The organism is Arthrobacter sp. OV608 (assembly GCA_900110595.1).
GTDB lineage: Bacteria > Actinomycetota > Actinomycetes > Actinomycetales > Micrococcaceae > Arthrobacter.
In genome coordinates this window covers 1-56,895 of record FOEZ01000004.1, presented here as the reverse complement: position 1 = coordinate 56,895, position 56,895 = coordinate 1, and the positions used below count along the sequence as shown (strand labels likewise).

General features: G+C 66.0%; 55 protein-coding genes (1 of these 55 only partly in view). 42 read left to right on the top strand and 13 right to left on the bottom strand.

The window, feature by feature from the left end; all coding sequences use genetic code 11:
• The 5 genes from BMX78_RS06840 to BMX78_RS06820 form a co-directional block, all read left to right on the top strand.
• Nucleotides 1–697: the end of a ribonuclease J gene (locus BMX78_RS06840; protein ID WP_091418101.1), read on the top strand. Its footprint begins 995 nt before the window's first position; 697 of the gene's 1,692 nt are visible here — the last part of the coding sequence; its start codon lies beyond the left edge, outside the window; the stop codon is at nt 695–697.
• Nucleotides 698–851: 154 nt separating this feature from the next.
• Nucleotides 852–3,734 (top strand): FtsK/SpoIIIE family DNA translocase, encoded by a 2,883-nt coding sequence (locus BMX78_RS06835; protein ID WP_091418098.1) that lies wholly within the window; start codon nt 852–854, stop codon nt 3,732–3,734.
• Between the two features lie 23 nt (nt 3,735–3,757).
• Nucleotides 3,758–4,399 carry a CDP-diacylglycerol--glycerol-3-phosphate 3-phosphatidyltransferase gene (gene pgsA / locus BMX78_RS06830; protein WP_091418096.1) on the top strand — a complete coding sequence of 214 codons (642 nt, stop codon included), beginning with the start codon at nt 3,758–3,760 and terminating at the stop codon, nt 4,397–4,399.
• The gene (locus tag BMX78_RS06825; protein WP_091418094.1) at nt 4,396–4,890 is read left to right on the top strand and encodes a CinA family protein; all 495 of its coding nucleotides are present in this window, start codon (nt 4,396–4,398) and stop codon (nt 4,888–4,890) included. Before pgsA ends, BMX78_RS06825 begins: the two co-directional genes overlap by 4 nt.
• A 151-nt stretch (nt 4,891–5,041) precedes the next feature.
• Entirely contained in the window at nt 5,042–5,494 is a 453-nt protein-coding gene (locus tag BMX78_RS06820) for a helix-turn-helix domain-containing protein (protein ID WP_050055661.1), read from the top strand.
• Between the two features lie 132 nt (nt 5,495–5,626).
• On the opposite strand, the gene BMX78_RS06815 is transcribed toward BMX78_RS06820, so the two are convergent.
• Nucleotides 5,627–6,133 (bottom strand): MarR family winged helix-turn-helix transcriptional regulator, encoded by a 507-nt coding sequence (locus BMX78_RS06815; RefSeq protein ID WP_091418092.1) that lies wholly within the window; start codon nt 6,131–6,133, stop codon nt 5,627–5,629.
• Nucleotides 6,134–6,174: 41 nt separating this feature from the next.
• On the opposite strand from BMX78_RS06815, the gene BMX78_RS06810 reads away from it, so the two are divergent.
• From BMX78_RS06810 to dapF, 6 genes are all read left to right on the top strand, one after another.
• On the top strand, nt 6,175–6,399 hold the full coding sequence (locus BMX78_RS06810; protein ID WP_091418089.1) for a DUF3046 domain-containing protein: 225 nt from the start codon (nt 6,175–6,177) through the stop codon (nt 6,397–6,399).
• A 192-nt stretch (nt 6,400–6,591) separates the two neighbouring features.
• The gene (recA, locus tag BMX78_RS06805; RefSeq protein WP_091418086.1) at nt 6,592–7,647 is read left to right on the top strand and encodes a recombinase RecA; all 1,056 of its coding nucleotides are present in this window, start codon (nt 6,592–6,594) and stop codon (nt 7,645–7,647) included.
• A gap of 150 nt (nt 7,648–7,797) precedes the next feature.
• Entirely contained in the window at nt 7,798–8,262 is a 465-nt protein-coding gene (locus tag BMX78_RS06800) for a regulatory protein RecX (RefSeq protein ID WP_255470905.1), read from the top strand.
• A 24-nt stretch (nt 8,263–8,286) separates the two neighbouring features.
• Nucleotides 8,287–9,870, top strand: coding sequence for a tRNA (N6-isopentenyl adenosine(37)-C2)-methylthiotransferase MiaB (gene miaB / locus BMX78_RS06795; RefSeq protein ID WP_091418081.1), 1,584 nt, complete (start codon nt 8,287–8,289; stop codon nt 9,868–9,870).
• Nucleotides 9,871–9,872: 2 nt separating this feature from the next.
• Nucleotides 9,873–10,769 carry a tRNA (adenosine(37)-N6)-dimethylallyltransferase MiaA gene (gene miaA / locus BMX78_RS06790; protein WP_091418078.1) on the top strand — a complete coding sequence of 299 codons (897 nt, stop codon included), beginning with the start codon at nt 9,873–9,875 and terminating at the stop codon, nt 10,767–10,769.
• A gap of 64 nt (nt 10,770–10,833) precedes the next feature.
• Complete coding sequence (gene dapF / locus BMX78_RS06785) at nt 10,834–11,778, top strand: diaminopimelate epimerase (protein ID WP_091418076.1); 945 nt, start codon at nt 10,834–10,836, stop codon at nt 11,776–11,778.
• On the opposite strand, the gene BMX78_RS06780 is transcribed toward dapF, so the two are convergent.
• On the bottom strand, nt 11,750–12,373 hold the full coding sequence (locus BMX78_RS06780) for a class I SAM-dependent methyltransferase (protein WP_091418073.1): 624 nt from the start codon (nt 12,371–12,373) through the stop codon (nt 11,750–11,752). The genes dapF and BMX78_RS06780 overlap by 29 nt on opposite strands.
• Nucleotides 12,374–12,798: 425 nt before the next feature.
• On the opposite strand from BMX78_RS06780, the gene hflX reads away from it, so the two are divergent.
• Both hflX and BMX78_RS06770 read left to right on the top strand, forming a co-directional pair.
• On the top strand, nt 12,799–14,379 hold the full coding sequence (gene hflX, locus BMX78_RS06775; RefSeq protein WP_091418070.1) for a GTPase HflX: 1,581 nt from the start codon (nt 12,799–12,801) through the stop codon (nt 14,377–14,379).
• Nucleotides 14,372–16,429, top strand: coding sequence for an ATP-dependent DNA helicase (locus BMX78_RS06770; RefSeq protein ID WP_091418069.1), 2,058 nt, complete (start codon nt 14,372–14,374; stop codon nt 16,427–16,429). The genes hflX and BMX78_RS06770 overlap by 8 nt, the downstream gene beginning before the upstream one ends.
• 80 nt (nt 16,430–16,509) lie before the next feature.
• Here BMX78_RS06770 and lexA read toward each other — a convergent pair whose 3' ends face one another.
• The gene (gene lexA, locus BMX78_RS06765) at nt 16,510–17,244 is read right to left on the bottom strand and encodes a transcriptional repressor LexA (RefSeq protein WP_091418067.1); all 735 of its coding nucleotides are present in this window, start codon (nt 17,242–17,244) and stop codon (nt 16,510–16,512) included.
• Between the two features lie 380 nt (nt 17,245–17,624).
• On the opposite strand from lexA, the gene BMX78_RS06760 reads away from it, so the two are divergent.
• The 8 genes from BMX78_RS06760 (at nt 17,625) to BMX78_RS06730 (ending at nt 23,960) form a co-directional block, all read left to right on the top strand.
• Nucleotides 17,625–17,981, top strand: coding sequence for a LysM peptidoglycan-binding domain-containing protein (locus tag BMX78_RS06760; protein ID WP_286138852.1), 357 nt, complete (start codon nt 17,625–17,627; stop codon nt 17,979–17,981).
• Nucleotides 17,982–18,050: 69 nt separating this feature from the next.
• Nucleotides 18,051–19,169, top strand: a complete 1,119-nt coding sequence (locus BMX78_RS06755) for a histidinol-phosphate transaminase (protein ID WP_091418063.1) — start codon at nt 18,051–18,053, stop codon at nt 19,167–19,169.
• A gap of 60 nt (nt 19,170–19,229) precedes the next feature.
• On the top strand, nt 19,230–19,850 hold the full coding sequence (gene hisB / locus BMX78_RS06750; RefSeq protein WP_091418061.1) for an imidazoleglycerol-phosphate dehydratase HisB: 621 nt from the start codon (nt 19,230–19,232) through the stop codon (nt 19,848–19,850).
• The gene (gene hisH, locus BMX78_RS06745; RefSeq protein WP_091418059.1) at nt 19,847–20,659 is read left to right on the top strand and encodes an imidazole glycerol phosphate synthase subunit HisH; all 813 of its coding nucleotides are present in this window, start codon (nt 19,847–19,849) and stop codon (nt 20,657–20,659) included. The genes hisB and hisH overlap by 4 nt, the downstream gene beginning before the upstream one ends.
• On the top strand, nt 20,659–20,817 hold the full coding sequence (locus tag BMX78_RS23035) for a CG2302 family histidine operon protein (protein WP_170850719.1): 159 nt from the start codon (nt 20,659–20,661) through the stop codon (nt 20,815–20,817). The genes hisH and BMX78_RS23035 overlap by 1 nt, the downstream gene beginning before the upstream one ends.
• Nucleotides 20,818–20,857: 40 nt before the next feature.
• Nucleotides 20,858–21,604, top strand: a complete 747-nt coding sequence (priA, locus tag BMX78_RS06740) for a bifunctional 1-(5-phosphoribosyl)-5-((5-phosphoribosylamino)methylideneamino)imidazole-4-carboxamide isomerase/phosphoribosylanthranilate isomerase PriA (protein ID WP_091418056.1) — start codon at nt 20,858–20,860, stop codon at nt 21,602–21,604.
• Between the two features lie 28 nt (nt 21,605–21,632).
• Entirely contained in the window at nt 21,633–22,520 is an 888-nt protein-coding gene (locus tag BMX78_RS06735; RefSeq protein WP_091418053.1) for an SseB family protein, read from the top strand.
• Nucleotides 22,521–22,574: 54 nt separating this feature from the next.
• Entirely contained in the window at nt 22,575–23,960 is a 1,386-nt protein-coding gene (locus tag BMX78_RS06730) for an MFS transporter (RefSeq protein WP_091418052.1), read from the top strand.
• Here BMX78_RS06730 and BMX78_RS06725 read toward each other — a convergent pair.
• On the bottom strand, nt 23,957–24,355 hold the full coding sequence (locus BMX78_RS06725) for a DUF1844 domain-containing protein (protein ID WP_091418049.1): 399 nt from the start codon (nt 24,353–24,355) through the stop codon (nt 23,957–23,959). The two genes, BMX78_RS06730 and BMX78_RS06725, sit on opposite strands and share 4 nt — an antisense overlap.
• Before the next feature lie 385 nt (nt 24,356–24,740).
• On the opposite strand from BMX78_RS06725, the gene infC reads away from it, so the two are divergent.
• The 4 genes from infC to BMX78_RS06705 all read left to right on the top strand — a co-directional run bounded on the left by infC (nt 24,741) and on the right by BMX78_RS06705 (nt 27,579).
• Nucleotides 24,741–25,790 (top strand): translation initiation factor IF-3, encoded by a 1,050-nt coding sequence (gene infC, locus BMX78_RS06720; RefSeq protein WP_502686275.1) that lies wholly within the window; start codon nt 24,741–24,743, stop codon nt 25,788–25,790.
• A gap of 116 nt (nt 25,791–25,906) precedes the next feature.
• Nucleotides 25,907–26,101, top strand: a complete 195-nt coding sequence (rpmI, locus tag BMX78_RS06715; RefSeq protein ID WP_009358635.1) for a 50S ribosomal protein L35 — start codon at nt 25,907–25,909, stop codon at nt 26,099–26,101.
• Between the two features lie 116 nt (nt 26,102–26,217).
• On the top strand, nt 26,218–26,604 hold the full coding sequence (rplT, locus tag BMX78_RS06710; RefSeq protein ID WP_091418046.1) for a 50S ribosomal protein L20: 387 nt from the start codon (nt 26,218–26,220) through the stop codon (nt 26,602–26,604).
• Nucleotides 26,605–26,667: 63 nt separating this feature from the next.
• Complete coding sequence (locus tag BMX78_RS06705) at nt 26,668–27,579, top strand: TrmH family RNA methyltransferase (RefSeq protein ID WP_091418044.1); 912 nt, start codon at nt 26,668–26,670, stop codon at nt 27,577–27,579.
• 82 nt (nt 27,580–27,661) lie between these two features.
• Here BMX78_RS06705 and BMX78_RS06700 read toward each other — a convergent pair whose 3' ends face one another.
• A complete protein-coding gene (locus tag BMX78_RS06700) occupies nt 27,662–27,937 on the bottom strand; it encodes a GlsB/YeaQ/YmgE family stress response membrane protein (protein ID WP_066274925.1) in 276 nt (91 codons plus the stop codon).
• Nucleotides 27,938–28,136: 199 nt separating this feature from the next.
• Here BMX78_RS06700 and BMX78_RS06695 point away from each other — a divergent pair, with 199 nt between their 5' ends.
• Nucleotides 28,137–29,096 carry a cation diffusion facilitator family transporter gene (locus BMX78_RS06695; RefSeq protein WP_091418041.1) on the top strand — a complete coding sequence of 320 codons (960 nt, stop codon included), beginning with the start codon at nt 28,137–28,139 and terminating at the stop codon, nt 29,094–29,096.
• A 50-nt stretch (nt 29,097–29,146) separates the two neighbouring features.
• On the opposite strand, the gene BMX78_RS06690 is transcribed toward BMX78_RS06695, so the two are convergent.
• Nucleotides 29,147–30,358, bottom strand: a complete 1,212-nt coding sequence (locus BMX78_RS06690; protein WP_091418040.1) for an MFS transporter — start codon at nt 30,356–30,358, stop codon at nt 29,147–29,149.
• A 162-nt stretch (nt 30,359–30,520) separates the two neighbouring features.
• On the opposite strand from BMX78_RS06690, the gene BMX78_RS06685 reads away from it, so the two are divergent.
• On the top strand, nt 30,521–30,967 hold the full coding sequence (locus BMX78_RS06685; protein WP_091418037.1) for a (deoxy)nucleoside triphosphate pyrophosphohydrolase: 447 nt from the start codon (nt 30,521–30,523) through the stop codon (nt 30,965–30,967).
• A gap of 15 nt (nt 30,968–30,982) precedes the next feature.
• Here the strand turns inward: BMX78_RS06685 and BMX78_RS06680 are convergent, their stop codons facing one another.
• The 3 genes from BMX78_RS06680 to BMX78_RS06670 form a co-directional block, all read right to left on the bottom strand.
• A complete protein-coding gene (locus BMX78_RS06680) occupies nt 30,983–32,086 on the bottom strand; it encodes an Rv2578c family radical SAM protein (protein WP_091418034.1) in 1,104 nt (367 codons plus the stop codon).
• A gap of 66 nt (nt 32,087–32,152) precedes the next feature.
• Nucleotides 32,153–32,878: an SIMPL domain-containing protein gene (locus BMX78_RS06675; RefSeq protein ID WP_091418032.1), complete on the bottom strand. Its 726-nt coding sequence runs from the start codon at nt 32,876–32,878 to the stop codon at nt 32,153–32,155.
• Nucleotides 32,879–32,881: 3 nt separating this feature from the next.
• A complete protein-coding gene (locus BMX78_RS06670) occupies nt 32,882–33,379 on the bottom strand; it encodes a hypothetical protein (RefSeq protein WP_286138827.1) in 498 nt (165 codons plus the stop codon).
• A gap of 200 nt (nt 33,380–33,579) precedes the next feature.
• Here BMX78_RS06670 and pheS point away from each other — a divergent pair, with 200 nt between their 5' ends.
• Both pheS and pheT read left to right on the top strand, forming a co-directional pair.
• A complete protein-coding gene (gene pheS / locus BMX78_RS06665; RefSeq protein WP_091418030.1) occupies nt 33,580–34,641 on the top strand; it encodes a phenylalanine--tRNA ligase subunit alpha in 1,062 nt (353 codons plus the stop codon).
• A gap of 2 nt (nt 34,642–34,643) precedes the next feature.
• A complete protein-coding gene (gene pheT / locus BMX78_RS06660; protein WP_091418027.1) occupies nt 34,644–37,187 on the top strand; it encodes a phenylalanine--tRNA ligase subunit beta in 2,544 nt (847 codons plus the stop codon).
• Nucleotides 37,188–37,277: 90 nt separating this feature from the next.
• On the opposite strand, the gene BMX78_RS06655 is transcribed toward pheT, so the two are convergent.
• The gene (locus BMX78_RS06655; protein WP_091418025.1) at nt 37,278–38,243 is read right to left on the bottom strand and encodes a quinone oxidoreductase family protein; all 966 of its coding nucleotides are present in this window, start codon (nt 38,241–38,243) and stop codon (nt 37,278–37,280) included.
• Between the two features lie 77 nt (nt 38,244–38,320).
• Nucleotides 38,321–39,412, bottom strand: coding sequence for a fatty acid desaturase family protein (locus BMX78_RS06650; RefSeq protein ID WP_091418022.1), 1,092 nt, complete (start codon nt 39,410–39,412; stop codon nt 38,321–38,323).
• Between the two features lie 171 nt (nt 39,413–39,583).
• Between BMX78_RS06650 and argC the strand changes: the two genes are divergently transcribed.
• From argC to BMX78_RS06600, 10 genes are all read left to right on the top strand, one after another.
• On the top strand, nt 39,584–40,615 hold the full coding sequence (gene argC / locus BMX78_RS06645) for an N-acetyl-gamma-glutamyl-phosphate reductase (RefSeq protein WP_091418021.1): 1,032 nt from the start codon (nt 39,584–39,586) through the stop codon (nt 40,613–40,615).
• Nucleotides 40,612–41,778, top strand: coding sequence for a bifunctional glutamate N-acetyltransferase/amino-acid acetyltransferase ArgJ (argJ, locus tag BMX78_RS06640; RefSeq protein ID WP_091418018.1), 1,167 nt, complete (start codon nt 40,612–40,614; stop codon nt 41,776–41,778). Before argC ends, argJ begins: the two co-directional genes overlap by 4 nt.
• 42 nt (nt 41,779–41,820) lie before the next feature.
• On the top strand, nt 41,821–42,780 hold the full coding sequence (argB, locus tag BMX78_RS06635) for an acetylglutamate kinase (protein ID WP_050055635.1): 960 nt from the start codon (nt 41,821–41,823) through the stop codon (nt 42,778–42,780).
• 107 nt (nt 42,781–42,887) lie between these two features.
• On the top strand, nt 42,888–44,102 hold the full coding sequence (locus tag BMX78_RS06630; protein ID WP_091418487.1) for an acetylornithine transaminase: 1,215 nt from the start codon (nt 42,888–42,890) through the stop codon (nt 44,100–44,102).
• Nucleotides 44,099–45,109 (top strand): ornithine carbamoyltransferase, encoded by a 1,011-nt coding sequence (argF, locus tag BMX78_RS06625; protein ID WP_091418017.1) that lies wholly within the window; start codon nt 44,099–44,101, stop codon nt 45,107–45,109. Before BMX78_RS06630 ends, argF begins: the two co-directional genes overlap by 4 nt.
• Nucleotides 45,109–45,639, top strand: a complete 531-nt coding sequence (locus BMX78_RS06620; RefSeq protein ID WP_091418014.1) for an arginine repressor — start codon at nt 45,109–45,111, stop codon at nt 45,637–45,639. The genes argF and BMX78_RS06620 overlap by 1 nt, the downstream gene beginning before the upstream one ends.
• 46 nt (nt 45,640–45,685) lie before the next feature.
• Complete coding sequence (locus BMX78_RS06615; protein ID WP_050055631.1) at nt 45,686–46,891, top strand: argininosuccinate synthase; 1,206 nt, start codon at nt 45,686–45,688, stop codon at nt 46,889–46,891.
• Nucleotides 46,888–48,303 carry an argininosuccinate lyase gene (gene argH / locus BMX78_RS06610; protein WP_091418012.1) on the top strand — a complete coding sequence of 472 codons (1,416 nt, stop codon included), beginning with the start codon at nt 46,888–46,890 and terminating at the stop codon, nt 48,301–48,303. Before BMX78_RS06615 ends, argH begins: the two co-directional genes overlap by 4 nt.
• A 149-nt stretch (nt 48,304–48,452) precedes the next feature.
• The gene (locus BMX78_RS06605) at nt 48,453–49,001 is read left to right on the top strand and encodes a pyridoxine/pyridoxamine 5'-phosphate oxidase (protein WP_091418009.1); all 549 of its coding nucleotides are present in this window, start codon (nt 48,453–48,455) and stop codon (nt 48,999–49,001) included.
• Nucleotides 49,002–49,011: 10 nt separating this feature from the next.
• Complete coding sequence (locus tag BMX78_RS06600) at nt 49,012–49,773, top strand: maleylpyruvate isomerase family mycothiol-dependent enzyme (RefSeq protein ID WP_091418006.1); 762 nt, start codon at nt 49,012–49,014, stop codon at nt 49,771–49,773.
• A 103-nt stretch (nt 49,774–49,876) separates the two neighbouring features.
• Here BMX78_RS06600 and BMX78_RS06595 read toward each other — a convergent pair whose 3' ends face one another.
• Together BMX78_RS06595 and BMX78_RS06590 are read right to left on the bottom strand one after the other, a co-directional pair.
• Complete coding sequence (locus tag BMX78_RS06595) at nt 49,877–50,371, bottom strand: methylated-DNA--[protein]-cysteine S-methyltransferase (protein WP_091418004.1); 495 nt, start codon at nt 50,369–50,371, stop codon at nt 49,877–49,879.
• Entirely contained in the window at nt 50,368–51,903 is a 1,536-nt protein-coding gene (locus BMX78_RS06590; RefSeq protein WP_091418001.1) for a DNA-3-methyladenine glycosylase 2 family protein, read from the bottom strand. Before BMX78_RS06590 ends, BMX78_RS06595 begins: the two co-directional genes overlap by 4 nt.
• Nucleotides 51,904–52,016: 113 nt before the next feature.
• On the opposite strand from BMX78_RS06590, the gene BMX78_RS06585 reads away from it, so the two are divergent.
• The 3 genes from BMX78_RS06585 to tyrS all read left to right on the top strand — a co-directional run bounded on the left by BMX78_RS06585 (nt 52,017) and on the right by tyrS (nt 56,391).
• Complete coding sequence (locus BMX78_RS06585; protein ID WP_091417999.1) at nt 52,017–52,679, top strand: DNA-3-methyladenine glycosylase; 663 nt, start codon at nt 52,017–52,019, stop codon at nt 52,677–52,679.
• Nucleotides 52,680–52,731: 52 nt separating this feature from the next.
• Entirely contained in the window at nt 52,732–54,960 is a 2,229-nt protein-coding gene (locus tag BMX78_RS06580; protein WP_091417997.1) for a HelD family protein, read from the top strand.
• 117 nt (nt 54,961–55,077) lie between these two features.
• Nucleotides 55,078–56,391, top strand: coding sequence for a tyrosine--tRNA ligase (gene tyrS / locus BMX78_RS06575; RefSeq protein WP_091417994.1), 1,314 nt, complete (start codon nt 55,078–55,080; stop codon nt 56,389–56,391).
• Nucleotides 56,392–56,895: the final 504 nt, after the last annotated feature.

The window sequence follows — 56,895 nt, the reverse complement described above, 5'->3', positions numbered from 1 at the left end:
CGACGGCGACACCGTCATCCTGGCCTCCAGCCTCATCCCCGGCAACGAAAACGCCGTCTTCCGCATCATCAACGGCCTGCTGAAACTGGGCGCTGATGTCATCCACAAGGGCAACGCCAAGGTCCACGTCTCCGGCCACGCCGCGGCCGGCGAACTCCTGTACTGCTACAACATTCTTGAGCCGCTGAACGCCATGCCCGTGCACGGCGAAACCCGGCACCTGATTGCCAACGGCAAGATCGCCATCGAATCCGGCGTCCCGGAAGCCAGCGTGATCCTGGCAGACAACGGCACCGTAATCGACCTGAAGGACCACCGCGCCGATGTGGTGGGACAGGTGGAAGTGGGCTTCGTCTACGTGGATGGATCCAGCGTGGGCGAAATTACCGACGCCGACCTCAAGGACCGCCGCATCCTCGGCGATGAGGGCTTCATCTCGATCATCACCGTCGTCAACCGGACCACCGGCAAGGTGGTCTCCGGACCGGAAATCCACGCCCGCGGCGTGGCCGAGGACGATTCGGTGTTCGATGACATCATCCCCAAGATCAACGCAGCGCTGGAAGAAGCCGTCCTGAACCACGCGGACCACACCAGCCACCAGCTCCAGCAGGTGGTCCGCCGGGTGGTGGGCACGTGGGTCAACCGCAAGCTGCGCCGCCGCCCCATGATCATCCCCGTGGTCCTCGAGGCTTAAGAGCGTCCCGCACCGGCTCCGGCCCGTACTCCGCCACACCGGGAGTGCGGGCCGCAGGTGTTTAACCCATCCTGCGCCACTCGCGGTGAGCAGGGGGGATTCATGGGGCTCCAAATCCCCGGGAATACGGCGTGGTTCCGGTAGCGTGGCTACCATGGCCACTCGTACTACTTCCGCGCCCAATGGATCCAGCAAGGCCAGTTCCGGCAGCAAATCCGGCGGCCGCGGTTCCGGCTCCACGGCAGCGAAATCTCCGGCCAGGTCCGGACGGGCCGGGAGTTCCGGTACGGCCAGGACACGCCAGCTTCCCGCCGTCGAACAGCACCAGCCCTGGCTGCTGCGTGTCGTAGGCGGAGCATGGCTGGGGATCGGCCATCTCGTGGGCGGGGGAGTGCGGCGCATCGGCCATGACGTCAGCGACCTCCCGGCCGACGAACGCCGCGACGGCGCAGCCCTCTTCAACCTTGCCCTGGGCATCTTCATCGCCACCTTCGCCTGGTGGGGCCTCACCGGCTGGTTCCCGGACGCGGTCTACAGTGTGGTGAACGGGACGTTCGGCTGGATGTCGCTGCTGCTTCCGCTGATGCTTTTTGTGTGCTCTTTCCGGCTCTTCCGCCAGCCCTCAGACGGGCGGGGCAACAACCGGGTGGGCATCGGCTTCCTCATCATGACGTTTGCCGGCTGCGCCCTGGCCCACGTCCTGGGCGGACAGCCCACTGTCGCCCAAGGCTTTGACGGCCTGCGCCAGGCCGGCGGGATGCTGGGCTTCCTGGGCGCCTCTCCGCTGGCCGCTATCCACCCGGCCGTGCCGCTGGTGCTCTACGGGCTGCTGGCGTTTGTGTCGCTGCTCATCGTCACCGCCACCCCGTTCGGTGCCATCCCCCGGCGGCTGCGCGGCGCCTATGAGCACCTGATGGGCATCGACCTCCAGGAGCAGGACGGGAACGGCCACGACCGCAGCTACCTTGAGCGGACTGCGCCTGCAGCGCCCAAAAAGAAGAAGCGCCGCTTCTTCGGCAAGGATGACGAGTCCGACGCCGGCCTGGAGGGTTACGTCGGGGACGAGGCCTTTGAGCATGCCGTCATCGACGACGACGAGCCCGAGCCGCCGCGCCCGGCACCCGGTGTGCGCCGGCCCACCCAGGCGGAGATCGCCGTCGAAAAGATCAAGGCCGCACAGGGCCTCGGCAGCGCCGCCGCCGGCCAGGACAACGCCACCGAAGCCATCCCCATGGTCACCCCCGGCATGGCAGCCGCCGGCAGCAAGCCGGCCGCCGCACCTACGGTGCCGTCCAACCCGGTGGCTCCTGCACCCCCGCCCGTCCCCATCCCGCAGCGCACCGAGCAGTTGTCCCTCGCCGGCGACGTAACGTACACGCTCCCGGCGTCGGACTACCTGACGCCCGGCTCCATCCCGAAGGAGCGCACGGAAGCCAATGACGCCGTCGTCGCCGCCCTGACGGACACCCTGCAGCAGTTCAACGTTGATGCCACCGTCACGGGCTTCAGCCGCGGGCCCACGGTCACCCGGTACGAGATCGAACTGGCCCCGGGAACCAAGGTGGAGCGGGTCACCGCGCTGTCCAAGAACATTTCCTACGCCGTCGCGTCCAGCGACGTGCGGATCCTCAGCCCCATACCGGGCAAGTCCGCGATCGGTATCGAGATCCCCAACACGGACCGCGAGACCGTCTCCCTGGGTGACGTGCTCCGCAGCCAGAACGCCCGGCGCACCGACCACCCGATGGTGATGGGTGTGGGCAAGGATGTTGAGGGCGGCTACGTGGTGGCCAACCTGGCCAAGATGCCCCACCTGCTGGTGGCCGGCGCCACCGGTGCCGGTAAGTCCTCCTTCGTGAACTCCATGATCACGTCCATCCTGATGCGCGCCACCCCGGACGAGGTGCGGATGGTCATGGTGGACCCGAAGCGCGTGGAACTTACCGCCTATGAAGGCGTCCCGCACCTCATCACCCCCATCATCACCAACCCCAAGAAAGCCGCCGAAGCCCTCCAGTGGGTGGTCCGCGAGATGGACGCCCGCTACGACGACCTCGCCAATTACGGCTTCAAGCACATCGACGACTTCAACAAGGCCGTCCGCGCGGGCAAGGTCCAGCCGCCGGTGGATTCCAAGCGGGTCATCCGTCCCTACCCCTACCTGCTGGTGATCGTGGACGAACTCGCCGACCTCATGATGGTGGCGCCCCGCGACGTGGAAGACTCGATCGTCCGCATCACCCAGCTGGCACGTGCCGCCGGCATCCACCTCGTCCTGGCCACCCAGCGGCCGTCGGTGGACGTGGTGACCGGCCTGATCAAGGCCAACGTTCCCTCCAGGATGGCGTTCGCCACCTCCTCCGTCACGGACTCCCGCGTGGTCCTTGACCAGCCCGGTGCCGAAAAACTCATCGGCCAGGGCGACGCCCTCTTCCTGCCCATGGGTGCCTCGAAGGCCATGCGTGTCCAAGGCGCGTGGGTCACGGAGTCCGAAATCCACAAGGTGGTGGAGCACGTCAAGGGACAGCTCCAGGCCAGCTACCGCGACGACGTCGCGGCGGAGGCGCCCAAGAAGCAGATCGACGACGACATTGGGGACGACCTCGAGGTGCTGCTGCAGGCCACCGAACTGGTCGTCACTACGCAGTTCGGCTCCACCTCCATGCTGCAGCGCAAGCTGCGCGTGGGCTTCGCCAAGGCCGGCCGCCTCATGGACCTGCTCGAATCCCGCGGCGTGGTGGGCCCCTCGGAAGGCTCAAAGGCCCGCGACGTGCTGGTGAAACCGGACGATCTCGCCCCCGTCCTGGCCGCCATGAAGGGACAGGAGGCGCCGGCCGCACCGGATGCGCAGACTGCCGCGCTCAGCGACAACGCCAACGCGAACATCGCCCAGGGCGGGTACGCCGAAGACCTGGTGGCCGCGGACCTGGACCAGCGGAAGCAGAACGTGGAATATTACGACGGCTCCGACTCCCCGCCGGGCGGGTACGACGACGAGGACGGCTCCGAGGACGCCTGGTCCCTCACGGGCCGCTAGGCCGGAGACGGTAGCCTAGAAAGGTGACTAGCACAGATGCCACCGCCGCCGGCTCCAGCCGTGCCGGGGTCTGGAACCTTCCCAATATCCTGACCATGCTCCGCATCGCGCTGGTGCCGTTCTTCGTCTGGTTCCTGATCGCCGACGCGCCCGGACTCCACAGCCAGTCCGGGCCCTGGCGCTGGGCCGCGGCGGCCGCGTTCGCCGTCGCGATTTACACTGACAAGCTCGACGGCGACATCGCCAGGAGCCGGAACCTCGTGACCGACTTCGGCAAGATCGCCGACCCCATCGCGGACAAGCTGCTCATTGGTTCCGCCCTGGTGATGCTGTCCGTGCTCGGCGAACTGCCCTGGTGGGCCACCCTGGTGATCCTCGTGCGTGAATGGGGCATAACCGCCCTGCGCTTCTTCGTCATCCGCTACGGCGTCATCCCCGCCTCTCGCGGAGGCAAACTCAAAACCGTGGTCCAGACGGCCGCCATCTTCCTGTACCTGCTCCCGCTGGGTGCCATCGCACCGTGGCTCACGTGGGTGGCGTTCGCCGTGATGATGGTGGCCGTTGCCATCACCGTCTGGACCGGCGTCGAATATGTCGTTGAGGCGATGCGCCTGCGCGCCAAGGGGAAAGTGCAAGGAACAACGAGCGGACAGGATCCGGCATGACCAACCAGCAGCATCTCTCGCTTCACCATCTGGCTGAGCAGGCAGTCCGGCAAGCCATGGAGCTCAAACTTACGGTGGCAACAGCGGAATCGCTGACTGCCGGCATGGTGTCCGCGGTCCTGGCCGACACACCCGGCGCCTCCGGAATGCTGCAGGGCGGTGTGGTGGCCTACCAGAACTCCGTCAAGGCGGACGTGCTGAAGGTGTCCGCGGAACTGCTGGCCAACGCCGGATCCGTTGATCATGACGTTGCTGCTGCCATGGCTGAAGGGGCACGCTCGGCCCTTGGCGCGGATATTGGCGTCTCCACCACCGGCGTTGCCGGGCCGGAAGCACATGATGGAAAACCCGTGGGAACGGTGTATATCGGCGTTGCGACGGCAGCGGGAACAAATGCCTTCGAGTACGTGTTTTCAGGAAGCCGGGCAGAGATCCGGGGGCAGGCTTGCGGCGCTGCGCTGGAACAGTTGATCCAGGCTCTGGCGTCCTGAAGTTACCCGGCTGTAAAGTTGGCGGGAACAAAAGCCGGTACCGATTAGTTATTACATTGTGTCGCTTCCGGAGAGCGGAGGCGCCTAGGATGAAAACACCAACGGTTCGCTTCACGGCGGACCGGACTGAACGAGGAGCAAGGCGATACAGATGGTAAAGCAGCCCGTATCCGTAAACGGCGTTGTCCGCTGGAAGGATGTGGGCCTCGCCGATCAGGCTAAGAGCGAACAGAAGGAGCGCAAGATGGTGGTACTTCGTCACGAAATCGGTGATGTCCTGCGCGATGTTCGCCAGCGTCAGGGGCGTACGCTCCGTGAGGTTTCGCACAGCGCACGAGTCTCCCTGGGTTACCTCAGCGAGGTGGAGCGCGGTCAGAAGGAAGCGTCTTCCGAGCTTCTGTCCTCAATCTGCTCGGCCCTGGATGTCCCGTTGTCCAGCATGCTCCGGGAGGTCAGTGACCGCGTGGCAGTAGCCGAAGGCGTAGCTGTCCCGGACACCGTACCGCAAGAGTTCTCCCAGCGTTACGGACGCGACCTTGAGCGCGATCTCAACAACGAACTCAACGATGAACTTTCAACCGGCCTCCTTTCCGGCGCCCGGTAAGGACTGATCCACCACACGGTGGCATCCTGCACGGAAAGCCCCCGGCATCCGCCGGGGGCTTTTTCGTGTTTCCGGGCACTTTTCCAGGTGCCGGCGCCAGCCTTTGCCCGCCCGCGTGTTCGTCGTTCGGACCTAGATGTCGTGCGGGAAACCGTCACGCTCGTAGGTGGCGTTGAGCTTGGCCATAAACCGGGCAAGCTCCTGCAAGTCCTCCACAGGCCATTCACCCAGCCGCTCCCGAAAGACCTCCCGGCGCGCGTCCTGGACCTGGTGCATCTTTTCCTCGCCCTTGGGAGTGAGCCGGATGGCCTGGGCGCGTCCATCCAGCGGGTCCGCTTCCTTGGAGACCAGCCCGATGCTTTCGAGGAACGCAATCTGCCGGCTGACGCTGGGCTTGCCCACGCCAATGTTCATTGCCAGATCGGTGAGCCGGATGGGGCCTTCCCTGCGGATCACTGTCAGCAAACCATAGGCAGCCGGCTCCATGTCCGGATGGACCTGGCGGGAGAGCTGGTTGGAGATGGCCCGTGCGCGCCGCCAGAAGAGGCTGATCTGGTGTTCGACGTTCTGCAGTGCGGCATCCACCAGGTAATCGTCGTCGCGGCCAGCGGGGGTCGGGGCGGCAGGGGAGTTGCTCATGGCAACAATTCTAGGGTCCGGGATCATGAGAGACTCAACAGGTGCGAATCAGCGATTATTGGCGACTTATGGATGATGAATTTGGCGCCGGCTACTCGCGGGTCCTCAGCAGCACCCTTGTCCTCGCCGGGGTGGGCGGCCGCACCGCGGACCAGGCGCTGGCTGCCGGTGTGGAGCCCCGCAAGGTCTGGCTGGCGGTCTGTGATGTCCAGGACGTTCCCGCCGAGCGGCGGCTGGGCCGGGACGTCAAGCCCCGCGTCGAATAGGCCCAATCCTTCGGGACACGCCGGACTATTGTTCGAATACCTGTTCGGGTAAAGCTATGCTTTTCCTAGCGGGTTATCCACATAGCCGCCGTCCTCAGGCCGGAATGTCAGTGGGTCCCATTAGCGTCAGAGATGACCAATAAACGGCCGCTGAGGCCACTCCAAAGCGAGAAAGCATTAGAGGTGTGAACCATGGCGGCAGCCCCGGATCGTGCAAAAGCGCTCGAAGCAGCGCTGGCCCAGATCGACAAGCAGTTCGGTAAAGGCTCAGTCATGCGGCTCGGCGACGAAGTCCGGGCCCCCATCGAGGTCATCCCCACCGGTTCCATTGCCCTGGACGTGGCACTGGGAATTGGCGGCCTTCCCCGCGGCCGCGTGGTGGAGATCTACGGTCCGGAATCCTCCGGTAAAACCACCGTGGCACTGCACGCCGTGGCCAACGCCCAGCGCCTGGGCGGCATCGCCGCCTTCATCGACGCCGAGCACGCCCTGGACCCCGAGTACGCCGCCAAGCTCGGCGTGGACACGGACGCGCTCCTGGTCTCACAGCCGGACACGGGCGAGCAGGCGCTGGAGATCATGGACATGCTGGTCGGTTCAGGCTCCCTGGATGTCATCGTCATCGACTCCGTTGCCGCGCTGGTGCCCCGAGCCGAAATCGAGGGCGACATGGGTGACAGCCACGTGGGCCTCCAGGCCCGGCTGATGAGCCAGGCCCTGCGTAAGATCACCGGCCGCCTGAGCCAGACCAAAACCACGGCGATCTTCATCAACCAGCTCCGCGAAAAGATCGGCGTCTTCTTCGGTTCCCCCGAAACCACCACCGGTGGTAAGGCCCTGAAGTTCTATGCCTCCATCCGTATCGACGTCCGCCGCATCCAGACCCTCAAGGAGGGCGCGGATTCGGTCGGTAACCGTACCAAGGCCAAGATCGTCAAGAACAAGATGGCCCCGCCCTTCAAGGTGGCCGAGTTCGACATCATCTACGGCCAGGGCATCTCCCGCGAGGGCGGCATCATTGACATGGGTGTCGAGCACGGAATCATCAAGAAGTCCGGCTCCTGGTTCACCTACGACGGCGACCAGCTGGGTCAGGGTATGGAGAACTCGCGCCGGTTCCTCCGCGACAACCCGGAACTGGCCGCCGAGCTGGAGCGCCTGATCAAGGAAAAGCTCGGCGTTGGGGTGAAGCCGGCAGAGGCTGAGTCGAAGGATTCCCCGAAGCTGAAAGCCGTAGACGGGTTCTAACCGTTGAGCGGTACTGACAGTGCGCGTCCCCGCCGGTCCCGGACCGGCGGGCGGCGCGCCGCCTTTACTGATGCTTTCCAGGACGGGCCCGACGCCGGCTCTCCCGTCGCGGAGGACGCTGAGCCTGACCCCTTTTCCGTTGCCAGGAATATCGTTTACCGGCAGCTGACAGCCTCGGCGAAAAGCAGGCTTCAATTGGCCCGCAAGCTTGCCGAGCGGAACATCCCGGAGCACGTTGCCGAGGAAGTCCTGGATAAGTTCGAGGAAGCACGCCTCATCAACGACGCCGATTTCGCCGAGATGTGGGTACGGAACCGGTCGCAGACCCGCAAACTGGCAAAGGGCGCCCTCCGGCGGGAGCTGTCGGAAAAGGGCGTGGACCAGGAAACGGCGGCGGCGGCCCTGGAACAGATCTCCGACGCCGATGAAGAGGCTGCCGCGCGGAGCCTGGTGGAGCGGAAGCTCCGGCCTGGCACCGATCTGGCAGACCCGGCAGAACGTGACAAAACCACGCGCCGGCTGGCGTCCATGCTGGCGCGGAAGGGTTACCAGCCATCGCAGGCCTTCCGGATTGTCTCCGAGGTTCTTGACCAAGCGGCTGCTTCCGACGCCTGAGCTTTCACCCGTTACCCTTAACAGGTGAGTTTGACCATTCCTTCCCCCCTTTCCGGCACCAACGCCCCTTCGGATCCCAGTGCTGCGGCGCACCCTGACGCGGCCCCGGAAACCGGCGGCCAGAAGCCACGCACCTACGAGGTCCGTACCTTCGGCTGCCAGATGAACGTGCACGATTCCGAGCGTATGGCCGGAATGCTGGAAGCCGCAGGGTACGTTCCCGTGGACGGCGGGCAGGCCGACGTCGTGGTCTTCAACACGTGCGCCGTGCGGGAAAACGCAGACAACAAGCTCTACGGAAACCTCGGCATCCTCGCCCCCGTGAAAGCCGCCAACCCGGGAATGCAGATCGCGGTGGGCGGCTGCCTGGCGCAGAAGGACCGGGAAACCATCCTGAAGAAGGCGCCCTGGGTGGACGCCGTGTTTGGCACCCACAACGTCGGTGCCCTGCCTGCCCTGCTGGAGCGGGCCCGGCACAACCACGAAGCCCAGCTGGAAATCCTTGAGTCCCTGGACGTTTTCCCGTCCACGCTTCCCACCAAGCGCGACTCCGTGTACTCGGGCTGGGTCTCCATTTCAGTGGGCTGCAACAACACCTGCACGTTCTGCATCGTTCCAGCCCTGCGCGGCAAGGAGAAGGACCGCCGCCCCGGCGACATCCTCGCGGAGATCCAGGCCCTGGTTGACGACGGCGCCATCGAAGTCACCCTCCTGGGCCAGAACGTGAATTCCTACGGCGTGGAGTTCGGCGACAGGCAGGCCTTCTCCAAACTCCTGCGCGCCTGTGGCGACATTGAGGGACTCGAACGGGTGCGTTTCACCAGCCCGCACCCAGCCGCCTTCACGGATGATGTCATCGACGCCATGGCCGAGACGCCGAACGTTATGCCGCAGCTGCACATGCCCCTGCAGTCGGGCTCCGACAAAGTCCTGCGCGACATGAAACGCTCCTACCGGTCCACCAAGTTCCTCGGCATTCTGGACAAGGTCCGGGAAAAGATACCCCACGCCGCCATCTCCACCGACATCATCGTTGGCTTCCCCGGTGAAACTGAAGAGGACTTCCAGGCAACCCTGGACGTAGTGGAAAAATCCCGCTTCGCCACGGCCTTCACCTTCCAGTACTCCAAGCGACCCGGAACCCCTGCCGCCGATTTGCCGGACCAGTTGCCCAAAGCAGTGGTGCAGGAACGGTTCGAACGGCTCACTGCCCTGCAGGACCGCATCGCCGCGGAGGAAAACCGGAAGCAGCTCGGCCGCAGGGTGGAGGTCATGGTCACAGCACAGTCGGGCCGAAAGGCAGGTGAAACCCACCGCCTCTCGGGCCGGTCCCGGGATCAGCGCCTGGTGCACTTCTCCGTACCCGAGGGAGCGCCGGCACCGCGTCCGGGTGATCTCGTCACGGTCACCATCACCGAGGCTGCCGCCTTCCACCTCGTGGCCGATCCCACCCCTGAGGACTACAGCCTCCGCCGCTCCCGCGCCGGCGACGCCTGGGACAGGTCCCAGGCTGACTCCTGCGGCGTTCCCGCCGCGGGCAGCGGCAACGGCAATGGCCGGACCGGCGTTTCCCTGGGCATGCCCTCGTTGCCTGTGCGCACCCGCTGACGGTGGGCGCCCAGCCCGTTATCGCCGTCGTCGGTCCCACCGGCTCAGGCAAGTCAGACCTTGCCGTCAACCTGGCGCTCGAACTCGATGGCGAAGTCATCAACGCCGATGCCATGCAGTTCTACCGGGGCATGGACATCGGGACGGCGAAAATCAGTCTGGCCGAACGCAGGGGAGTACCGCACCACCTCCTGGACATCCTGGACGTGACCCAGGAGGCCAGCGTCTCCCAGTTCCAGGAGCAGGCGCGGGCAGCCATCACGGACATCCACTCACGCGGGAAACGCGCCATTCTGGTTGGCGGTTCCGGACTTTATGTGCGCGCTGCGCTGGACGTCCTGGAATTCCCAGGAACCGACCCTGCGTTGCGGCAGCGGCTCGAGGATGACCTGGCGGCCCAAGGGGCCGGGGCGCTGCTCGCCCGGCTCCAGGCCGTGGATCCTGTGTCCGCCGGCCGGCTCTCCGACAGCAGGCGTATCATCCGCGCGCTTGAGGTTCACGAGCTCACAGGCCGCCCGTTCAGTTCCTTTATGCCCCAGCGGGAGTACTTCCAGCCTGCCGTGCAGATCGGGCTCAGCGTTGACCGCGAACAGTTGCGCGAGCGGCTGGCCCTTCGTGTGCACCGGATGGTGGACAACGGCCTGCTCGCCGAGGTGGAGCAGCTGGAGGCCCAAGGCCTGCGGCGGGGTAAAACAGCACCCCAGGCCCTGGGCTATGCGCAGTTCCTGCAGGTGCTCGACGGCGCAGCAACAGTCCCCGAGGCCGCCGAAGAAACCATCGTGGCCACCCGGCAGTTCGCCCGGCGCCAGCTCACCTGGTTCCGCGCCGATCCGCGCATCAACTGGCTGGACTGGCAGGATCCCGCGCTGACGTCCCGCGCGGCCGTGCTCTGCGGCTAAGGGACTCTGCTCGCAGCTAGCCCAGGTTTCGGGCCAGCCCCACCCGGCCGGTACCCTTGACAGCATGAACGCAACCCTTGCTGAGACAACAGAGCACGCCTTCCGCACACTGGGCGGGCTGCGCTTCTCCAAGGGCCACGGCACCGGCAATGATTTTGTCCTCGTTGCCGATCCCGAGGGCGCACACACCATCGCCCCTGAGCAGGTGGCGGCCCTGTGCGACCGCCACCGCGGAATCGGCGGCGACGGCCTGATCCGGGCAGTCCCGTCCCGTTTCCTTCCCGAAGGCAGGGAGTTGCTGGCTGCCGCCCCTGACGCCGAATGGTTTATGGATTACCGCAACGGGGACGGGTCGCTGTCCGAAATGTGCGGCAACGGTGTCCGCGTTTTTGTGCACTTTCTGCGCGCGGAGGGCCTGGTTGATCTGCCCGACGGCGGTGCGCTCACCATCGGCACTCGTGCCGGTATAAAAACCGTGATGCGCACAGGCGAGGATTACGCCGTCGACATGGGTCCATGGGAGTTCATTTTCCCCGGCGAGGCCACCGCCAAGGCGATGGATTCGCTCGTCACCGCCGACGGGCTGGAAGTTCCGCGGCCCGCGCTGTCCGTGAGCATGGGCAACCCGCACACCGTTGTTGCCCTGGCCGAGCTTTCGGAACTGGCAGGGACCCGGCTGTACACCGCCCCCGTGGTGGACCCGGTGCCCGCCAACGGCACCAACGTGGAGTTCGTTGTTCCCGCGGAACCCCTGGTGCACGACGGCGTCGGCTCCATCACCATGCGCGTCCACGAACGCGGTGTGGGGGAGACCCAGTCCTGTGGCACGGGAGCCTGCGCGGCTGCTGTGGCCATCCGGCACTGGGCAGGAGCGGAAGCGCCGGACACTTGGCGCGTTCACGTCCCCGGGGGCGTAGTGGGCGTGAAGTTCTTCGCCGGCCCCGGCGGCCAGGAACACGTGGAGCTCAGCGGGCCCGCCGTTATTGTGGCATCAGGGACGCTTTCCTGACTTTCAGGATCCTGAACGACTTGGAGGTGGACTCCCGGCTTACGGCAAAGGAAGCATCCAGTTCCGCCGCCAGCCAGCGCTGCAGCGAGTCCGAGCCCAGGTTCTTTTGCACCACCAGCCACGCCGTTCCACCCGGAGCCAGACGGGGCAGCCACAGCGTCAGCAGGGAGTGCAGCTCATCCTTGCCGATCCGGATGGGCGGATTGGACCAGATGGTGTTGAACCGCACCTCAGGATCCACAGCCTCGGGCGTGCTGGCCACCACATTGGACAGCCCCAGTGCCGCCGCGTTCTCGCTGGTCAGGGCGATGCAGCGTTCGTTGACGTCCACCGCATAAACGGTCGAATGCGGGGCGCGCAGGGCCATGGTCAGCGCGATCGGGCCCCAGCCGCAGCCGATATCCAGCAGGTTGCCGGTAGGCGAAGGGGCAGGAACCTCGGCGAGGAGCACCGCCGTGCCCTTGTCGATGCCGTCCGGGCTGAAGATGCCGCTTGAAGTCTGCAGCCTGCGTGTTTCCCCTGCCAGTTCCACCGTGAGCGGCTTGCGGGTAAACGGGCCGGCGGGGGATGGGCTGAAATAGTGAGCGGACTCCATAACTGGCCAGAGTAGTTCCCCTTGCAGCGTAATGGGAAACCGCCCATGGGACGGCTCTGTTAGGGTAGAAGGCATGTTCCTGATCTTCGAGTAGCCGGCACGGGCCACGCCCGTCCCGAAGAAACTGTCCCACAGCGATGCAGGCGTTTCCGCCTTCCGCACATGTGCACCGGACCACGCCCATGCGTTCGCTCCGGCCGCCGGACAATACTCGAAAGTCAGCCACCTGCTGTCCCTTTCGCCGCTGCTCCGGCCCCTTCCCCTTCGCCGCCTCACGTGAGGCGGCCCACCCGCCGGGCTGCACGCCGCCCGGTGAGACAAACCAGGAGAACTGCATGACCGCAGGCCGTCAGCCCAGCGCGAATACTTCCCCAATCACCAGCAATCGGCACTATTCTGGAAATGCCGAACCTTCAAAGGAGACCATGACCAGCCAGCCCAACACCGGATCCGATCCAGCCGCCCAGGACATGAGCCCTGAGGAAATCCAGGCCGTGATCGACCGGATTCTCTCCAAGGACGTACCGGCCAAGACCCTCAGCACGCCAGGCGCAACGCCGCGCGGCGACGGGAAAGCGGTACTGGGCAAAGCCCAGGCGATTTCCCGCCTGGATGAAGAACATACACGCTACGACGGCGACCAGCAGGATCTCGAGGAACGCCGGGCACTGCGCCGCACGGCAGGCCTGTCCACCGAACTCGAAGACGTCACCGAAGTCGAATACCGGCAGCTGCGGCTCGAACGCGTGGTCCTGGCAGGGCTGTGGTCCGAAGGCACCCTCGCCGACGCGGAAAACTCGCTGCGCGAGCTCGCTGCCCTGGCCGAAACCGCCGGCTCAGAGGTTCTCGACGGCCTGGTGCAGCGCCGCGACAAGCCGGACCCGGGAACGTTCCTGGGCTCGGGAAAGGCGCTGGAGCTGAAGGACATCGTGTTGTCCACCGGCGCCGATACCGTGGTGGTGGACGCCGAACTGGCCCCGTCCCAGCGGCGTGGCCTTGAGGACATCGTCAAGGTCAAGGTCATCGACCGGACGGCGCTCATCCTGGACATTTTCGCCCAGCACGCCAAGAGCCGGGAAGGCAAGGCCCAGGTGGAGCTGGCGCAGCTCGAGTACCTGCTGCCGCGCCTGCGCGGCTGGGGCGAGTCGATGTCCCGCCAGGCCGGTGGCCAGGTGGGCGGTGCTGCAGCCGGTATGGGTTCGCGCGGCCCCGGTGAAACCAAGATCGAGCTGGACCGCCGGAGGATCCGCACGCGGATGGCCAAACTGCGGCGGGAGATCGCCGCGATGAAGCCGGCCCGTGAGACCAAACGCGCCAACCGCCGTCGTAATGAGGTGCCTTCAGTGGCCATTGCCGGGTACACCAACGCCGGCAAGTCCTCGCTGCTGAACCGCCTGACGGACGCCGGGGTGCTGGTGGAGAACGCGTTGTTCGCCACGCTGGATCCCACGGTCCGGAAGGCCGAAACTGCTGACGGCCTCGGCTACACGCTGGCCGATACGGTCGGTTTTGTCCGGTCGCTGCCCACGCAGCTGGTGGAGGCCTTCCGCTCCACACTGGAAGAAGTGGCTGACTCTGACCTGATCCTCCACGTGGTGGACGTTTCACACCCGGACCCCGAGGGCCAGATCGCGGCAGTCCGCAAGGTCTTCAGCGAAGTGGACGCCCGAAAGGTGCCCGAAATCATCGTGCTGAACAAAGCTGACGCCGCGGATCCATTTGTGGTGGAACGGCTGAAGCAGCGCGAACCGCGGCACGTGGTGGTTTCGGCCCGCACGGGGGAAGGCATTCCCGAGCTGCTGCAGGCCATCAGCGAGGCCATTCCGCGGCCGTCCGTCAAGCTTGACTTGCTGATCCCGTACGACCGGGGAGACCTCGTCAGCAAGCTGCACGAATCGGACGCCGAGATCATCAGCGTCGACCACGATGAAGCCGGTACCCGGGCAGTAGTCAAAGTCCGGGAAGGCCTGGCGGCTGAACTGGAATCCTTCGTCACCCATGACTGAGGCCGTGGCTGACGAAGCCACAACCACGCCCGGCGAGCAGTTCGTGATCGAGCTGCTCGACCGGGCAGTTGCGGGCATGGGCGGGCAAAGCCGCAGCGGCCAGCACGAGATGGCCAGGCAGGTTGCACGGGCCATCGAAACAGGCGACCACCTCCTCGTCCAGGCAGGCACCGGCACGGGAAAGTCGCTGGCATACCTGATACCGCTGATCGCGCATGCCCTGGAAAGCGACAAGCCCGCCCTGGTGTCCACTGCAACGCTTGCCCTGCAGACCCAGATCGTTGGCAGGGACCTGCCCAGGCTCCTGAAAACCATCACCCCCGCCCTGGACCGGCCCGTCAAAGTGGCGCTGGTCAAAGGCAGGTCCAACTACGTGTGCCTGCACAAACTCGAAGGGGGTTTTCCCTCCGAGGAGCCCGCCGAGGGCCAGTTGTTCTCTCTGGGGGAGGACACCAGCGTCCCGCACTTTGCGGCTGCCGTAGGCGGTCCTTCCTCCCAGCTGGGCAAGGAAGTGGTCCGGCTGCGGGAGTGGGCGGAGAAAACCACCACCGGCGACCGGGATGAGCTCCTGCCCGGCGTCACCGACCGCGCCTGGCGGCAGGTCTCCGTCACGTCCATGGAATGCCTGGGAGCGCAGAAATGCCCGATGGCGGCGGAATGCTTCAGCGAACTGGCCCGCCAGAATGCCGCCGAAGCCGACGTCGTGGTCACCAACCATGCCATGCTCGCGGTCAGCGCCTTCGAAGGACTGGCCGTGCTGCCTGAGTACGACGTGGTTGTTGTTGACGAGGCCCATGAACTCCAGGACAGGGTGACGGGCGCTGTCTCCGGGCAGCTTTCGGTGGCCATGGTCCACGCCGCTGCCGCCGGCGCCCGCAAGCACACCGCCATTACCGTGGACGCCCTCAATGCCGCCGCCGCCAACCTGGAGGTGGCTCTGGCTGGCGTCCCCAACGGGCTGCTGCCGAACGGTCTGAACGACGAGCAGCTGGATTGCGTTGACCAGCTGCGTGAGGCCTGCCGGGCCGCGCTGTCTGATTCCAAGGGGGACAGCAGGACAACGGCCGACGGCGGGCGGCAGCTTGCGCGCTCCCGGCTGATGCTCATCCTGGAACTTTGTGAACGCCTCCTGGCGGCCCGGGAGAACAGGGAAGTGGTGTGGTTCTCCCGCGCCAGCTCCTTTGATCCGCAACAGGGATATTCGCAGCCGGATGAAACGGCTCCTGCGCTGATCAACGTTGCTCCGTTGTCCGTAGCCGGGCGGCTGCGTGAGGGCCTGTTCGAAGGGCACACGGTGGTGCTGACGTCTGCAACGCTCGCCATCGGCTCGGCCTTTGAGCCCGCAGCGGGCGGCTTGGGCCTTGTGGGTGAGGGCGCACCCAGCTGGACCGGCGTTGATGTGGGATCGCCCTTCGACTACCCCAAACAGGGCATCCTCTACGTCGCGGGCCACCTTCCCAAGCCAGGCCGCGGAGTCTCCCCGGAGGCACTGGCCGAACTCGAAGCACTCATCCGGGCGTCCAACGGCGGTGCGCTCTGCCTGTTTTCGTCCCGGCGCGCGGCGGAGGAAGCAGCCGACGCGCTGCGGCCGAAGCTGGGGATGACCATCCTCTGCCAGGGCGACTCCACCATGACGGCGCTGGTGAAGCAGTTCGCGGACGAACCCGATACCTGCCTGTTCGGCACCATGTCGCTGTGGCAGGGCGTGGATGTTCCTGGCGGGGCCTGCCGGCTGGTGGTCATCGACCGGATTCCGTTCCCGAGGCCGGACGACCCCCTAATGACTGCGCGGTCCCGTGCTGTGGCGCAGGCCGGCGGCAACGGCTTTATGTCTGTCTCGGCCACGCACGCTGCGATCCGACTGGCACAGGGAGCCGGGCGCCTGATCCGCTCCACCGGGGACAAAGGCGTGGTGGCAGTGCTGGATTCCAGGCTTGCCACTGAACGGTACGCGGGATTCCTTCGCGGGGCCCTGCCGCCCTTCTGGCCAACCACGGACCGGAAGACGGCGATTGCGGCCCTGGAACGGCTGGCAGGGGAGAACGCCTGACGGCAGCACCTTCACTTTGCCGGCAGCGCCTTCGCGCTGCCGGCAAAGGGCTGATATCGCTGTTTAGCTGATGCCGCTGCCTAGAGCGAGCGGAGTACTGAGACGACCTTGCCCATGATGGTGGCGTGGTCGCCCAGGATGGGTTCGTACTGGGTGTTCTGCGGCAGCAGCCACGTGTGGCCATCACGCTGGCGGAAGGTCTTGACGGTGGCTTCGTCGTCCAGCAATGCCGCGACGATATCGCCATTCGCGGCGTCCGCCTGGCGGCGCACCACTACCCAGTCGCCGTCGCAGATTGCGGCGTCCACCATCGAATCGCCAGCCACCTTGAGCATAAACAGTTCCCCCTGGCCCACCAGCTGCCGGGGGAGCGCCAAGACATCCTCCACCACCTGGTCGGCAAGTATAGGACCGCCGGCGGCGATCCGGCCCACGAGGGGAACCATGGCAGTGTCCATGGCGGTGGGAAGTTGGGTCACTGTGGCGCTGGTGCCCGGCAAGAGGGCGGACGGCTCCGATGCCGGCTTGGGGGCACCCCCGTCAAGCGTCAGGGGCATCAGCACCTCCATGGCGCGGGGCCTTTTCGGGTCGCGGCGGAGGTAGCCGAGTTTTTCCAGCTGCGACAGCTGGTGGGTGACGCTGGAGAGGCTGGCCAGGCCCACGGTATCGCCGATTTCCCGCATGGACGGCGGATAGCCGTTGTCATTAACCGAGCGCTGGATGGTTTCGAGGATTTTCTTCTGCCGCGGCGTCAGGCCCTTGGCGGTCTTCTTCGGTTGGGAGGTTGCCCTGCCCCCGGCGGCTGCTGCTGCCATATTCGCCAATGCCTTTCAGTTTGCCCCGGCATTTCGGCCCGGACCCGGAGTAGCCGCCGTAATTGTCAGACCCTGCTGATCAACTTCAGAGGTGGTTGTTCTTGTCTTCAAAGCTAGGCCAGCCACATGGCATTTTCAAACATTTGTTCTAGCGAGTCTCGACATTATTCGTTGATAAGTGCTAAAACAGAGAAAGCAAAGTTCGAACGTTTGTTCTACTCCGCTTGGAGTCATTCGAAGATCCGGATCAGTTCCGGCCGCATCGGGGGCAGCTGGGAAGGACATCGGGCAGCACGGTCAGGTCCAGGAGGGCTCAGTTCATGTCAGCTACATCTGCTTCACAGGGTTCACGTCCGCAGCTTCTTTCGGTGCATCAACTGATGTCGCAGCCGGTCCGCCGGCAGCCGGATCGTCCCGCGACCCAGCCGCCGCTGCGGCTCACCCGCCGCGGGAAGGTGGTTCTGATCGGCATCCCCCTGGTGCTGCTGGCGGCTCTGCTGCTCTCCCTGGCAGGCTTCTTCAACTCGCCGGCCAAGGCCTCGGATTCCGCCGCAGACCTTTCCATTACCCCCACGGTCACCGTCACCGTGCAGCCGGGCCAGTCGCTGTGGGCTATTGCCGGAACCGTTGACCCGGAGCGGGATGCGCGGGATGTGGTGGCGGACATCGTGCAGCTCAACAACCTGAGCGCCGGAGCGGTGCACCCCGGGCAGCAGCTCTACGTGCCCACGCGCTAGCTGCACGCTGAGCGCGAACAGGGCACCGTCACATTTTCCGGTCTCCTGCACGGGCACTAAACTGTTCAGGTGAATGACCAGCTAGAGCGCCTGAACCGGCTTCCCCTCCGCAACAACCTTCGTGGGTTGACCCCTTACGGTGCGCCCCAGCTGGATGTCCCCATCCTCCTCAATGTCAACGAGAACACCCATGGCGTTCCCGCGGACGTCCGCGCAGCCATCAGCGCCGCAGTAACGGAAGCTGCCGCAGGCCTGAACCGCTACCCGGACCGGGAATTTACCGAGCTGCGCAAGGCCCTGGCGGAGTACTTGGGACACGGGCTGGATGAGTCGAACGTCTGGGCGGCCAACGGCTCCAACGAGGTTCTCCAGCAGATCCTCCAGGCTTTCGGTGGACCCGGCCGCACGGCACTGGGCTTCCCGCCCACGTACTCCATGTACCCGCTGCTGGCCAGCGGCACGGACACCGAATACATCGTGGGTGACCGGGCGGAGGGCTACGGCCTCAGCGCGGAATCGGCCGCCCTGCAGGTCAAGGAACTGCAACCCAATATTGTTTTCCTTTGCTCTCCAAACAACCCCACTGGAACCGGCCTTGGGCTCGACGTGGTGGAGGCGGTGTACGAGGCCGGCGAAGCCAGCCAGACGATTGTCATTGTGGACGAGGCGTACCATGAGTTCGCCCATGACGGAACGCCCAGCGCTCTCACCCTCCTGCCAGGCCGCGAACGGCTGATTGTCTCGCGCACCATGAGCAAGGCATTTGCCCTTGCCGGGGCGCGCCTCGGCTACATGGCCGCGGCCCCCGAAGTCACCGATGCCCTGCGCCTGGTCCGGCTGCCGTACCACCTGTCCGCCATCACCCAGGCCACCGCGCTGGCAGCCCTTCAGCACCGCGAGGCCCTGATGGCGGACGTTGAGGACATCAAAGAACAGCGCGACAGGATCGTGGTGGAGCTGACCAGGATGGGCCTGAAGCCCGCCGCCTCGGACTCCAACTACGTTTTCTTTGGCGGGCTCGAGAACCCGCACCAGGTCTGGCAGGAATTGCTCGAGGCAGGCGTGCTGATCCGCGACGTAGGGATCCCGGGCCACCTTCGCGTCACCGCGGGCACGAAGGCCGAAACCACAGCCTTCCTTACGTCGCTGGAAAGCATCCTTGCCGGCCAGTCGAAGCTTCCCGCCTAGACTGGAAGTATTGGCGCTGGGCGCCCTGAACCACTCCTTCTTCCCAAAGGACACTTGACCATGAGTTCCATCGGATCCACTGCGGCCAGGACGGCGCGCATGGAGCGTGCCACCAGCGAGTCCTCCGTGCTCGTGGAGATCAACCTCGACGGTACCGGCATCTCGGACATCGACACCTCGGTGCCGTTCTACGACCACATGCTCACCGCGCTCTGCAAGCACTCGCTCATCGACCTCACGGTCAAGGCCACCGGCGACACCCACATCGACGTCCACCACACCGTGGAGGACGTTGCCATCACCTTTGGTGAAGTACTGCGCACCGCCCTGGGCAACAAAGCGGGAATCCGCCGCTTCGGTGAAGCCACCGTGCCCCTGGATGAAGCGCTGGCCCACGCCGTCGTCGATGTCTCCGGCCGCCCGTACCTGGTGCACGGAGGCGAACCCGCAGGCCAGGAATACCACCTGATCGGCGGGCACTTCACCGGCTCGCTGACACGCCACGTCTTTGAAGCCATCACCCTGCACGCCGGGATCTGCCTCCACATGAACGTGATCGCCGGCAGGGATCCGCACCACATCGTCGAAGCCCAGTTCAAGGCCTTCGCCCGCGCCCTCCGCGCTGCCGTTGAATCCGATCCCCGCGTCGAAGGCATTCCCTCCACCAAGGGTGCGCTGTGAGCGGCCAGGTCCTGCGCGACGGCGCCATCATCGATCCGGCAGCTTCACAGAAGCTGCCGTCCCCCGAGGGGAAGCCCACCGTCACGGTGCTGGACTACGGTTCGGGAAACGTTCGCTCTGCAGTCCGTGCCCTGGAGCGCGCGGGCGCCGAGGTAATCCTCAGCTCCAAGCCCGAGGATGTCCTGAACGCTGACGGGCTGGTGGTTCCCGGCGTCGGCGCTTTTGAAACCGTGATGCGTGAGCTCAAGGCTGTGGACGGCATCCGCCTCATCGGCCGCCGCGTCGCCGGAGGCCGCCCGGTCCTGGGCATCTGCGTAGGCCTCCAGGTGCTGTTCGAAGCCGGTGTGGAACACGGCACCGAAGCCGAAGGCATCGGCGAATGGCCCGGCAAAGTGGAACTCCTTCCCGCAGATGTTGTACCCCACATGGGCTGGAACACAGTCAAGGTGCCGGAGGGCTCAAAGCTCTTTGCCGGCGTCGAAAACGAGCGGTTCTACTTCGTGCACTCCTATGGGGTGCAGGAATGGAACTTCGATATCATCCAGCCGCGGATGGCCCCGCCCCTGGTCACCTGGTCCGAGCATGGCGCCCCGTTCATCGCCGCCGTCGAGAATGGCCCGCTCTGCGCCACCCAGTTCCACCCGGAAAAGTCCGGCGACGCCGGTGCGCAGCTCCTGCGCAACTGGGTGGACGCCCTGCGCCGGCCGGCTGAGGCAGGCAAGGCAGGCGCAAGCAGCACGGACGCAACCGCCGCGGACTCAGGCGACCCGGCGCCGGATGCCGAAGAGACCGCCGGCGGCGGCGCCTAGTGTGGTCTGTCCTGCTGATGGGCCTCGCCGGCCTGCTCATTGGCGGCGGCATCTCGTTCCGGCAGCAGCACAAACCGCTCTGGACCCAGGTTTCCTTCTACGTCCTGGCGGGCATGGCACTGCTGGCCGCCTATCTGCTGACGCTGCCGGCCAGCTAGCCAGACCCTGACCCGTTCCCCCAACTTTCGAGGATTTTTGATGAACACCGCTACCGACCTGCCGGTCCTTGAACTGCTGCCCGCCGTCGACGTCGTCAACGGCCAGGCCGTCCGGCTGGTCCAGGGCGAAGCCGGCAGTGAAACAAGCTACGGAACCCCGCTGGAAGCGGCACTGAACTGGCAACAGCAGGGCGCGGAGTGGGTCCATCTGGTGGACCTGGACGCCGCCTTCGGCCGCGGCTCCAACGCGGAGCTGCTGCGCGAAGTAGTGGGCAGGCTGGACATCAAGGTGGAACTCTCCGGCGGCCTCCGCGATGACGCATCACTCGAAGCCGCCCTTGACCTGGGCGTGGCGCGCGTCAACCTTGGTACAGCAGCACTGGAAAACCCTGAATGGACCCAGCGGGCCATCGAACGCTTCGGTGACAAGATCGCCGTCGGCCTCGATGTCCGCGGAACCACCTTGGCCGGCCGCGGCTGGACGAAGGAAGGCGGGGACCTCTGGGACGTGCTCGGCCGGCTTGAGGAGGCTGGGTGCTCGCGCTACGTGGTCACCGACGTGACCAAGGACGGGACCCTGCAGGGACCCAACGTGGAACTGCTCCGCCAAATGGTCGAAAGGACCGGCAAGCCTGTGGTGGCCTCCGGCGGTATTTCCAGCCTGGACGATCTTAAGGTCCTGCGTTCCCTGGTGCCGCTGGGGGTTGAAGGAGCGATTGTGGGCAAGGCCTTGTACGCCGGTGCCTTCACCCTGCCCGAAGCCCTCGACGTCGCCGGCCGCCGCTAGCCTGCCGGAAGCAACGAGCAGCCACGCCATGTCCAGCACCGAACCCGGATCCGGCACCCCTGCACAGCGCCACCTCCCGGGCCACATCGCCGCGGCTCTGGCCGGCGCCGGAGGTGCCACCGACTCGGCCGGCCAGCCCTGGGCGGGCCGGAGCCTGGCCGGGGACGATGCCAAAATCCACAATTTTGAGGACGACGACGGACTGGCCGACACCGGCTACGTGGCCGCACTTGCGGCCCTGCAGGCGGGACAGGGGGACGAGGCAGCTGTCGTTGCCTCCCTCGCAACCGCCCGGGTTTTTATCCCGATCGTTGCCCAGCTTGCCGAAGAAGCCGAAGGCCAGGACGGCCTGCACGCCGACAAACAGGCGGACATGGCCCTGGTGACCCTCAAAGCCGCCGACGGCCGGACCGCCATGCCGGCGTTCACATCCGCCGAGGCACTCAGCGCGTGGCACCCGGAGGCGCGGCCGGTAGCGGTCTACGCCGCCCGCGCGGCCCTTTCGGCCGTGGCGGAAGGTGCCGAACTGCTGGTCCTTGACCCGGGCTCGACCGTCACCTTTGTGGTCCGGCGCCCGGCCCTGTGGGCCTTGGCCCAGCAGCAGGACTGGATCCCTTCCTACACAGATCAGGTCCTTGCACGCCAGATGCGGGAGGCTGCGGCCGGCTTCCCCGCCGTGCGGAGCCTGGAGCTCCTGCCGGGCAGGGGAGTAGCTTCGCGTACAGCCGACGGGTCCGTCCTTTCCGGCGGAGGCGCCGGTCCCGAGCTGCAGGTGGTCCTGTACCTGGAGGACGGCCTGGACGCCGCGGCGGTGCAGGAACTGGTGGCAGGACTCCAGGCCCAGTGGTCCCGGAATGTATTGTTTGGTGAGCGGGTCGACTCAATCGAGGTAAAACTGCGGCGCGCTGAAAACTAGCTGCGGCGAGGAGGGGGATCCCCGGCCGGCTGCGGCAGACCGAAGGATTCTTTCGTGAATTTCGCTCTCTACCGGGAGTTGCTCGCCGTGCGGCCCATCCGGCGGCTGCTCCTCGTGGGCATGATCGCCCGCATTCCGCACTCGGCTGCCGGTGTGCTGCTGACCCTGCACATCGTCCTCACTCTGGGCCAGGGATACGCCGCCGCGGGTACGGCGGCCGCTGTGATGACCATCGGCATCGCCCTCGGTGCGCCCTGGCGGGGCCGCCGGGTGGATACGGTGGGCCTGCGCAAGGCACTCATCCCGTCGGTGGTGTCCGAGACCGTGATCTGGTCCGTCGTACCGCATGTGCCCTACGAGTGGCTCCTGCCGCTGGTCTTTGTGGGCGGACTGCTCACACTGCCCATTTTCAGCGTGGTACGGCAGTCCTTGGGCGTGCTGGCCGACGGCGACCAGCGACGTACTGCCTTCGCCCTCGATGCGATCACCACCGAAGTGGTGTTCATGATCGGTCCCGCCGCCGGAGCTATCGTCGCCACCAGCGGCTTCAGCATTGCTGGCCTGACAATCGTGGGCGTTTCCACGTCCCTGGCCGGCCTGTTCCTGATGTGGTTCAACCCGCCCACCCGCAGCGCTTCGACCGCGGGCGACTGCGAGGCGGACCAGCAGCGCGCGGCGGAGGCCGCCGTCGTCTCCACCGCTCCCGCCCACCTGCAGGAAGCCGCCGCGGACCTTGCCCCGGCCGCTGCCCACACTGCCCGCAGCGCGGGCCTCAGGGCGAAGGTGGCAGGCAACTTCACGTGGTTCACCGCCACTGTTGCAGCGCTCTTCGCCGTTGCCGCCGGAGCGGGTATGGTCCTTAGCGGCACCGACGTGGGAATCGTTGCAGCGCTCGAAACCGGCGGACACCAGGCCGAAATCGGCATCGTTTTCCTGTTCTGGTGCGCGGCCTCAGTAGTGGGCGGACTTATCTACGGCGCCATGCACCGGCCTGTCCCGCCTATCGTCCTGCTCCTGGGGATGGCGGCCCTGACCATCCCGATGGGCTTCGCCCACGACACCTGGACCCTCGCCCTCGTTTCGATCCTGCCGGGGCTCCTCTGCGCACCGGTACTCTCCTCCGCATCCGAGAAGGTGGCGGACCTCGTGGACGAGGAGCGGCGGGGCGAGGCCATGGGCTGGTACGGCTCCGCCCTCACAGCTGGTGTGGCGCTGGGCGCGCCGTTGGCGGGGGTCTTCATCGACCAGGTGGGCCCGTCCGGAGGTTTCGTCTCGGTGGGCGCCGCGGGCGTCGCGCTGTGCCTCGTGGGACTGGCCCTCCAGCGGCGCCGTAGAAGCAAAATCACGGCATGGGGAGGGGCAGGAAGAGTTAAAGCGCGACGGCGGGCCTTCCCCGTGAGGTCGGCCCGCCGTCGTCAGTGTTGGCTGGTGCGGCGTTAGTTGACTGCGCCGGTGTATTTCTCGCCCGGGCCCTTGCCCGGGGCGTCGGGGATCAGCGACTCTTCGCGGAAGGCCAGCTGGAGGGACCGCAGGCCGTCACGCAACGGTCCGGCGTGCTGGGAACCAATCTCAGGGGCTGCGGCGGTGACCAGGCCGGCCAGCGCGGTGATCAGTTTGCGGGCCTCGTCCAGGTCCTTGAGCTCCTGTGCGTTCTCTTCGGCGGCCAGGCCAAGCTTGACGGCGGCGGCGCTCATCAGGTGGACGGCGGCGGTGGTGATGACCTCAATGGCCGGCACTTCGGAAATATCGCGGATCTGCTGCGAAACGTCGGCGGCGGCACCGGCCCCATCCGCGGCAGGCTCGAAAACGTATGAATTACTGTCTGGGGTGCTCATACTGGTAAGCTTGACACAGACCGACTGGATGTCGTTATTTCAGGGATCGTTCGCGAAACGATCAAAGGTTCCCAGCAGCGCCAGCGTTGCAGGGAATTTTTTTCTGTAGAATGGCATGCAGTTTGCAAGCGGAGTTCTCTCCCACCCGCGTTAGCCGCTGTTCCGCAAGTTTGATGGAATGCAAGGTTGCCGGGTACCTGGTTGGTTTGGTTCCGGCGCACGTCGGCATCGAACAAGGCGTGCCATATGGGACGCGCAACCAGTCCTCGAGGCCTTCGATTGCTCCGGCAATTGGGGGCCTTCTCTATTTGCCGGGATCCCACAACAACACAGGAGCTTTAACATTAGCGAGCCAAGAATCAATGAGCGTATCCGCGTCCCCGAGGTGCGGCTGGTCGGCCCTGCAGGTGAACAGGTAGGAATCGTCCGTATTGAGGATGCCCTGCGTCTGGCCGCCGAGTCCGACCTTGATCTCGTTGAAGTTGCACCTCAGGCGAAGCCTCCGGTGTGCAAGCTGATGGACTTCGGCAAGTACAAGTACGAGGCCGCGGTCAAGGCACGTGAAGCACGGAAGAACCAGACGAACACTGTTCTGAAGGAGATCCGTTTCCGCCTGAAGATCGACACCCACGACTACGAGACCAAGCGCGGGCACGCACTGCGCTTCCTCGGCGCCGGGGACAAGGTCAAGGCCATGATCCAGTTCCGCGGCCGCGAACAGCAGCGTCCGGAAATGGGCATCCGCCTGCTCCAGCGTTTCGCCGATGACGTTGCTGAGGTTGGTGTGGTGGAATCCAGCCCCCGCATCGACGGCCGCAACATGGTTATGGTGGTCGGCCCGCTGAAGAACAAGGCAGAAGCCAAGGCCGAAGCACGCCGTGCAACGCAGCGGGCTGAAGCAAAAGCACAGAACGAAGCCAAGGCCTCCGGCCGTGTCGACGTTTCCGGCGACGACCAGGCCCCCCTGACGCAGTCCCTCGCGGACCTGCTGCCCGAGGGTTTCACCGTCTCGACGGAACCGGAAGCAGCCCCGGAAGCTCCGGCACAGGAAGCAGCTCCCGCCGTCGAGCCTGTTGCTGAAGAAGCCCCGGCCAAGGCAGCCGAAGCTCCCAAGGCTGAGGCTCCCAAGGCCGAAGCTCCGAAGCAGGAGGCCCCCAGGGCCGCTGCTCCGAAGCAGGAGGCTCCCAAGGCCGCAGCGCCGAAGCAGGAAGCTCCCAAGCAGGAGGCTCCCAAGCAGGAGGCTCCCAAGGCAGCTGCACCGGCGCCCCAGCCTGCTGCGGAGAAGCCCGAAGCTGCCAAGCCGGCAGCGGCGGCGCCGAAGCCCGCAGCCGTTCCTGCTCCGCCGAAGCCGGTGGCCAGGCCCGCTGCACCCAAGCCCGCTGCCCGCCCTGCCCCCAAGGCAGTGCCGAAGCCGGCTGGTAAGAAGACCACTTAGTTCACAGCTGCCGGGGGTCGCCCTTCGGTAGTCAGCAACCAGCACGCCGCCCCCTGGGGCAGCTGCGCGATAGAACTGCAGGCCTCGCCTGCGGACACGTAAGGAGATCGGTTCCCATGCCGAAGATGAAGACCCACAGTGGTGCTAAGAAGCGCTTCAAGCTGACCGGCAGCGGCAAGCTGCGCCGCCAGCAGGCCAACCGCCGCCACTACCTCGAGCACAAGTCCTCCAGGCTGACCCGCCGCCTCGCCGGCGACAAGATCGTCTTCAAGGGCGACGCCAAGGTCATCCGGAAGATGCTCGGCATCTAATTTCCAAGTTCTTGACTGACCACCACCTGGTGTAAGTCACCTGCCAAAAAGCCTTCTCAGGCCGCCGGACATCCGGCAGTAGATGCTTGGGATCAGAATTTCGAAGGAGTACGCACGTGGCACGTGTGAAGAGGGCGGTCAACGCCCACAAGAAGCGCCGGGTTATCCTTGAACGCGCAAAGGGCTACCGTGGACAGCGTTCACGCCTGTACCGCAAGGCCAAAGAGCAGCTGCTGCACTCGTTTGTGTACAGCTACGGCGACCGCAAGAAGAAGAAGGGCGACTTCCGCCGCCTGTGGATCCAGCGCATCAACGCTGCATCCCGCGCCAACGGCCTCACCTACAACCGCCTGATCCAGGGCCTGAAGGCCGCTGAGGTCGAGGTTGACCGCCGCATGCTGGCCGAACTGGCTGTCTCCGACGCCAACGCGTTCGCCGCACTGGTCCAGGTTGCCAAGGACTCGCTGCCCGCCGACACCTCCGCCAGGAAGGTAGTTGCCTAGCAACGCTGCACCCGCAACGGGACAGTTCAGGAACTGGTGGCCCTAGCCACTAAAGTTTTCTGTATGAACGACACCGGGCGCCCGCAGGATTTACCACTCTCCAACCCCCGAGCAGATCGAGTGCGGGATGTGGCAAAACTTGCAGGGCGCCCGGCCCGTTTAAAGCGCGGACAGTTCCTGGCGGAAGGCCCGCAGGCGGTCCGCGAAGCGTTGAAGCTGCACCAGCAGCGCCTCACTGACGGGGCCCCGGGCGTTGTCACCGAGGTTTTTGCCAGTGCCGCCTGCCTGGACCGGTTTCCTGAATTCGAGGAACTTGCCGAGGGCACCAATGCCCGGTTGGCTACCGACGACGTCCTGGCCGCCATGGCGGACACAGTCAACCCCCAGGGCATCATTGCCGTCTGCCGGTTCGTCGACGTTGCGCTTGAGGAAGTGCTCGACGCCGGCCCGCGGCTTATTGCCGTTCTTTGCCAGGTCCGCGATCCGGGGAATGCCGGAACGGTTCTGCGGGCGGCTGACTCAGCGGGAGCAGATGCAGTAATCCTCACCGGCTCCAGCGTGGACATCTACAACCCCAAGGCGGTCCGGTCCACCGCCGGTTCCCTGTTCCACCTGCCCGTGGTGCTGAGTGCCGATGTAGCTGAACTGGCCGAGGCGTGCCGGGCCCGGGGGATCGGCATCCTGGCTGCGGACGGCTATGGTTCCCTCAATCTTGACGCGCTGCAGGACGAAAACGCCCGGCGCCGGCTGACGGGGGACAGTACCCGGTCAGCCTATGACCTGGAAAAACCCACGGCCTGGCTGTTCGGCAACGAGGCGCAAGGGCTGTCCCAGGCCGAACTCGACCTGGCCGACCACCGTGTGGCTGTGCCTGTGTACGGGGCGGCGGAAAGCCTCAACCTCGGCACGGCCGCCACAGTCTGCCTCTATGCCAGTGCCCGCTCCCAGCACCTCCCGGCAGCATTGCCGGGGTAACTAAAGTGCGGCCTTAACGGCAGCGTGGGCCCCGGATTACCGGAGCCCACGCTTGGGTGGAGAATGAAGATTTACTGGGAACTCAGGGCGCGCGTGTTGCCTTGCCGCGTCCGGTAATGGCACCGTAGATGCCGGCGACCACCAGGCCGCCTACGATGGCGAGAATCCAAGTGCCGAGATCGAAGAAGGCCAGATCGCCCTTATTGAAGAGCAGGCTGCCGATCCAGCCGCCTACTATTGCGCCTACCACGCCCAGAACCAGGCTGGTGACCCAACCGCCGCCTACCCTGCCGGGCATTACGGCTTTAACGATGGCCCCCACGATGAGGCCGAGAATAATCCAAGCAAGAAAACCCATGTCTCCTCCTTATTGTGACCGGGATAAACCCTCCCGATGAGCTTCAAGCTAACATAGGGTCCCGTGCTTGTCAGCAGGCTTAGGGCCTGTCGCGGGTGCATGCCGGCTGTTGGGGCGGGTACGGTAACTATGGGCGGAGCCGGGGTCCGGGTCCGCAAATTCCGTAGTGTTCCAAAAACCGTAAAAGAGGTGAAGCCCCTTGGCTGCAAGTGGCGGTACAAAGGCGATTATTGCGGCTCTGGCTGCCAACCTGACCATCGCCCTCCTGAAGTTTGTTGCGTACTTCCTGACGCGCTCGTCCTCGATGCTCGCCGAAGCCATCCACTCCGTGGCGGACTCCGGCAACCAGATCCTCCTGCTGGTGGGAGGCAAGAAGGCACAACGGGCGGCCAGCCCGGAACACCCGTTCGGTTATGGCCGGGAGCGGTATATCTACGCCTTCATCGTTTCCATTGTGCTGTTCAGCGTGGGCGGCCTCTTTGCCCTGTATGAGGCGTGGGAGAAGTTTCAGCACCCGCACGCCATCGAGGGCGACTTCTGGTGGGTTCCCCTGGCGGTGCTGGTGGGGGCGATCATTGCCGAATCGTTCTCGTTCCGGACTGCCATCAAGGAATCGAACCATCTACGCGGACAGCAGTCCTGGGCCAAGTTTGTGCGCAGTGCCAAACAGCCTGAGCTGCCAGTCATCCTGCTTGAGGACCTGGGTGCGCTCCTGGGCCTGGTGTTCGCGCTTATCGGCGTCAGCATGACTCTTGTTACCGGCAACGGACTCTGGGACGCCGCAGGCACGGCCATGATTGGCCTGCTGCTCGTTGCGATTGCCGTGATTCTGGCGTTGGAGACGAAGTCCCTGCTCCTGGGCGAATCGGCTTCCCGGGATGACTTGGAGCGGATTGCACAGGCCATCGAGGCCGACGGCAGCCGGATCATCCACCTCAAGACGCTGCACCTGGGACCGGAGGAACTGCTGGTGGCGGCCAAAATCGCCATTAACCGCAACGCGACCGGCGAGGAGATCGCCAAGGAAATCGACAGCGCAGAGTCACGCATCCGGACAGCAGTGCCTATCGCACGGGTGATCTACCTGGAGCCTGACCTGCACCGTTCAGATGCCCCAGGTGCCGGCCATCAGCCTGCCGCCGCGGCACCAAGGCCCTGACAACTGCCCGTCAGAAACATCACGATGCTAGCCGGCCGCTGGCCGCCTTTTCAGGAGGCGGCCAGCGGTTTTTTGCGTTCCAGCATGCCACTGGCAACGGCAACGCCGAGGCCCAATACGGCCAGGCACGCTCCCACCAGTGCGGGGGCAACATAGCCCCAACCCCAGGCGATGACCAGGCCGCCCAGGAACGCTCCGAGCGCGTTCGCGACGTTCAGGGCTGCGTGGTTCAGGGACGAAGCCAGCGACGGGGCGTCCGGGGAGGCGTCCAGGAGCCGGGTCTGCAGCGCCGGTATCAGCATGGACCCGGCAGCGCCCACCACAAACACCATCACCAGGGCTGACCAAGGCCAATGGGCGGCGATGGCATACACCACCAGGGCCACGGCGATGGCCGGCAGCACACTGTAGAGAGTTCCCATCACGGATTTGTCCGCAATCCTGCCGCCCACCACGTTGCCTGCCACCATGCCCAGCCCGTACAAGGCAACCACCAGTGGAATCATCGACGAGGGGAGGCCGGCTACGTTGGTCATGGTGTGGGAAATGTATGTGTAAGTGGCGAAGAAGCCGCCAAAGCCCACGATGCCGATCAGGATGGCGAGCCAGACCTGGAGCCGCTTCAGCGCCCCGAGTTCACGGCGGATGCTGGCGTCCGGATGAGCCTTTTGGAAGGGAACAAACCGCCAGATCAGCACCAGGGTGAGCATTCCCAGCGCACCTACCAGGATGAAGAGCAGGCGCCAGCCGTAGGTTTGTCCCACCCAGGTTGCCGCCGGGACGCCGATAACGTTGGAAATGCTCAGCCCCGCCATCACCATGGAAATCGCCCATCCACGCCGGGTGGGCGGCACCAGCGAAGCGGCGATGACCGCGGCAACACCAAAGAATGCACCGTGCGGCAGCCCGGCCGCGAAGCGTGAAACCAGCATGGAGCCGTAATCGGGGGCCAGGAAAGAGGCCAGGTTGGCGACGGTGAAGAACAGCATCAGGCCGAGGGCCAGGTTTTTGCGCGGAAGCTTAGCGCCGACGGCGGCCAGCAGCGGTGCGCCCACCACCACACCCAGCGCATAAGCGGAGATGAGGTGCCCGGCTTCGGGGGTGCTGATGGTGAGGCCCTGTTCCACTTCCTTCAGCAGGCCCATCATGGTGAACTCTGTGACCCCGATCCCCACCCCGCCCATGGCCAGCGCAATGATGGCCATGGCGATATTGGGGGAGGCGGTGCTGGTTGCCGTGGGCGACTGAATGACGCTGCTCATGTGCCTGCTTTTCGAGGTGCTGGGATACAAGGGGGCTTCAGCCACGGCAGTGGGGCTGGGTAGGGCCTGGACCACCGGGACAACCCCCGGCAAGGTGCAGGTATTCCCGGGAAAGCGGAGTGAGTGCCCGGGCCTTCCCATTGTCCCTCATAGAATGGGGCGGTGACTGGACTGATACAGGTGGTCGGCGGAGCTGTAGTGGACCGCCTCGCGAAACCTTCCCTGCTGCTCGTGGCCCGCCGCAGTGCTCCTGAGAAGCTGGCCGGCCTGTGGGAGTTCCCCGGAGGCAAAGTTGAGCCGGGTGAAGAGCCTGAGTCGGCGCTCCGCCGGGAGCTGGTCGAAGAGCTGGGGATCGGGGTGCGCCTCGGCCCTGAGCTTGCCGCGGACTCTCCCACCGGCTGGCCGCTGAATGAGCGGGCCAGCATGCGTGTCTGGTTCGCAGAGATCCTGGCAGGCGAGCCGCAGCCCCTTCAGGACCACGACGAACTTCGATGGGTGTCCTTGGCCGACCAGGATGAAGTCCTTGGCCTGCCCTGGATTCCGGCTGATTTCCCAATTGTCAGGGAGCTGCTGGCAGCACTCCAAGTGCCGGCAGCGGGCACGCGCTGACAGCAGCCCGGAGCGCTAAAACAGGGTGGCCTGCGTCGCGGGTGTCGGGGATGCCGGTGCCGTTGTGGGTTTTGGGGCCGGGATGATGCCTGCCGGGTACTCCGCTTCTTCGTTGCGGGGATCGTCCAGGTCCCGGTGGCTGAAGCCGGAAGAATCGGAGAAACCGTGACGGGCCTTGAAATAGCGGATCCTGCCGCCAAGCCAGGCCCGGTATTCCTTGGAGGCGTAGGAGCCTGCGCCATAGAGCCGGCCATAGCGGCCTGCCAGTCCGGGATGATGGGCTGCAATCCACTTCATGAACCACTCCCTGGTGCCGCCCGGCTTCAAATAGAGGGCGCCGGCAGTCACGCCGGTGGCCCCCGCGGCGGCCAGGGAGGAAAACAGGGAATCCAGGGCTTCGTCACTGTCTGTGAGCCAGGGCAGGATGGGCATGGCCATGACTCCGCAGGGGAGACCGGCCTCGCGCAGCCGGGAGACCAGCTTGAGCCGCGCCCGGGGACCGGGGGTGCCCGGCTCGATGGCTTCCTGCAATGCTTCGTTGGTCATGGCGAGTGAGATGCCCAGGCCCACTGGCACCTGGATGGCGGCGCTCTTCAGCAGCGGAATGTCCCTGGCCAGCAAGGTTCCTTTGGTCAGGATGGACAGCGGAGTGCCGGATTCGGCCAGGGCGGTAATGATCCCGGGCATCAGCTGGTATCGCCCCTCGGCACGCTGATACGGATCGGTGTTGGTGCCCAGTGCTACCTGATGGCGGCCCCAGGACGGCCGGGCCAGTTCCTTCCGGAGGACCTCCGCCGCGTTGACTTTCACCACCACCTGGCTGTCGAAGTCACGCCCGGCGTCGAAATCCAAGTAGGTGTGCGTTTTCCTGGCAAAGCAGTACACGCAGGCGTGGCTGCACCCCCGGTAAGGGTTGATAGTCCATTCGAACGGCATGCGCGAGCCTGCCGGAACCTTGTTGAGCACCGATTTGGCGGTGACCTCATGGAAAGTGATACCGGCGAACTCCGGCGTGGTGACCGACCGCACCAGCCCGGCCAGGGGAAGAAGGGCAGGAGCGGCACTACCCGCGGCTGCTTGTGCCGGCGGCGGCATCAGTGCTTGGGCATCCCATCTCATGACCTCTATTCGAATGTATGTTCGAACTTAAGTCAAGCACCCCGGCCGCCCGGAAAGCCCGCGGAACTAGTAGTCGAGCTCCCAGACGACTCTGATGGCAACGCTAACCGCGGTTTCGCCGGCTTCCACGCCAAGTGCTTCCACCGAGGCGGCGCGCTGCATCCGGGGGAGGGGCGCTGGAGGTTGCGGTCCCACCGTGTCCGTGATGGAAAGAACCGGGCCAAGCCGGGCAGAGGCGAGGCGGGCAAACTGCCCGGCGGAACGGAGCGCGTCCTCCCAGGCGGCATCCCGGGCACGTGCCCGGACCTCGGCGTCGTCCGCAAACGTCAGGTCAAGGCCGTTGAGCCGGACGTCGTTCCCGCCGGCCTCCACGGCCTCGGAAATCGCTGCCGAGGCGGACGCGGGAGTGCGCAACCTGACAGTGAGGCTGCTGGCGGCGACATATCCGGTGACAGACTGGCCTTCGCCTTCCCGCCACACGAGGTCTGCCCGGACGTTGAGCCCAGTGGTCCTGATGTCCGCACCGGCAACGCCATGGCGGCGGAACGTTGACGCCACGGCGTCGGAACTGCTGCCTGCCCGCTGCCACGCCGCGGCCACGGAATCGGCACGGCATTCCACTCCGATGGAAACCACCATCAGGTCAGGGGCAGCTTCGGCCGAGCCCGTCCCGGTGACGCTGACAGTCCCGGCGGAAGCATCGCCGTCGGACTGATGACTGGCCTGCCCGACGGCGTTGCCCGCCACATCGCGGCTCGTCGCCCCGGTTGGATGTGCGGCTTCGCCCGGCATGGTTCACGCCTCCGTTCCGGAGGGGCGTGTCATCCCCGGCAGGCGGAAGCTTCGGGGCGGTGTCCCGTGGACGGGGTAACCGCCGGCAACAAGACCCGCATGCCGTTCGAAGAAGTTGCCCGTTCCGGGATTGCCGGTCCGCAGCACCGACCACCCGGCAGCCAGGAAATAGAGCGGGAGGAATGGGGCGCCAAGGCACCAGGCGTACTGGGAACAGTGCTTTTCTTCATGGGCGAGCAGCTCCGGGCGGGCCAGCAAATCACCGGCCGTGCATCGGCACAAAATAACGTTGCCCAGAGCAAATGCTCCGGCAAACGGCACGCGCCACCGGTAGCCGGCGCCGATAATGAGTCCGCGCGGGCCCCGGCTGACATCCGTCCGTGCCAACGCAGCCACGGCGAGCCCCAGGACGGTGCTGCCGTTGGCAGCGTTGGCGAGCAGCCGCAGCACCTGCGGCCCGGTCAGCGGCGCACGAAGCGCCAAAGGCTTCCGTGGTGTCATGAGGCCATGGTAGCTGGACGGTTCAATTAGACTGGAGGGCAGTGGCCGCCGGATTTTCCGGTATGCCCTGACCTGGTCATTGAATGAACCGATATTTGCACGTGAATTAGGGGTCATTCATCCATGACCTGCCAGCGGAAGCGCTGCCGGGAAACCGGAAATGCCCGCCGGCAGCCACGACTCGTAGCTAAGAACAGTAGATGACTGAAACTTTGCCGGGCGCCGCCATCCCGAACCCCACGGATGAAGCCGCCATTACTGCCGCTGTAGACCAGGCCACCGCCGCCATCGCCGGCGCGGCCACCCTTGATGAGCTGAAGGCGGTGAGGCTCGCGCACACCGGTGAGAAATCGCCGCTGAGCCTTGCCAACCGCGAAATCGGCAAGCTGCCCAAGGACCAGAAGGCCATCGCCGGAAAGCTCATGGGCGCTTCGCGCGGCCGGGTTAACAAGGCGCTCGCGGACCGCACGGCAGAGCTGGAAGCCGAAAACGACGCCCGGATCCTCCTCGAAGAGACCGTTGACGTCACTGCCGCGCCCCGCCGCCGTCGTGCTGGTGCCCGGCACCCCCTGTCCACCCTGCAGGACCGCGTCGCGGACATCTTCGTGGGCATGGGCTGGGAAATCGCTGAAGGACCGGAAGTCGAATCGGAGTGGTTCAACTTCGATGCCCTGAACTTCAAGCCGGACCACCCCGCCCGCGAAATGCAGGACACCTTCTTCGTGGAGCCGCCCGAGGCGCACCTGCTGATGCGCACCCACACCTCCCCGGTGCAGGTTCGCTCCATGCTGGAACGCGAGCTGCCCATCTATGTGCTGTGCCCGGGCAAGGTATTCCGTACGGACGAGCTGGATGCCACGCACACGCCGGTGTTCCACCAGTTCGAGGGCCTGGCCATCGACAAGAAGCTCAGCATGGCGGACCTGCGCGGCACCCTCGAGCACTTTGCACGGCAGATGTTCGGCGACGAAGCCCAGATCCGGCTGCGCCCGAACTACTTCCCGTTCACCGAGCCTTCCGCCGAGCTGGACATCTTCCACCCGGGGGCCAAGGGCGGACCGCGCTGGATCGAGTGGGGCGGCTGCGGCATGGTCAACCCCAACGTGCTCCGCGCCGCGGGCATCGACCCGGACGTTTATTCAGGTTTTGCCTTCGGCATGGGCATCGAGCGGACCCTGATGTTCCGCAACGAAGTCGGCGACATGCGCGACATGATCGAAGGCGATGTACGTTTCAGCGAGCACTTCGGGATGGAGATCTAACAGTGCGTATCCCAATTTCCTGGCTGCGTGAATTCGCGGAGGTACCGGCCGGAGCAACGGCCGAAGACGTGATGGCCGAACTGGTCAAGGTGGGCTTTGAGGAAGAAGACGTCCACCGTCCCACGGACACCCTGAAGGGTCCCATTGTGGTGGGCCAGGTCCTGAGCCTGGTCAAAGAACCGCAGACCAACGGCAAAACCATCAACTGGTGCCAGGTCCGCGTTGTCCCCGAGGGGCAGGAGCAGACGCTCACCGGCAAGGGCATCGACCCCTCCGGCGTGCAGGGCATCATCTGCGGCGCCCACAACTTCGTTGAGGGCGACAAAGTGGTGGTCACGCTGCCGGGCGCCGTGCTGCCGGGCGACTTCCACATCTCCGCGCGCAAAACTTACGGCCACCTCTCCGCCGGCATGATCGCCTCCGTCCGCGAACTGGGCATCGGCGAGGACCACGACGGCATCCTGGTGCTGTCCCGCATCGGGCTGGACCCCGAAATCGGCACCGACGCCATGGAACTGCTGGGCCTCTACGACGAAGCCGCCGAAATCAACGTCACCCCGGACCGCGGCTACGCCTTCTCCATCCGTGGCGTGGCACGCGAATACGCGCACGCCACCGGCACGACTTTCACCGATCCCGCGTCCCGCGTAACGGCTCCCGCGGCGCTCGCCGGCGGCTACGGCGTCAAGCTCAACGACGACGCGCCCATCTACGGCAAGCCGGGCTGCGACCGCTTCGTGGCCCGGACCGTCCGCGGCGTGGACGCCACCAGGCCCACCCCGCAGTGGATGGTGTCCCGGCTCCGGCTGGCCGGCATCCGCTCCATCTCCCTGCCGGTGGACATCTCCAACTACGTGATGCTCGAACTTGGCCAGCCCACGCACTGCTACGACCTGGACAAGCTGTCCGGAGACATCGTGGTGCGCCGTGCCGCGGCCGGCGAGAAGATCACTACCCTCGATGACAAGGTGCGCACCCTTGACCCCGAGGACCTGCTGATCACCGACGACTCCGGCGCCATCGGCATCGCCGGCGTCATGGGCGGTGCGGCCACCGAGGTGGGCGACACGACGTCGAACATCCTGGTGGAAGCTGCGCACTTCGACGAGGTGTCCATCTCCCGTTCCCGCCGCCGCCACAAGCTCCCGTCCGAAGCGTCCAAGCGCTTCGAACGCGGCGTTGACTGGCAGGTGGCCGGCATCGCCGCCCAGCGCGTGGTGGACCTGCTCGTGGAGCTCGCAGGCGGCACGGCAGACGAGGCAGGAACCGACGTCGGAACCGCCCCGGACACCGTGACCATCGATCTCCCCGCGGACTTTGCTGCCGCCCGGATCGGCATCGACTTCACGGAAGAGCAGATCGTCACCTCCCTCGAGGACCTCGGCGCGGCAGTCGTAAAGCACGACGGCGGCTGGAGCGTCACTGCCCCCAGCTGGCGGAACGACCTCGAGACCAAGGAGGACCTCTCCGAGGAGATCGCCCGCCTGGTGGGCTACGACAAGATTCCCGCGACGCTGCCCGTGGCACCTCCCGGGCGCGGACTGACCCGCGTGCAGCAGCAGCGCCGCCGCCTCATCCAGGCACTGGCCGATGCGGGCCTCACCGAGGTCCTGTCCTACCCGTTTGTGTCCAAGGCCGCGAACGACACCTTCGGCGTGGCGGAACAGGGTGCGGGCCGTACGGCTGTCAAGCTGGCCAACCCGATCAGCGAGGAACAGGGCTTCCTGCGGACCTCCATCCTGCCCGGGCTCATCGAGGTGGCCAAGCGGAACCACTCGCGCGGCTTCCGCGACCTGGCGCTCTACGAGTCCGGCCTGGTGTTCCTGCCCGCCGAGAAGATGGGTACCGAATCCATCCCGCCGCTGGGCGCGAAGCCTTCCGATGAGGTGCTGGATGCCCTGTACGACGGCGTCCCCGCCCAGCCGTTCCACCTCGCCGTGGTCCTCACCGGGCATGATTCGCCGGCCGCCGCCGCGCACGCCCCGCGTGTGTGGGACTGGGCTGATGCCCTGGACATCGCCCGGCTTGCCGGTGACGTCCTGGGCGTGGAGCTCGTCGTCAGCCAGGGCAGCCACCAGGCATTCCACCCCGGCCGGACGGCCAGGCTCTCCCTGCGCACCGGAGAACTGGTGGGCTACGCCGGCGAGCTGCACCCCAAGCTGCTGGCGGCATCGGACATGCCGGCCCGGTCCGTGGCCCTGGAGCTCAACGCCGACGCACTGTTCGACGCCGCGCCCGATGTGATTGTGGCCCGCCACATCTCTTCGTTCCCGGTGGCCACCCAGGACGTGGCGCTCGTGGTTCCTGCGGACATCCCGGCCGACGACGTGCTTGCCGCACTCCGGGAAGGCGCCGGCGAACTCCTGGAAGACGTTGCACTCTTTGACGTCTACGCCGGCAAGGGGATCGAGGAAGGCAAGAAATCACTGGCCTTCGGACTCCGGTTCCGTGCCGACGACCGCACCCTGACAGCGGACGAAGCATCGGCTGCACGGGAAAGCGCGGTGGCCCTCGCCGCTGAACGCTTCGGCGCGGTGCAGCGGTAGGCAGCGCAGCCTTAACACGCGGAAGGTCCCCGCTGCCCGGATGAGTTCATCCTGGCAGCGGGGACCTTTCTGTATGTCAGCTGATGCCTGCTACGGAACCAGGAGGACCTTTCCGGTGGTCTTCCGGCCCTCAAGGTCGCGGTGCGCCTGGGCCGCCTGGGACAGCGGGTAGCGTGCGCCGATCCGGACCTTCAAGCTTCCGTTGGCTGCTGCGGCGAAAATTTCGTCCGACCGCCAGAGGCGTTCTGCTGCGTCCTGCAGATAGTGGCCCATGGTGGGCCTGGTCAGGAACAGCGATCCGCCGGCATTGAGCCGCTGCGGATCCACGGGCGGGACAGGACCCGAAGCAGCGCCGAACAAAGCCAAAGTGCCGCGCACCCGCAATGAGCTGAGCGAACCGTCGAAGGTGTCCTTGCCCACGCCGTCGTAGGCAACGTCCACGCCGCGGCCGTCCGTGAGGTCCCGGACCCGATCAGCGAAGCCGTCGTAGCGCAGGACATGGTCCGCCCCGGCGTCGAGGGCGAGGGCTTCCTTTTCGTCGGTGGATACCGTGGTGATCACTCGGGCGCCCTTTGCCTTCAGGAGCTGGATCAACAGGAGCCCCACTCCGCCGGCGCCGGCGTGCAGCAGGACGTTATGGCCGGCCTCAACCTTGAAGGTGGAGTTGATCAGGTAGTGCGCCGTGAGGCCCTGCAGCGGGAGGGCGGCGGCCGTGAAATCATCAAGGCCGTCAGGCACGGGCAGAGCTTTGTCAGCCTCCACCAGGGCATAGCCCGCATAGCAGTCCTGGCCTTCGGCGGTGGCAATACGGTCGCCGGTAACAAAGGCTGTGACGCCCTCACCGACCTCCTCCACCGTTCCGGCCGCTTCGGAACCGGGGATGAAGGGATACGGCACCTTGTACACGCCGCTGCGCTTGTAGGTGTCAATGAAGTTCACTCCGGCCGCGGCCACCTTGACCAGCAGCTGCCCGGGGCCGGGAACAGGACGCTCAACCGGAACATAGGAGAGGACTTCGGGACCGCCGGCTTGCCCGGCGACAATTGCGTGCGTCATGGGTTTCCTTCCACGGGCGGGGATTTCCTGGCCCGGTTCACCCATCCTAGGCTCCACCTGCGACGCGGCGGGGCTGTTCAGTAGCGGCGCGTAACGGTTGCCATGGGGCACTCGAAGTGGCGTCCTGCCGCAAGCCCCACCTGGTTGAGGTAGCGGACGATGATGCCGTAGGACTGCAGCAAAGTGGTCTCGGTATAGGGAACCTGGTGCTTGCTGCAATACTCACGAACAATGACGGCCGCCCGGTCCAGCTGGGGCCGTGGCATGTCCGGGAAGAGGTGGTGTTCCGCCTGGCGGTTCAGCCCGCCCAGCAGGATGTCCATAAACCGGCCGCCGGAAATGTTCCGTGAGGTCAGGACCTGGCGGCTGAAGAAATCCACCCTGCTGTCCGCAGGCAGGACAGGCATGCCCTTGTGGTTGGGGGCAAAGGAGGCCCCCATGTAAAAACCGAAGACCGCCAGCTGGACGCCGATGAAAGCGGCAGCCATTCCAGGCGGCAGGAAGGTGAAAGCCAGGACCGGGAGCAGCGCCAGCCGGACGGCGAGGATGGGAATCTCCACCCAGCGGTGCGTCACCTTTGCCCTGCGCACAATAAAGCGCACGGAATCTATCTGCAGGCCCAGCCCAACGAGCAGGAGCAGCGGAAAGAAGAACCAGCCCTGTTTCCTGGTCAGGAAGGACAGCGGGCCCTGCCTGGTGGCCGCGCCCTCGGCGTGGAAGGCGATGGCGCCGGTGGCGATGTCCGGGTCCTTGGAGACCACATTGGGGTGGTTGTGGTGCGCGCCGTGCTTTTGTTCCCACCAGGAATAGCTGATTCCCGCCACGGACGTGGCCAGCAGGCGCGCAGACCAGTCGTTGGCGCGCCGGGAGGCAAAGATCTGCCGGTGGCCGGCCTCGTGGGCGAGAAAGCTGAGCTGCGTGCAGAGGACGCCGACGGCGGCCGCGATCAGGAGCTGGAACCAGCTGTCCCCGATCAGGGCGAAGCCGAACCACGCGGCTGCCATGAGGAGGACCAGGACCGAGAACAGTGTGGCGTAGAAACCCACGCGCCGTTCCAGCAGGCCCTCGGCTTTGACGGCTTTCAAGAGTTCGGAGTAGCTCAGGACTACGGCGTTCGGCTGCCGGACACGCGGGCCACGGCGGACGGAAGTGGGTAGGGTGGTGGTCAAAGACGCCTCGTGACTGTTGCGGGCAACATTGCAGCCGACATTCGGACTGCACGGTCAGGATCACCCTCTACTCAGGATACGGCAGGCCTTCGGCCGTTAAGTCTGAGGGAGGAACGCGGGCGTATGCATAAATATCGGGCCTAGTGAATACTTTTGCTGTAAGGTGGAACCATGACTATTTCTGTTGCAGTCTCAGGCGCCAGCGGCTACGCCGGGGGAGAGGTCCTCCGCCTCCTCGCGGGCCACCCGGATGTGACCATCGGGGCCATCACAGCGCACAGCAATGCAGGTTCGCGCCTCGGCGAGCTGCAGCCCCACCTGCACGGATTGTCCAGCCGCATCCTGGAGGACACCACCGTGGAGAACCTCTCCGGCCACGACGTGGTCTTCCTCGCACTGCCGCACGGCGCCTCCGCAGAGATTGCTGCCCAGCTTCCCGAAGGGACGGTGGTGATCGACGCCGGCGCCGACCACCGCCTGGAGGACCCGGCCGCCTGGGAGAAGTTCTACGGTTCAGCCCATGCCGGAACCTGGCCCTACGGCCTGCCGGAACTGCCGGGACAGCGTGAAGCCCTCAAAGGCGCCAGCCGCATCGCCGTTCCCGGCTGCTACCCGACGTCGGCCCTGCTGGCCCTCACACCGGGGTTCGCAGCGCACCTCCTTGAGCCCGACGACGTCGTCATCGTTTCCGCCTCCGGCACCTCCGGCGCGGGCAAGGCAGCAAAAGTGAACCTGATCGGCTCCGAGGTCATGGGCTCCATGAGCCCCTACGGTGTGGGCGGTGGACACCGGCACACGCCCGAAATCGAACAGGGCCTGTCCAATGCGGCGGGGGAGCAAGTGACTGTTTCCTTCACTCCCACACTTGCGCCCATGAGCCGCGGGATCCTCACCACCGCCACTGCCAGGGTTAAACCCGGCACTTCCGCCGAACAGCTGCGCCAGGCCTGGACCGACGCGTACGACGACGAACCGTTTGTGCACGTCCTATCCGAAGGCCAGTGGCCCGCCACTAAGGCCGTCCAGGGGTCCAACCACGCGGCCATGCAGCTTGCCTTTGACGCGCACACCGGCCGCGTGATTGTCACCTGTGTCATCGACAACCTCACCAAAGGGACCGCCGGCGGCGCCGTCCAGTCCATGAACATCGCACTCGGCCTGGCGGAAACCGCCGGCCTTGACCTGCAGGGAGTAGCCCCGTGACCGTTACCGCACCCCTTGGCTTCCGGGCCGCCGGCGTCACCGCCGGATTGAAAGCCTCCGGCAACCCGGACCTTGCCCTGGTGGTTAACGACGGCCCCGCAAAAGCTGCTGCCGCGGTGTTCACCAGCAACCGCGTGGCTGCGGCCCCGGTCCACTGGTCCCGCCAGGTGGTCTCCGACGGCCGGGTGGACGCCGTGATCCTGAACTCCGGCGGAGCCAACGCCTGCACCGGGCCCACAGGCTTCCAGAACACCCACAGCACGGCCGAAAAAGTGGCCGAAGTGCTGGGTATCTCGGCCACCGATGTGTTCGTCTGCTCCACCGGCTTGATTGGTGAGCAGTTGCCCATGGACAAGATCCTTCCCGGCGTTGAGGCAGCCGCCAAGGCCCTCAGCACCGACGGCGGACCGGACGCTGCCACCGCCATCATGACTACCGACTCGGTGCCCAAGGCGGCGCTGTTCATCGGCACCGACGCGGACGGCCAGGAATTCAGCATCGGCGGCATCGCCAAGGGTGCCGGCATGCTGGCGCCCGGCCTGGCCACCATGCTGGTGGTCCTCACCACGGATGCGGTAGTGGAGCAGGAAATGCTCGACGTCGTCCTGCGCGATGCCACGCGGGTCACCTTTGACCGCGCGGACTCCGACGGCTGCATGTCCACCAACGACACCGTGGTGCTCCTGTCCTCCGGCGCCTCCGGCGCCGTGCCGTCCGCCGAGGCTTTCGGCGCCGGCCTCACCCAGGTGTGCGCCGAGCTTGCCCGCAAGCTCATTGGTGATGCCGAGGGTGCCAGCCACGACATCGCCATCCGTACCTTCAACGCGGCAAGCGAGGCCGATGCCGAAACCGTCAGCCGGTCCGTAGCCCGGTCGAACCTTTTCAAGGCCGCCATCTTCGGCAAGGATCCGAACTGGGGGCGGGTGCTGTCCGCTGTGGGTACGACGGACGCCGCTTTCGAACCGGACCAGCTCAACGTCTCCATGAACGGAATCCAGATCTGCCGCAACGGCAGCATCGGCGATGACCGTGCCCTGGTGGACCTGGAGCCCCGCGAAGTGCTCGTGGAAATCGACCTGCAGGCAGGCGACGCCGAGGCCACCATCTGGACGAACGACCTCACCCACGACTACGTGCACGAGAACAGCGCCTACTCCAGCTAGGAGCCGCGCCCCCCCGGAATAACCGTTGCGGAAAGTGACAGCATGAACACCCAGACGCGTGAAACCACCAGCATGTCCGATGCCCAGGACAAGGCCGCCACCCTGATCGAAGCGCTGCCCTGGATCCAGCGGTTCGCCGGTTCCATCATGGTGGTCAAATACGGCGGCAACGCCATGGTCAACGACGAGCTGCGCCGCGCCTTCGCCGAGGACATCGTGTTCCTCCACCACGTGGGCATCCACCCCGTGGTGGTCCACGGCGGCGGCCCGCAGATCAACTCCATGCTGGGCCGGCTGGGCATTGAATCCGAGTTCAAGGGCGGGCTGCGCGTCACCACCCCCGAGGCCATGGACGTGGTCCGGATGGTCCTCACCGGCCAGGTGGGACGCGAACTGGTGGGCCTGATCAACTCCCACGGCCCCTACGCGGTGGGCATGTCCGGGGAAGACGGCGGCCTGCTGCGCGCAGTCCGGACCGGGACCGTGGTGGACGGCGAAGAAGTGGACCTCGGGCTGGTGGGCGAGGTGGTCGGCGTCGATCCGGCAGGCATTGTGGACATCCTCGAGGCCGGCCGGATCCCGGTGATCTCCACCGTCGCCCCGGAGATCGTGGACGGCGGCGACGGCGTGGCCGGTACGGCACGCTTCCAGCCCACCGGCCAGGTCCTCAACGTTAACGCCGATACGGCTGCTGCGGCCGTGGCCTCGGCGCTGGGCGCCTCCAAGCTGGTCATCCTGACGGACGTTGAAGGCCTGTATGCCAACTGGCCCGACAAGTCCTCGCTGATTTCCTCGCTGACGGCCTCGGAGCTGCGGGACATGCTTCCCAAACTCGAATCGGGCATGATCCCCAAGATGGCCGCCTGCCTCAAGGCCATCGACGAGGGAGTGGAACGTGCGCACATCGTGGACGGACGCCTGCCCCACTCCATGCTTCTGGAAACATTCACGACGGCGGGAATTGGCACCCAGGTCGTCCCCGACGAGGAGATGAACGCATGAACGAAACTTTTGAGGTGAGTCCGGCCGGCGATGGGGGCCCCGCCCGCTTCGCGGTGCCCGACCACTCCCGGGCCCCCATCGCCGGTCCGGCCTCCAAAGCTTCCGTTATGACTGGAACGAGAAGCGGATCGGAGTGGCTGGCCCGCTATTCCACCTCCTTGATGGGCGTGTTCGGCACCCCGCAGCGCGTCCTGGTCCGCGGTGCCGGCTGCCTCGTGTGGGACGCCGACGGCAAGGAATACCTGGACCTGCTGGGCGGGATCGCGGTCAACGCGTTGGGCCATGCCAACCCGTTCGTCACCTCGGTTATTTCCAGCCAGCTGGCCACGCTGGGCCACGTGTCCAACTTCTTCACCAGCCCCACCCAGATCGCGCTGGCCGAAAAGCTCCTGGCCCTCAGCAACGCGCCGGCCGGATCCAAGGTGTTCTTCACCAACTCCGGAACCGAGGCCAACGAGGCCGCCTTCAAGCTGGCGCGCCGCAACTCGGGCGGCGGGGAGACCAAACGGACCAAAATCATCGCGCTCGAAGGTGCCTTCCACGGCCGGACCATGGGCGCCCTGGCGCTGACGGCAAAAGAGGCCTACCGCGCGCCGTTCGAGCCCCTGCCCGGCGGCGTGGTGCACATCCCGTTCGGCGACACCGAAGCCCTGAAGGCAGCCGTTGACGAAACCGTGGCCGCAGTGTTCCTCGAACCGATCCAGGGCGAGGCCGGGGTCCGTCCCCTGCCGCCCGGATACCTGAAGGCTGCACGGGAACTGACCGCCCGCACCGGCGCCCTGCTCATCCTCGATGAGGTGCAGACCGGCATCGGCCGGACCGGCAAATGGCTGGCCAGCGAGGACGCCGGGATCATGCCGGACGCCGTCACCCTGGCCAAGGGCCTGGGCGGTGGATTCCCGATCGGCGCGCTGGTCACCTTTGGTGAGGGGACGTCGTCGTTGTTGAGTGCAGGCCAGCACGGCACCACCTTCGGCGGCAACCCCGTGGCCACTGCGGCAGCACTCGCCACCCTGCATGCCATCGAAAGCCAGGATGTCCTGGCGAACGTCGCCTCGGTGGGGGAGCACCTGCGTTCAGCGCTGGCCGCCATCCCGGGCGTCATCGACGTCCGGGGCGAAGGCCTCCTGATCGGCTTCGATTTGGATGCGGACGTGGCACCGGCCGTGGTGCAGGCTGGCCTTGACGCCGGCTTCATCGTCAACAGCCCCGGTCCGCGCACCATCCGCCTGGCGCCGCCGCTGGTTCTCACCAGTGCACAGGCGGACACCTTCCTCGCCGCATTCCCGGCCATCCTCCAAGCAGCTAAGGACGCCCAGTGACAACAGCCACCGGCACCACCCGGCACTTCCTCAAGGACACAGACCTCAGCCCCGCCGAGCAGGCGGAGGTCCTGGCCCTTGCGGTCCGCATGAAGGCCGATCCGTACAGCGTCCAGCCGTTCGCCGCAACGGGAAGCGGCCGCAAGACCGTTGCCGTGATCTTCGACAAGACCTCCACCCGGACCCGGGTCTCGTTTGCCACCGGCATCGCGGACATGGGCGGCAACGCCCTGATCATCAATCCCGGCGAAGCCCAGATCGGCCACAAGGAATCCGTGGAGGACACCGCCAAAGTCCTGGAGCGCATGGTCTCCACCATCGTCTGGCGGACCGGTCCGCACGCCGGCCTGGTGGCGATGGCGGAAAACTCAACGGTGCCGGTGATCAACGCCCTGTGCGATGACTACCATCCCTGCCAGCTGCTCGCGGACCTGCTGGCCGTGAAGGAACACAAGGGCGAACTCAAGGGCCTCACCATGAGCTACCTCGGGGACGCCGCCAACAACATGGCCAACTCCTACCTCCTGGCCGGCGTCACGGCCGGCATGCACGTCCGGATCGCCGGGCCCGAAGGCTACCTCCCTGCCGATGACGTGGTGGCCGAAGCGCAGGAACGCGCGGCAGAGACCGGCGGCTCGGTACTGATCACCACGGATGCCGCGGCGGCCCTCAAGGGGGCCGACGTCGTCGCAACAGACACATGGGTGTCCATGGGCCAGGAAGCCGAGAAGGAAGCCCGGCTGCAGCTGTTCCGCGAGTACTCCGTCGATGAGGAGGCCATGGCACACGCCGCGGAAGACGCCGTCGTGCTTCACTGCCTGCCCGCCTACCGCGGCTACGAAATTTCGGCGGGAGTCATCGACGGCCCGCAATCCATCGTCTGGGACGAAGCCGAAAACCGGCTCCACGCCCAGAAGGCCCTGATGGCCTGGCTCATGCACCGGTCCGGCCTGGCCTTCGTGGACGGCCTTGCTCCCGTTGAAGGCACCGGAGAGAGCACGTTCTAGTGTCAGCCCAACCGGCGGTGCCGGGCTCCAGCCCGGCCACCAAAACTGCCCGCCAGGCACGCATCACGGCCATCCTCACGGGTGAATCCGTGCGGTCCCAGGCGGAGCTGGCGGCCCTGCTCGCGGACGACGGCGTGCAGGTCACCCAGGCCACGCTGTCCCGCGACCTCGTGGAACTCGGCGCGGTCCGGGTCCGCGGCAAGGAAGGCGTGCTGGTGTACGCCGTCCCCGGCGAGGGCGGCGAACGGGCCGCCAAGAGCGGGGTGAGCCAGGAAATCCTGGACGCCCGGCTGGCGCGGCTCTGCAGCGAACTCCTGGTCACCGCGGAGGCCTCGGCCAACATCGCCGTGCTCCGCACCCCGCCCGGAGCCGCCAATTTCCTGGCCCTGGCCATCGACCACTCGGTGATGCCGTCCATCCTGGGAACCATCGCCGGGGACGACACCGTGCTGCTGGTCTCCCGGGACCCGAACGGCGGCCAGGACCTCGCCGCCAGGTTCCTGCAACTGGCCGAAGAGGCCGGGCAATAAGCTTGAAGACAATATCTGCAATCCCCAACCACAAGGAGCATTTGAAGTGACTGAACGCATCGTGCTGGCCTACTCCGGCGGCCTGGACACCTCAGTAGCCATCGGCTGGATCGGTGAAGCCACCGGAGCCGAGGTCATCGCCGTGGCCGTTGACGTTGGACAGGGCGGCGAGTCCCTCGAGACCATCCGCCAGCGTGCCCTGGGCTGCGGCGCCGTCGAAGCCTACGTGGCCGACGCCTCCGACGAATTCGCCAACGAATACGCCATGCCCACCCTGAAGGCCAACGCCCTCTACCAGGGCCACTATCCGCTGGTGTCCGCCATCTCGCGCCCGGTCATCGTCAAGCACCTGGTGAAGGCCGCCCGCGAATTCGGCGCCACCACCGTTGCCCACGGCTGCACCGGCAAGGGCAACGACCAGGTCCGCTTCGAAGTGGGCATCCAGACCCTCGGCCCGGACCTGAAGTGCATCGCACCGGTCCGCGACCTCGCCCTCACCCGCGACAAGGCCATCGCCTTCGCCGAGGAAAAGGGCCTGCCCATCGAGACCACCAAGAAGAACCCTTACTCCATCGACCAGAACGTCTGGGGCCGCGCCGTGGAGACCGGCTACCTCGAGGACATCTGGAACGCCCCCACCAAGGACATCTACGACTACACCGCCACCCCGGAGTTCCCGCCGGCACCGGATGAGGTCACCATCTCCTTCGAGGCCGGCATCCCGGTAGCGATCGACGGCGTGAAGGTCACCCCGCTGCAGGCCATCAAGGAACTCAACCGCCGCGCCGGCGCCCAGGGCGTGGGCCGGATCGACGTCGTCGAAGACCGTCTCGTGGGCATCAAGTCCCGCGAAATCTACGAGGCGCCGGGTGCCATGGCGCTGATCACCGCGCACAAGCACCTCGAGGACATCACCATCGAGCGCGAGCAGGCCCGCTTCAAGGCCACCGTTGGCCAGCGCTGGGCCGAGCTCGTCTACGACGGCCAGTGGTTCTCGCCGCTCAAGCGTTCCCTGGACGCCTTCATTGACGACACCCAGAAGTATGTCTCCGGCGACATCCGCATGGTGCTCCACGGCGGTCAGGCCATCGTCAACGGCCGCCGCTCCGACACCTCGCTGTACGACTTCTCCCTGGCCACCTACGACACCGGCGACACCTTCGACCAGTCCATGGCCCGTGGGTTCATCGAGCTGTGGGGCATGTCCGCCAAGGTTGCCTCCGGCCGCGACATCCGGGTCGCAGGTCAGTGACCAGCACTACGAACACCGGCGCGCTGTGGGGCGGCCGGTTCGCCGGCGGCCCCGCCGATGCCCTGGCGGCGCTGAGCAAGTCCACGCACTTTGACTGGAGGCTCGCGCGCTATGACATCGCAGGTTCCAAGGCGCACGCCAGGGTGCTGCACAAGGCCGGTCTGCTGGATGACGCCGAGCTGGAAGGCATGCTCGCGGCCCTCAACCGGCTGGATGAGGATGTAGCCTCGGGCGCCTATGTGCCGGCGGAGTCCGATGAGGATGTGCACGGCTCGCTGGAGCGTGGCCTGATCGAGCGTGCCGGGACCCAGCTGGGCGGCAAGCTCCGCGCCGGCCGGTCACGGAACGACCAGGTGGCCACGCTTGGCCGGATGTTCCTGCGTGACCACGCCCGGATCATCGCCCGCGGTGTCCTGGCCACGGTGGACGCGCTGGTGGAGCAGGCGAAGGCCCACCACGGCGTGGCCATGCCGGGCCGGACCCACCTGCAGCACGCCCAGCCGGTCCTGCTCAGCCACCATTTGCTGGCCCACGCCTGGGCACTGCTGCGCGATGTGCAGCGGCTCCAGGACTGGGACAAGCGCGCCGGCGTCTCGCCGTACGGTTCAGGGGCCCTGGCGGGCTCCTCCCTGGGGCTTGATCCCGAGGCGGTTGCGGCGGATCTTGGTTTCTTCTCCGCGGCCCACAACTCGATCGACGGCACCGCTTCCCGCGATGTTTTCGCCGAGTTCGCCTGGGTGTGCTCCATGATCGGCGTGGACCTGTCCCGGATCTCGGAGGAAGTCATTCTCTGGGCCACCAAGGAGTTCTCCTTTGTGACGCTGCACGATTCCTACTCCACGGGATCGTCCATCATGCCGCAGAAGAAGAACCCGGACGTGGCGGAGCTGGCCCGCGGCAAGGCAGGGCGCCTGATCGGAAACCTGACCGGGCTCCTGGCCACGCTCAAGGGCCTGCCGCTGGCGTACAACCGCGACCTGCAGGAGGACAAGGAGCCGGTGTTCGACGCCGCCGACACCCTGGAGCTCCTGCTCCCGGCCGTGTCCGGCATGATTGCCACCCTGACGTTCAACACCGAACGGATGGAATCGCTGGCACCGCAGGGCTTCGCACTGGCCACGGACATCGCCGAATGGCTGGTCCGCCAGGGCGTCCCGTTCCGCGAGGCGCACGAGCTCTCCGGCGCGGCCGTCAAGCAGGCGGAATCCCGCGGCGTGGAGCTGTGGGACCTGACCGACGAGGAGTACGCCGCCATCTCGGAGCACCTCACGCCGGAGGTCCGCACCGTCCTGTCCACCGAGGGTTCGCTAAACAGCCGCAACTCCCAGGGCGGAACGGCACCGGCCGCCGTCGAACGCCAGCTGGCCGCGCTGGAGGCCGAGCTCGACGGCGTGCGCGGGTACGCAGGGTAACCACCAAACGCTCTCTCAATTAATGTCGCCTTTGGGCCATCGCTCTCTCACTTTCGCTAAGAAAGTGAGAGAGCGTAGCCGAAATTCGCGCATTAACTGAGAGAGCGTTGCGCGTTAATGGGCCGCGGACCCGCCGTTAGGGTGGAGCCATGAGCGAAACGTTCCGCAAGTTCCTTCGCACGCTTCCCGACTTCCCGGCCGAGCTTCCCGGCTTCGATCCGGACAAGGCGCCGCAGGACCCCACCGAACTGTTCAAACAATGGCTGGACGAGGCCCTGGCCGCGGGGGAGCAGCAGCCGCACGCGTTCAGCCTCGCCACGATTGGGCCTGGTGCCGGCGGCGGGCAGCAGCCGTCGTCAAGGATGCTGATCCTGAAGAACATCGACGACGACGGCTGGCACTTCGCCACGTCCCGCACGTCCAGGAAGGGCCGGGAGCTCGCAGCGGAACCCAGCGCCGCCATGAACTTCTACTGGGCCTCGCAGGGCCGGCAGGTCCGGGTGGCAGGGTCCGTGGCAGAACTGTCTGCAGAGGCATCGGCCCGGGACTGGGCGGAGCGGCCGCGGGCCGACGGCAGTGAAAACCCCAACTGGCAGCTCTACGCCCTCCGGCCCGCCGAAATTGAGTTTTGGCAGGCCAGCAATGACGGCCAGCACGTCCGGCACCATCTTGGCCCGGACGGCGCCCTTCCCGGCTAGGATGAGCGCCATGACAGCTCCCGAACCCGAACTCCTGCTCGCCGCACTCCACCAGGCTGCCGATAATGTCGCCGTCGATGTTGCCAAACTTCGTGACGGGGACGTCGAGGCGCCCTCCGCGCTTCCCGGCTGGACGAGGGGCCACGTCCTGGCCCATCTGGCCGGGATCTCCAACGCGATGGCCCGGCAGCTTGAGTACGCCGCGCGCGGCGAAACCATTGAGCTGTACGACGGCGGCATGGCAGGCCGGAACAAGGCGATTGACATGGCTGCGGGCCACGATGCCGCCACCCACCGTGCAGACCTGACTGCCGCCTTGGATCGGGTGCTGCGGGCATTTGATGTACTGCCCGGCGTCAAGGACTCATCCGCTCACCAGACGGGCTGGTGGGCACCCATCTCCTACCGCGGGGGAGTGGTCCTGGACGGCGGCCTCGCGCTGTGGCGCGAACTTGTCATCCACAACGCGGACCTGCAGACGGGCAGGGGACCGGAAACCTGGAGCAGGCCTTTCTGCGAGCACCTGTTCGATTTCCTCGCGGCCCGCGTCCCGGCAGAGGACAAGCTGGTGCTGCAGCCGCTCGGACTGCCTCCTGTGGCCATCGGCAGCGGGAACCGGTCCACCGTGGTCAGCGGCATGATCACGGACATCGCCGCCTGGCTGGCCGGCCGCGAACCTACCCTGGGGAGCCTGCGCGCCTCCGCGGCGGCTGACGGCGTCGACCTGCCCGAACTCCTGCCATGGCCTGCAGGAACCCCAAGCACGAAGTAGCGGCTCCGATTCTGGTTGCGCTATCAGTTTTGGTCCCTAAAACCCTGTTTTGGGGACCAAAACTGATAGCGCAAGGGGGACTCGAGCGGCGATAAGACTCGCGTCAGGCGGCCTCGCGCTTCAGCAGGCTCTCCTTGATGGGCAGTCCCCACCGGAATCCGCCCAGCGAACCGTCTGTCCGAATAACGCGGTGGCAGGGGACAAACAATGCTGCGGCGTTGAACGCGCAGGCACTGGCGGCCGCCCGGACGGCTTTGGGATTGCCCGCCAGTTCGGCGTACTCGGTGTACGTCACCGGAGATCCCGGCCGCACCAGGCGCAGCACGTCCCAGGCGTGGGCACGGAACGGCCCCGACTTCTGCACCACGGGCACACGCATCGCGGGCCCTGGATCGCCCGCATAGAACGCCTCGACGGCTGCCGAGATGTCGCCGAGGCCGGTAACCAGTTCAACGGTGGCCGGCCGCAGCGACGGATGGATCTGCCCGGTCAAGTCGCCGGGTTTGTCGGTCCACCCGCTCGAAAGGACCGCCCCGTCCTGGGCCAGGATGGTGAACGGGCCGTCTGGCGTGGCCATCTGGAGCAATTGGGCTTTCATCGTGTCGCTTTCTCTGCGGTTCCGGTACCTGCACCGGCAGACTGTGTGGTGCCGCCCCGTCGGGGGACGGCTGCGGCGTGGGCCGCTGCCCGCCACAAGTGCATGGTGGCGTACGAGCGCCAGGGACTGACCTCGCGGAAGTCTGGGCTGACGGCGCCGGGGCCGCCGACTGATGCATCCCCTTGGTCCAGCGCCTTGACCCCGTTCCGCACCGCCGCGTCGTTGGCCAGGAAGATATCCGGGGCGCCGAGGACCCGCATCGCAAGGTACCCCACCGTCCATGGTCCCACCCCGGGCAGGGGCAGCAGCTTCGCACCCAGGCTGGCTACGTCGTCGCCGTAGCCGAAATCCAGGGTGCCATCAGCGAGGGCGGTGGCGGCCGTCCGGAGGGAGTCCGCGCGTTTCCTGGGTCCCCGCAGGAGTGCGTGGCCGTCCGCTGCGATTTCGGCGGGAGTGGGAAACATCCGCTCGAGGTCGTCGCCGGGGCTTTGGCTGGAACGTCCGACGGCGGCCAGTTGGGTAAGTGCCGTCCGTGCTGCCGCGACGGTGATTTGCTGGCCGATCATTGCACGGACGAGCATTTCGGCTGGGTCCAGGGCGCCGGGCATCCTGACTCCCGGCGCAGCAGCTACCGAGGGTGAGAGCCGGGTGTCTCCTGCCAAAGCACTGTCGATCGCTACCGGATCAGCGTCCAGGTCGAACAGCCGCCGGACCCGGCTGAGCAGTGCCGGCAGGTCGCGAAGGTCCACCGCGCCGATGGTGAGGGTCAGCGGCCGCCCAGGGGCGCCGGCGTCGTACTCAACTCGAAAGCGTGCGTCGCCCTGCGGCAGCCGCAGGGTCCGCGCATAGGAGGTAGCTGATCCTGCTTCGATTCCGGGGATGGCCCGTACAGCCAGGAACGTGAAAATGCCGGGGTCGAATGGCTCGCGGTAGGGAAGGCTGAGGGTCAGGGCGGTGGAGCCACCGTGGGCTTTGGCGTGCCGGGCGGCGCGGAGGGCGGTGGGGGTCATGTCGAAGACCTCCAGCATGGTTTCGTTGAACTGCCGGACGCTGCTGAAGCCGGCAGCGAAGGCGACGTCGGCGAACTTCATGGACGTGGAGACCAGGAGGGTGCGGGCCGTCTGCGCCCGCCCGGCCCGGGCGAGCGAGAGGGGACCGGCGCCGAATTCCTGGCTGAGGATGCGGTTCAGCTGCCGGGAAGAATAGCCAAGCCTGGTCGCCAGGCCATCTACACCGTCGCGGTTGACCACGCCGTCGTTAATCAGGCGCATGGCGCGGCCGGCAATGTCCTGGCGGACGTTCCACGCCGGGGTGCCGGGAACCGCCTCGGGGAGGCAGCGCTTGCAGGCCCGGTAGCCGGCGTCGTGGGCTGCGGCGGAGGTCTCGTAGAAGGTGACGTTCGCCGCCTTGGGCGTCCTGGCCGGACACGACGGGCGGCAATATATGCCCGTGGTCCGCACGGCAGTAAAGAACTGCCCGTCGAACCGGGTGTCCCGGGCATCAATTGCCCGGTAGCGCTGCCAGAAATCCATTCCTCCATCCTGCCAGCCCGGCGGAGCCGGAGCTAGCGGAAATCGGACATGGCCGTGGCGCTCCTTCTTTGCGTTGCGCCGCGTATCGCTGCTGATTTGGGTAGAGTCTGGCCATGAACACAAGCCCCTCGCCGGATCCGGAAGGGCTGCGGGAGTTCCTGTCCGGCGACGCCCGCGAATTGGCCCCGAGGCTGCTGGGTGCCGTCCTGACCCATGAGTCGAGGGATGGCAGGGTGTCCGTCCGCCTCACCGAGGTGGAGGCCTATCTTGGCCCGGAGGATTCACTGCATCCGGATCCCGGTTCGCACACCTACCGCGGCCCCACTCCCCGGAATGCCCCGATGTTCGGCCCGGCCGGGCACCTGTACGTCTACTTCACGTATGGGATGCACCACTGCACGAACATCGTGTGCGGCCCGGAGGGGGTGGCCTCCGCACTGCTGCTGCGCGCCGGGGAGATTGTGGAAGGGGTTGAGCTCGCGCGGCACCGCCGGACCACCTCAAAAAGTCCCGCCGACCTCGCCAGTGGGCCGGCGCGGCTGGCCAAGGCCCTGGGCCTGACCACGGCATACACCGGCAGGGACGCCCTGGAGCCGCCGTTCGGGCTGGTGCTCCCGGAGCGCCCGGTTGAGCATGTGAGCTCCGGGCCCCGGGTGGGGGTGTCCGGTGCCGGCGGATCGGAGGACTACGCCTGGCGGTTCTGGATCACCGGCGACCCCACGGTTTCCCAGTACAAGGCAGCGAAGCCCAGGCAGGCCAGGCAACACCTGCGTTAACGGAAATGGTTGTAGAATGGACGGTCTGTCTTTTGCGATAGGGGAACGTTAAATGCTCGACGCCGATTTGGCCCACGAACGGGACTATGTTGCCGGGCTGTATGCCCGGCTGGAGGAGCTCCGCGAGGAAAAGCGCAAGCAGTTGGCGCAGGTCCGGCGGGCCGGGGCTGTGGGCACTATGCAGAACGTTTCCGAACGTGACGCCTTCGCGGCTTTGTATGAGGACCGCCTGGCGCAGCTGGATGCGGTGGATGACCGGCTGGTGTTCGGCCGCCTGGACCTGGACTCCGGGGAGGCGCAGTACATCGGCCGCATCGGACTCACCACCGAGGACCTGCAGCGGCTCATGGTGGACTGGCGCGCGCCCGAAGCCGGGCACTTCTACCAGGCCACGGCCTTCGACCGGCAGGGCGTCCGCCGTCGCCGGCATCTGATCCTGCAGGGCCGCGAAGTCAAAGCCATCGAAGATGACGTCCTTGACGCCGACATGCTGTCCGACGACGAGTCCCTGCAGGGTGAAGGTGCGCTGCTCGCGGCCCTGAACTCCAAGCGCACGGGCCGCATGTCGGACATCGTGAGCACCATCCAGTCCGAACAGGACCGCATCATCCGGTCCTCCATTTCGGGCGCCGTGGTGGTCCAGGGCGGGCCCGGCACGGGCAAGACCGCTGTGGCGCTGCACCGTGCCGCCTATCTGCTGTACACCCACCGGGACCGCCTGAAGTCCGCCGGCGTGCTGCTGGTGGGCCCGTCGTCGTCGTTCATGAAGTACATCGAAAGGGTGCTGCCCTCCCTCGGCGAGACCGGCGTGGTGATGGCCAGCCTCGGGCGCCTGATGCCCGGCATCCACGCTGTCCCGGAACCCGACGCCGACGTCGCTGCCATCAAGGGCCGCCTGGACATGGCCACGGTGGTGGCCAACGCCGTCGCCAACCGCCAGCGCATCCCCGCGGAAAACCGGATTCTGGAGGTGGACGGCCGCAAGCTGGTGCTGACCCCGCGCCAAGTCCGCCGTGCCCGCGAACGTGCCCGTTCCACCGGCAAGCCGCACAACGAGGCCCGCGTGACGTTCGTCAAGATCCTGCTGCGTGAACTGACAGAACAGATGACCGACCTGGTGGAAGCCGGCAACATCGGCAACAACGCCGACCGCTCATACCTGGCCGAGGACGTCCGCACCGCACGCGACGTGCGCATTGCCCTCAACCTCTGCTGGATGCCTATGACGCCCGAAAAGCTGATTTCAGAGCTCTTCAGCAAGCCCGCGATCCTTGAGTTCTGCACTCCGGACATGAGCCCCGCTGAGCGCGCCCTGCTGCTGCGCCCGGCCGATGCACCCTGGACCGAGTCCGATGTCCCGCTGCTTGATGAAGCCGCAGAGCTCCTGGGTGAGCTGGACCCGGCAGCCGGCCGTGGCCTGGCGCAGCAGGAGCACGACCGTGCCCGCGACCTCGCCAACGCCAAGCAGACGCTGGTCAACATGGAGGCCGCGGGAGTGGACCCGCTGATGTCCGCGGAGGAGCTGGCCGAGCAGAACCAGGAACAGGAAGCGCGCCTCACGGCTGCCGAGCGCGCCACCAGCGACCGCACCTGGGCTTTTGGCCACATCGTGGTGGACGAGGCGCAGGAGCTCTCGCCCATGCAGTGGCGCCTGCTGGTCCGCCGCTGCCCGTTGAAGTCCTTCACCATTGTGGGGGATATCGCGCAGACCAGTTCCGTGGCCGGAGCCAACTCATGGCAGGGCGCCCTTGCCCCGATGTTCGGGGACCGCTGGCAGCTGGAAGAGCTGACGGTCAACTACCGCACCCCCTCCCAGATTGCCGAGGCGGCGGTCCGCATGGCCAACGCCGCGGGGCTTGTGGTGTCCGCGCCCAAGGCCGTGCGGGAAGGGCGCTGGTCGCCCGTCATCGATGAGGTGGAGCCCGGCCAGGTGGTCAGCCGCCTGGTGGAGGTCCTGCCCGAGGAGCTGGAAGCGCTCGACGGCGGCCTGCTGGCGGTCATCGCCGACGGTCACCTTCTGCCGGAGGCCACTGCGGCTCTGCGTGCCGTATATGGGCGCCGCATCGGCACCGGTGCCGGCAGCTACGAGCAGGACATTGTGGTGATCAGTCCCCGTGAAGCCAAGGGCCTGGAGTTCGATGGCGTGGTGGTGCTTGAGCCTGCCACGATGCTGAACCACGAGCATGGCAAAGTGGGGGACCTGTACGTGGCCATGACCCGCGCCACGCAGCGGCTGCGGCTGATTGCTGCCGAGCCTGTCCCGGCCGGCATCAAGCGCTGACCCTTCGTTTGTTGTCCCGTCGCTTTTGTCTCGTGGCTTTTTGTCCCGCACGGCGGGCCAGGCGCCGGTGCCTCTGTTCAGGCGCCGGGGCCCGGTAATACTGCTAACTTAGAAGGCGTGCCAGAAATCAGCAGCCTCGAATCGCAACAGAACGACCCCACTTTTGCCAATGTTTGGCAGGAACTGAAGTGGCGTGGCCTGGTCCACGTCTCCACTGACGAAGCAGAGCTGGAAAAGCTCCTCGCCGGTGCCCCGGTCACGTACTATTGCGGCTTCGATCCCACGGCGCCGAGCCTTCACCTGGGCAACCTGGTGCAGCTGCTGGTGATGCGGCGGCTTCAGCTGGCCGGCCACAAACCCCTCGGGCTCGTGGGCGGTTCCACCGGCCTGATCGGCGACCCCCGCCCCACGGCCGAGCGCACGCTGAACACCAAGGACACGGTGGCCGAATGGGTGGGCTACCTTCAGGCACAGGTAAGCCGGTTCCTCAGCTTTGATGGGGACAATGCGGTCCGCATGGTCAATAACCTGGATTGGACCGCGCCGCTGAGCGCCATTGACTTCCTGCGGGAGGTGGGCAAGCACTTCCGGGTGGGGACCATGCTGCGCAAGGACGCCGTGGCCTCGCGGCTGAATTCAGACGAGGGCATCAGCTACACGGAGTTCAGCTACCAGATCCTGCAGGGCATGGACTACCTCCAGCTCTTCCGGGACTACGGATGCATGCTGCAGACCGGCGGTTCGGACCAGTGGGGCAACCTGACCAGCGGCACCGAGTTGATCCGCAAGGTGGAGGGCAAGAGCGTCCACGCCCTGGGCACGCCTTTGATCACCAACTCGGACGGCACCAAGTTCGGAAAGAGTGAGGGTAACGCCATCTGGCTCGACGCCGGCATGTGCAGCCCGTACGCCTTCTACCAGTTCTGGCTCAACACCGCAGATGCTGATGTTGTGGACCGGCTTAAGGTGTTCACGTTCCTGACCCGGGCCGAGATCGAAGATATTGCGGCGGCTGTGGCTGAACGTCCCTTTGCGCGTGAGGGCCAGCGGAAGCTTGCCTTCGAAGTCACGGCCCTGGTCCATGGGGTGGAGGCTACCGAAAAGGTCATCGCCGCATCGGCTGCGCTGTTTGGGAATGGTGACCTGTCCGCACTGGACAAGCAGACGCTCCAGGCAGCTACTTCGGAACTCCCTTTCACCACTGTGCAGGTGGATGCCCTGGGAATCGTTGACCTGCTGGTTGCCTCCGGGCTCTCGGACAGCAAATCTGCTGCCCGCCGCACCGTTGGCGAAGGCGGGGCCTACGTGAACAACGAGAAGGTGCTGGACCCCGAAGCCGTCATCTCCGAGTCCGAACTCCTGCACGGCCAGTACCTGCTCCTGCGCAGGGGCAAGAAGAACCTGGCCACCGTGGAAGTACTGGTTCCCTAGCCCATAGCTGCCCACATTGCACGCTCCTCTGCAGGCGATTTGCACGCCCGCGGAGGGGCGTGTATTGTTTTCTGAGTCGCCACCGCCGAGTGGCGGCAAACCCCCAACAAATAAGAAGCAATTCTTGGCCGCGCTAAGCGCGGATTGGAGAAATTGCTTCGTTTTTTGCTGGGCGGATTCATTCCACCGAGTGAATTCCGGGAAAACAACCGGATTTGCAAAGTGAAAATGAATGAAATAAGATTGAAACATCGCAGCGAAGAAATACGAAACAATTCATTGAATGAATTGTTTCGGGGAATATTCGAATGTGTCTGTTGTTTGAGAACTCAATAGTGTGCCAAGTTTGTTGATACCAATTGTTTTATGAATTGGTTGAATTGACTGGATCGGTCCGCCCCTGTGGATGGGTCTGGTTTTTACAGCTGGTTTCAAATTTTGCAGTCGGGTTTCCGCGTTTTCCCGTGGTGCCTGGTTGTGTTCGTTTTTGTTTTACTTCAACGG

What these genes read in the sequence shown, in the direction of transcription:
- BMX78_RS06835 (WP_091418098.1), top strand. Translation starts at nt 852, where the DNA reads ATGGCCACTCGTACTACTTCCGCGCCCAATGGATCCAGCAAGGCCAGT.
- BMX78_RS06825 (WP_091418094.1), top strand. Translation starts at nt 4,396, where the DNA reads ATGACCAACCAGCAGCATCTCTCGCTTCACCATCTGGCTGAGCAGGCA.
- BMX78_RS06820 (WP_050055661.1), top strand. Translation starts at nt 5,042, where the DNA reads ATGGTAAAGCAGCCCGTATCCGTAAACGGCGTTGTCCGCTGGAAGGAT.
- BMX78_RS06815 (WP_091418092.1), bottom strand. Translation starts at nt 6,133, where the DNA reads ATGAGCAACTCCCCTGCCGCCCCGACCCCCGCTGGCCGCGACGACGAT.
- recA (WP_091418086.1), top strand. Translation starts at nt 6,592, where the DNA reads ATGGCGGCAGCCCCGGATCGTGCAAAAGCGCTCGAAGCAGCGCTGGCC.
- dapF (WP_091418076.1), top strand. Translation starts at nt 10,834, where the DNA reads ATGAACGCAACCCTTGCTGAGACAACAGAGCACGCCTTCCGCACACTG.
- BMX78_RS06780 (WP_091418073.1), bottom strand. Translation starts at nt 12,373, where the DNA reads ATGGAGTCCGCTCACTATTTCAGCCCATCCCCCGCCGGCCCGTTTACC.
- hflX (WP_091418070.1), top strand. Translation starts at nt 12,799, where the DNA reads ATGACCAGCCAGCCCAACACCGGATCCGATCCAGCCGCCCAGGACATG.
- BMX78_RS06770 (WP_091418069.1), top strand. Translation starts at nt 14,372, where the DNA reads ATGACTGAGGCCGTGGCTGACGAAGCCACAACCACGCCCGGCGAGCAG.
- lexA (WP_091418067.1), bottom strand. Translation starts at nt 17,244, where the DNA reads ATGGCAGCAGCAGCCGCCGGGGGCAGGGCAACCTCCCAACCGAAGAAG.
- BMX78_RS06760 (WP_286138852.1), top strand. Translation starts at nt 17,625, where the DNA reads ATGTCGCAGCCGGTCCGCCGGCAGCCGGATCGTCCCGCGACCCAGCCG.
- hisB (WP_091418061.1), top strand. Translation starts at nt 19,230, where the DNA reads ATGAGTTCCATCGGATCCACTGCGGCCAGGACGGCGCGCATGGAGCGT.
- priA (WP_091418056.1), top strand. Translation starts at nt 20,858, where the DNA reads ATGAACACCGCTACCGACCTGCCGGTCCTTGAACTGCTGCCCGCCGTC.
- BMX78_RS06735 (WP_091418053.1), top strand. Translation starts at nt 21,633, where the DNA reads ATGTCCAGCACCGAACCCGGATCCGGCACCCCTGCACAGCGCCACCTC.
- BMX78_RS06725 (WP_091418049.1), bottom strand. Translation starts at nt 24,355, where the DNA reads ATGAGCACCCCAGACAGTAATTCATACGTTTTCGAGCCTGCCGCGGAT.
- rpmI (WP_009358635.1), top strand. Translation starts at nt 25,907, where the DNA reads ATGCCGAAGATGAAGACCCACAGTGGTGCTAAGAAGCGCTTCAAGCTG.
- BMX78_RS06705 (WP_091418044.1), top strand. Translation starts at nt 26,668, where the DNA reads ATGAACGACACCGGGCGCCCGCAGGATTTACCACTCTCCAACCCCCGA.
- BMX78_RS06700 (WP_066274925.1), bottom strand. Translation starts at nt 27,937, where the DNA reads ATGGGTTTTCTTGCTTGGATTATTCTCGGCCTCATCGTGGGGGCCATC.
- BMX78_RS06690 (WP_091418040.1), bottom strand. Translation starts at nt 30,358, where the DNA reads ATGAGCAGCGTCATTCAGTCGCCCACGGCAACCAGCACCGCCTCCCCC.
- BMX78_RS06680 (WP_091418034.1), bottom strand. Translation starts at nt 32,086, where the DNA reads ATGAGATGGGATGCCCAAGCACTGATGCCGCCGCCGGCACAAGCAGCC.
- BMX78_RS06675 (WP_091418032.1), bottom strand. Translation starts at nt 32,878, where the DNA reads ATGCCGGGCGAAGCCGCACATCCAACCGGGGCGACGAGCCGCGATGTG.
- BMX78_RS06670 (WP_286138827.1), bottom strand. Translation starts at nt 33,379, where the DNA reads ATGACACCACGGAAGCCTTTGGCGCTTCGTGCGCCGCTGACCGGGCCG.
- pheS (WP_091418030.1), top strand. Translation starts at nt 33,580, where the DNA reads ATGACTGAAACTTTGCCGGGCGCCGCCATCCCGAACCCCACGGATGAA.
- BMX78_RS06655 (WP_091418025.1), bottom strand. Translation starts at nt 38,243, where the DNA reads ATGACGCACGCAATTGTCGCCGGGCAAGCCGGCGGTCCCGAAGTCCTC.
- argC (WP_091418021.1), top strand. Translation starts at nt 39,584, where the DNA reads ATGACTATTTCTGTTGCAGTCTCAGGCGCCAGCGGCTACGCCGGGGGA.
- argB (WP_050055635.1), top strand. Translation starts at nt 41,821, where the DNA reads ATGAACACCCAGACGCGTGAAACCACCAGCATGTCCGATGCCCAGGAC.
- BMX78_RS06630 (WP_091418487.1), top strand. Translation starts at nt 42,888, where the DNA reads ATGACTGGAACGAGAAGCGGATCGGAGTGGCTGGCCCGCTATTCCACC.
- BMX78_RS06605 (WP_091418009.1), top strand. Translation starts at nt 48,453, where the DNA reads ATGAGCGAAACGTTCCGCAAGTTCCTTCGCACGCTTCCCGACTTCCCG.
- BMX78_RS06600 (WP_091418006.1), top strand. Translation starts at nt 49,012, where the DNA reads ATGACAGCTCCCGAACCCGAACTCCTGCTCGCCGCACTCCACCAGGCT.
- BMX78_RS06595 (WP_091418004.1), bottom strand. Translation starts at nt 50,371, where the DNA reads ATGAAAGCCCAATTGCTCCAGATGGCCACGCCAGACGGCCCGTTCACC.
- BMX78_RS06590 (WP_091418001.1), bottom strand. Translation starts at nt 51,903, where the DNA reads ATGGATTTCTGGCAGCGCTACCGGGCAATTGATGCCCGGGACACCCGG.
- BMX78_RS06585 (WP_091417999.1), top strand. Translation starts at nt 52,017, where the DNA reads ATGAACACAAGCCCCTCGCCGGATCCGGAAGGGCTGCGGGAGTTCCTG.
- BMX78_RS06580 (WP_091417997.1), top strand. Translation starts at nt 52,732, where the DNA reads ATGCTCGACGCCGATTTGGCCCACGAACGGGACTATGTTGCCGGGCTG.